The 57368-nt window shown below is 60.6% G+C and carries 53 protein-coding genes (2 of these 53 cut by a window edge); 32 read left to right on the forward strand and 21 right to left on the reverse strand.

Annotated features, from left to right (window positions below; translation table 11 throughout):
* The 3 genes in view from cmk to mltG are tightly spaced (at most 60 nt apart) and all read left to right on the forward strand, a layout consistent with a single transcriptional unit that may run on beyond the window.
* A protein-coding gene (cmk, locus tag FNU79_RS06975; protein ID WP_143720270.1) for a (d)CMP kinase crosses the window boundary here: on the forward strand, positions 1-412 show its 3' portion. The gene continues 227 nt to the left of window position 1, outside the view; 412 of the gene's 639 nt are visible here — the last part of the coding sequence; the start codon falls outside the window, past its left edge; the stop codon is at positions 410-412.
* 60 nt (positions 413-472) lie between these two features.
* The gene (locus tag FNU79_RS06980; protein ID WP_225429926.1) at positions 473-1483 is read left to right on the forward strand and encodes a carbohydrate kinase family protein; all 1011 of its coding nucleotides are present in this window, start codon (positions 473-475) and stop codon (positions 1481-1483) included.
* Entirely contained in the window at positions 1480-2514 is a 1035-nt protein-coding gene (gene mltG, locus FNU79_RS06985) for an endolytic transglycosylase MltG (RefSeq protein ID WP_143720165.1), read from the forward strand. Before FNU79_RS06980 ends, mltG begins: the two co-directional genes overlap by 4 nt.
* 55 nt (positions 2515-2569) lie before the next feature.
* Here the strand turns inward: mltG and FNU79_RS06990 are convergent, their stop codons facing one another.
* On the reverse strand, positions 2570-3520 hold the full coding sequence (locus FNU79_RS06990; RefSeq protein ID WP_143720166.1) for an ROK family protein: 951 nt from the start codon (positions 3518-3520) through the stop codon (positions 2570-2572).
* A gap of 102 nt (positions 3521-3622) precedes the next feature.
* Here FNU79_RS06990 and FNU79_RS06995 point away from each other — a divergent pair, with 102 nt between their 5' ends.
* Complete coding sequence (locus tag FNU79_RS06995) at positions 3623-4318, forward strand: amino acid ABC transporter permease (protein WP_143720167.1); 696 nt, start codon at positions 3623-3625, stop codon at positions 4316-4318.
* Positions 4319-4430: 112 nt separating this feature from the next.
* Here FNU79_RS06995 and FNU79_RS07000 read toward each other — a convergent pair whose 3' ends face one another.
* From FNU79_RS07000 to FNU79_RS07015, 4 genes are all read right to left on the reverse strand, one after another.
* Entirely contained in the window at positions 4431-4883 is a 453-nt protein-coding gene (locus tag FNU79_RS07000) for a DinB family protein (protein WP_143720168.1), read from the reverse strand.
* Positions 4884-4951: 68 nt separating this feature from the next.
* Complete coding sequence (gene mscL / locus FNU79_RS07005; RefSeq protein WP_143720169.1) at positions 4952-5338, reverse strand: large conductance mechanosensitive channel protein MscL; 387 nt, start codon at positions 5336-5338, stop codon at positions 4952-4954.
* Between the two features lie 125 nt (positions 5339-5463).
* Positions 5464-6936 (reverse strand): DUF512 domain-containing protein, encoded by a 1473-nt coding sequence (locus FNU79_RS07010; protein WP_225429927.1) that lies wholly within the window; start codon positions 6934-6936, stop codon positions 5464-5466.
* A 199-nt stretch (positions 6937-7135) separates the two neighbouring features.
* Positions 7136-8224, reverse strand: coding sequence for a YeiH family protein (locus FNU79_RS07015; RefSeq protein ID WP_143720170.1), 1089 nt, complete (start codon positions 8222-8224; stop codon positions 7136-7138).
* Positions 8225-8312: 88 nt separating this feature from the next.
* Here FNU79_RS07015 and FNU79_RS07020 point away from each other — a divergent pair, with 88 nt between their 5' ends.
* Positions 8313-9230: a LysR family transcriptional regulator gene (locus FNU79_RS07020; protein ID WP_143720171.1), complete on the forward strand. Its 918-nt coding sequence runs from the start codon at positions 8313-8315 to the stop codon at positions 9228-9230.
* Here the strand turns inward: FNU79_RS07020 and FNU79_RS07025 are convergent.
* Positions 9227-9712 carry a DinB family protein gene (locus FNU79_RS07025; protein WP_185974634.1) on the reverse strand — a complete coding sequence of 162 codons (486 nt, stop codon included), beginning with the start codon at positions 9710-9712 and terminating at the stop codon, positions 9227-9229. The genes FNU79_RS07020 and FNU79_RS07025 overlap by 4 nt on opposite strands.
* 234 nt (positions 9713-9946) lie before the next feature.
* Here FNU79_RS07025 and der point away from each other — a divergent pair, with 234 nt between their 5' ends.
* Together der and FNU79_RS07035 are read left to right on the forward strand one after the other, a co-directional pair.
* Entirely contained in the window at positions 9947-11272 is a 1326-nt protein-coding gene (der, locus tag FNU79_RS07030; RefSeq protein WP_124869013.1) for a ribosome biogenesis GTPase Der, read from the forward strand.
* Between the two features lie 60 nt (positions 11273-11332).
* Positions 11333-11818, forward strand: coding sequence for a hypothetical protein (locus FNU79_RS07035; RefSeq protein WP_143720173.1), 486 nt, complete (start codon positions 11333-11335; stop codon positions 11816-11818).
* A 314-nt stretch (positions 11819-12132) separates the two neighbouring features.
* Here the strand turns inward: FNU79_RS07035 and FNU79_RS07040 are convergent, their stop codons facing one another.
* Genes FNU79_RS07040 through fabZ form a run of 4 tightly spaced genes read right to left on the reverse strand, consistent with a single transcriptional unit; the run spans position 12133 to position 16195 of the window.
* The gene (locus tag FNU79_RS07040) at positions 12133-13395 is read right to left on the reverse strand and encodes a polysaccharide deacetylase family protein (protein ID WP_143720174.1); all 1263 of its coding nucleotides are present in this window, start codon (positions 13393-13395) and stop codon (positions 12133-12135) included.
* Positions 13392-14516, reverse strand: coding sequence for an MGDG synthase family glycosyltransferase (locus FNU79_RS07045; RefSeq protein ID WP_143720273.1), 1125 nt, complete (start codon positions 14514-14516; stop codon positions 13392-13394). The genes FNU79_RS07040 and FNU79_RS07045 overlap by 4 nt, the downstream gene beginning before the upstream one ends.
* Before the next feature lie 5 nt (positions 14517-14521).
* Entirely contained in the window at positions 14522-15673 is a 1152-nt protein-coding gene (locus tag FNU79_RS07050) for an LptF/LptG family permease (RefSeq protein WP_143720175.1), read from the reverse strand.
* A 3-nt stretch (positions 15674-15676) separates the two neighbouring features.
* On the reverse strand, positions 15677-16195 hold the full coding sequence (fabZ, locus tag FNU79_RS07055) for a 3-hydroxyacyl-ACP dehydratase FabZ (RefSeq protein ID WP_143720176.1): 519 nt from the start codon (positions 16193-16195) through the stop codon (positions 15677-15679).
* Between the two features lie 422 nt (positions 16196-16617).
* Between fabZ and FNU79_RS19885 the strand changes: the two genes are divergently transcribed.
* The gene (locus tag FNU79_RS19885; RefSeq protein ID WP_318636133.1) at positions 16618-17610 is read left to right on the forward strand and encodes a peptidylprolyl isomerase; all 993 of its coding nucleotides are present in this window, start codon (positions 16618-16620) and stop codon (positions 17608-17610) included.
* An 83-nt stretch (positions 17611-17693) separates the two neighbouring features.
* Here FNU79_RS19885 and FNU79_RS07070 read toward each other — a convergent pair whose 3' ends face one another.
* The gene (locus FNU79_RS07070) at positions 17694-18059 is read right to left on the reverse strand and encodes an FUN14 domain-containing protein (RefSeq protein WP_225429929.1); all 366 of its coding nucleotides are present in this window, start codon (positions 18057-18059) and stop codon (positions 17694-17696) included.
* 168 nt (positions 18060-18227) lie between these two features.
* Here FNU79_RS07070 and FNU79_RS07075 point away from each other — a divergent pair, with 168 nt between their 5' ends.
* Together FNU79_RS07075 and FNU79_RS07080 are read left to right on the forward strand one after the other, a co-directional pair.
* Positions 18228-18803 carry an RNA polymerase sigma factor gene (locus FNU79_RS07075; RefSeq protein WP_404825773.1) on the forward strand — a complete coding sequence of 192 codons (576 nt, stop codon included), beginning with the start codon at positions 18228-18230 and terminating at the stop codon, positions 18801-18803.
* A 187-nt stretch (positions 18804-18990) separates the two neighbouring features.
* The gene (locus FNU79_RS07080; protein ID WP_143720178.1) at positions 18991-20358 is read left to right on the forward strand and encodes an anti-sigma factor family protein; all 1368 of its coding nucleotides are present in this window, start codon (positions 18991-18993) and stop codon (positions 20356-20358) included.
* Positions 20359-20431: 73 nt separating this feature from the next.
* On the opposite strand, the gene hisA is transcribed toward FNU79_RS07080, so the two are convergent.
* Positions 20432-21178, reverse strand: coding sequence for a 1-(5-phosphoribosyl)-5-[(5-phosphoribosylamino)methylideneamino]imidazole-4-carboxamide isomerase (gene hisA, locus FNU79_RS07085; protein ID WP_143720179.1), 747 nt, complete (start codon positions 21176-21178; stop codon positions 20432-20434).
* Positions 21179-21247: 69 nt separating this feature from the next.
* Here hisA and FNU79_RS07090 point away from each other — a divergent pair, with 69 nt between their 5' ends.
* The 7 genes from FNU79_RS07090 to FNU79_RS07120 all read left to right on the forward strand — a co-directional run bounded on the left by FNU79_RS07090 (position 21248) and on the right by FNU79_RS07120 (position 30444).
* On the forward strand, positions 21248-22399 hold the full coding sequence (locus FNU79_RS07090; protein ID WP_143720180.1) for a glycosyltransferase: 1152 nt from the start codon (positions 21248-21250) through the stop codon (positions 22397-22399).
* A gap of 298 nt (positions 22400-22697) precedes the next feature.
* Positions 22698-24995: an Ig-like domain-containing protein gene (locus tag FNU79_RS07095; protein ID WP_143720181.1), complete on the forward strand. Its 2298-nt coding sequence runs from the start codon at positions 22698-22700 to the stop codon at positions 24993-24995.
* 11 nt (positions 24996-25006) lie between these two features.
* A complete protein-coding gene (locus tag FNU79_RS07100; protein ID WP_225429930.1) occupies positions 25007-27196 on the forward strand; it encodes a S8 family serine peptidase in 2190 nt (729 codons plus the stop codon).
* 299 nt (positions 27197-27495) lie between these two features.
* Positions 27496-28167 carry a PIG-L deacetylase family protein gene (locus FNU79_RS07105; RefSeq protein WP_143720182.1) on the forward strand — a complete coding sequence of 224 codons (672 nt, stop codon included), beginning with the start codon at positions 27496-27498 and terminating at the stop codon, positions 28165-28167.
* Positions 28168-28202: 35 nt separating this feature from the next.
* Entirely contained in the window at positions 28203-29144 is a 942-nt protein-coding gene (locus FNU79_RS07110; protein WP_143720183.1) for an ABC transporter ATP-binding protein, read from the forward strand.
* Positions 29144-29917: an ABC transporter permease gene (locus tag FNU79_RS07115; protein ID WP_143720184.1), complete on the forward strand. Its 774-nt coding sequence runs from the start codon at positions 29144-29146 to the stop codon at positions 29915-29917. The genes FNU79_RS07110 and FNU79_RS07115 overlap by 1 nt, the downstream gene beginning before the upstream one ends.
* A 71-nt stretch (positions 29918-29988) precedes the next feature.
* Positions 29989-30444, forward strand: a complete 456-nt coding sequence (locus FNU79_RS07120) for a protein-tyrosine phosphatase family protein (protein WP_143720185.1) — start codon at positions 29989-29991, stop codon at positions 30442-30444.
* Positions 30445-30465: 21 nt separating this feature from the next.
* Here the strand turns inward: FNU79_RS07120 and era are convergent, their stop codons facing one another.
* Both era and FNU79_RS07130 read right to left on the reverse strand, forming a co-directional pair.
* Complete coding sequence (gene era / locus FNU79_RS07125) at positions 30466-31383, reverse strand: GTPase Era (protein ID WP_143720186.1); 918 nt, start codon at positions 31381-31383, stop codon at positions 30466-30468.
* A 58-nt stretch (positions 31384-31441) separates the two neighbouring features.
* Positions 31442-32767: a DUF2330 domain-containing protein gene (locus FNU79_RS07130; protein WP_143720187.1), complete on the reverse strand. Its 1326-nt coding sequence runs from the start codon at positions 32765-32767 to the stop codon at positions 31442-31444.
* Positions 32768-32995: 228 nt separating this feature from the next.
* Between FNU79_RS07130 and FNU79_RS07135 the strand changes: the two genes are divergently transcribed.
* Positions 32996-33730 carry a YebC/PmpR family DNA-binding transcriptional regulator gene (locus FNU79_RS07135; RefSeq protein ID WP_143720188.1) on the forward strand — a complete coding sequence of 245 codons (735 nt, stop codon included), beginning with the start codon at positions 32996-32998 and terminating at the stop codon, positions 33728-33730.
* 6 nt (positions 33731-33736) lie between these two features.
* Here the strand turns inward: FNU79_RS07135 and FNU79_RS07140 are convergent, their stop codons facing one another.
* Positions 33737-34306: a Uma2 family endonuclease gene (locus tag FNU79_RS07140; RefSeq protein ID WP_143720189.1), complete on the reverse strand. Its 570-nt coding sequence runs from the start codon at positions 34304-34306 to the stop codon at positions 33737-33739.
* A 97-nt stretch (positions 34307-34403) separates the two neighbouring features.
* On the opposite strand from FNU79_RS07140, the gene FNU79_RS07145 reads away from it, so the two are divergent.
* Both FNU79_RS07145 and FNU79_RS07150 read left to right on the forward strand, forming a co-directional pair.
* Positions 34404-34871, forward strand: coding sequence for an Rrf2 family transcriptional regulator (locus FNU79_RS07145; protein WP_143720190.1), 468 nt, complete (start codon positions 34404-34406; stop codon positions 34869-34871).
* 99 nt (positions 34872-34970) lie between these two features.
* Complete coding sequence (locus FNU79_RS07150) at positions 34971-35396, forward strand: Ohr family peroxiredoxin (RefSeq protein ID WP_143720191.1); 426 nt, start codon at positions 34971-34973, stop codon at positions 35394-35396.
* Positions 35397-35445: 49 nt separating this feature from the next.
* On the opposite strand, the gene FNU79_RS07155 is transcribed toward FNU79_RS07150, so the two are convergent.
* Together FNU79_RS07155 and FNU79_RS19635 are read right to left on the reverse strand one after the other, a co-directional pair.
* Positions 35446-37212, reverse strand: a complete 1767-nt coding sequence (locus tag FNU79_RS07155; RefSeq protein WP_143720192.1) for an ABC transporter ATP-binding protein — start codon at positions 37210-37212, stop codon at positions 35446-35448.
* 17 nt (positions 37213-37229) lie between these two features.
* Complete coding sequence (locus FNU79_RS19635; RefSeq protein WP_263862364.1) at positions 37230-37361, reverse strand: hypothetical protein; 132 nt, start codon at positions 37359-37361, stop codon at positions 37230-37232.
* A 135-nt stretch (positions 37362-37496) separates the two neighbouring features.
* Between FNU79_RS19635 and FNU79_RS07160 the strand changes: the two genes are divergently transcribed.
* From FNU79_RS07160 to sat, 5 genes are all read left to right on the forward strand, one after another.
* Positions 37497-37922, forward strand: a complete 426-nt coding sequence (locus tag FNU79_RS07160) for a DUF4395 domain-containing protein (RefSeq protein ID WP_225429931.1) — start codon at positions 37497-37499, stop codon at positions 37920-37922.
* Positions 37923-37943: 21 nt separating this feature from the next.
* A complete protein-coding gene (locus tag FNU79_RS07165) occupies positions 37944-39542 on the forward strand; it encodes a nitrite/sulfite reductase (protein ID WP_143720194.1) in 1599 nt (532 codons plus the stop codon).
* Positions 39539-40093, forward strand: a complete 555-nt coding sequence (gene cysC, locus FNU79_RS07170; RefSeq protein ID WP_143720195.1) for an adenylyl-sulfate kinase — start codon at positions 39539-39541, stop codon at positions 40091-40093. Before FNU79_RS07165 ends, cysC begins: the two co-directional genes overlap by 4 nt.
* Positions 40039-40800 carry a phosphoadenylyl-sulfate reductase gene (locus FNU79_RS07175; RefSeq protein WP_143720196.1) on the forward strand — a complete coding sequence of 254 codons (762 nt, stop codon included), beginning with the start codon at positions 40039-40041 and terminating at the stop codon, positions 40798-40800. Before cysC ends, FNU79_RS07175 begins: the two co-directional genes overlap by 55 nt.
* A 176-nt stretch (positions 40801-40976) precedes the next feature.
* The gene (gene sat, locus FNU79_RS07180; RefSeq protein ID WP_185974635.1) at positions 40977-42161 is read left to right on the forward strand and encodes a sulfate adenylyltransferase; all 1185 of its coding nucleotides are present in this window, start codon (positions 40977-40979) and stop codon (positions 42159-42161) included.
* 79 nt (positions 42162-42240) lie between these two features.
* Here sat and FNU79_RS19060 read toward each other — a convergent pair whose 3' ends face one another.
* Positions 42241-42384, reverse strand: a complete 144-nt coding sequence (locus FNU79_RS19060) for a hypothetical protein (RefSeq protein WP_185974636.1) — start codon at positions 42382-42384, stop codon at positions 42241-42243.
* On the opposite strand from FNU79_RS19060, the gene FNU79_RS07185 reads away from it, so the two are divergent.
* The 3 genes from FNU79_RS07185 (at position 42383) to FNU79_RS07195 (ending at position 45113) form a co-directional block, all read left to right on the forward strand.
* Entirely contained in the window at positions 42383-43477 is a 1095-nt protein-coding gene (locus FNU79_RS07185) for an ABC transporter substrate-binding protein (protein ID WP_143720197.1), read from the forward strand. The genes FNU79_RS19060 and FNU79_RS07185 overlap by 2 nt on opposite strands.
* Positions 43474-44292: an ABC transporter permease gene (locus tag FNU79_RS07190; protein WP_143720198.1), complete on the forward strand. Its 819-nt coding sequence runs from the start codon at positions 43474-43476 to the stop codon at positions 44290-44292. Before FNU79_RS07185 ends, FNU79_RS07190 begins: the two co-directional genes overlap by 4 nt.
* Positions 44293-44369: 77 nt before the next feature.
* Entirely contained in the window at positions 44370-45113 is a 744-nt protein-coding gene (locus tag FNU79_RS07195; RefSeq protein WP_404825774.1) for an ABC transporter ATP-binding protein, read from the forward strand.
* A gap of 80 nt (positions 45114-45193) precedes the next feature.
* Here the strand turns inward: FNU79_RS07195 and FNU79_RS07200 are convergent, their stop codons facing one another.
* Together FNU79_RS07200 and FNU79_RS07205 are read right to left on the reverse strand one after the other, a co-directional pair.
* The gene (locus FNU79_RS07200) at positions 45194-48223 is read right to left on the reverse strand and encodes an alpha-amylase family glycosyl hydrolase (protein WP_143720199.1); all 3030 of its coding nucleotides are present in this window, start codon (positions 48221-48223) and stop codon (positions 45194-45196) included.
* A 104-nt stretch (positions 48224-48327) separates the two neighbouring features.
* Positions 48328-49419: a GTP pyrophosphokinase gene (locus FNU79_RS07205; protein ID WP_225429932.1), complete on the reverse strand. Its 1092-nt coding sequence runs from the start codon at positions 49417-49419 to the stop codon at positions 48328-48330.
* A gap of 369 nt (positions 49420-49788) precedes the next feature.
* Between FNU79_RS07205 and FNU79_RS07210 the strand changes: the two genes are divergently transcribed.
* The 4 genes from FNU79_RS07210 to FNU79_RS07225 all read left to right on the forward strand — a co-directional run bounded on the left by FNU79_RS07210 (position 49789) and on the right by FNU79_RS07225 (position 56042).
* A complete protein-coding gene (locus tag FNU79_RS07210; RefSeq protein WP_143720200.1) occupies positions 49789-50724 on the forward strand; it encodes a ferritin-like domain-containing protein in 936 nt (311 codons plus the stop codon).
* Between the two features lie 373 nt (positions 50725-51097).
* A complete protein-coding gene (gene metH / locus FNU79_RS07215) occupies positions 51098-54778 on the forward strand; it encodes a methionine synthase (protein ID WP_143720201.1) in 3681 nt (1226 codons plus the stop codon).
* Positions 54775-55557, forward strand: coding sequence for a methylenetetrahydrofolate reductase (locus tag FNU79_RS07220; RefSeq protein WP_143720202.1), 783 nt, complete (start codon positions 54775-54777; stop codon positions 55555-55557). Before metH ends, FNU79_RS07220 begins: the two co-directional genes overlap by 4 nt.
* Positions 55554-56042: a DinB family protein gene (locus FNU79_RS07225; protein WP_143720203.1), complete on the forward strand. Its 489-nt coding sequence runs from the start codon at positions 55554-55556 to the stop codon at positions 56040-56042. Before FNU79_RS07220 ends, FNU79_RS07225 begins: the two co-directional genes overlap by 4 nt.
* On the opposite strand, the gene FNU79_RS07230 is transcribed toward FNU79_RS07225, so the two are convergent.
* Positions 56039-57368: the 3' portion of a CU044_2847 family protein gene (locus FNU79_RS07230; protein ID WP_143720204.1), read on the reverse strand. The gene runs 1145 nt beyond the window's last position; only the last 1330 of its 2475 coding nucleotides appear in the window; its start codon lies beyond the right edge, outside the window — the gene reads right to left on this strand; its stop codon occupies positions 56039-56041. The two genes, FNU79_RS07225 and FNU79_RS07230, sit on opposite strands and share 4 nt — an antisense overlap.

Raw genomic sequence — 57368 nt, forward strand, 5'->3', positions numbered from 1 at the left:
CCTCGATACTCCTGATTGCCCGCGTGAGCTCACCGCCGACGCCCACACCAGCGCAGTGGACGCGGGCGTCAGCGCGTTGGCCCAACTGCCGCAGCTGCGCGAGTGGGTCAACGCCCGGCTGCGTGCCCTGACTCCGCCGTTTGTGGCCGAGGGACGCGATATGGGCACCGCCGTGTTTCCGCAGGCGCGGGCCAAGTTCTTTTTGGTGGCCTCGCCGCGTGTACGGGCGCTGCGGCGCGTCAAAGAGCGCGTCGGCGATGTGGAGGCCGTGGAGCAGGCCCTGATTGCCCGCGATGAACAAGATCAGTTGCAGTCTCACCCCGCTGCCGACGCCCAGATCATTGACACCAGTGACCTAGACTTGGCGGGCGTGATCGCGGCGGTCATGGCCGGGCTCCAAGAGCGGGCTTAACGCTTGGCCCCCTAGTCCTGCTGGCGCACCGCGCGGCCATTTCCGATTTATGATAAGCGGGTGCCCTTCAACCAATCCTCTTTGCCGCCCACCACCAAGCCGCTCGTTTCTGTCGGCGACCTCGCGTGGGACGTGCTGGCCAAACCCGATACCTCGCTGCTGCCGGGAGGAGACACCACTGGCCGCATGGAACTCTCGCCTGGCGGCAGCGCGGCCAACCTGGCGGTCTGGGCCAGACGCCTGGGCTACCCCAGCACCTTTGTCGGCAAAATCGGCACCGGCCATTTCGGAGCGTTGGCGCAGGCAGGCCTTGAGGACGAAGGCGTGTTGGCCGAGGTGATTCGCACGCCGCTGCATCCGACCGGCGTGATTTTGGCTCTCATTGACCAGCGGGGCCAGCGGGCCATGCTGACCGGACAGGGAGCCGACTGGGAACTGCTGCCCGAAGAGTTGCCGCGTGAAGTGCTGCTGGGCGCGGGCCACGTTCACCTGACCGCTTGGAGCCTCTTCCGCGATCCGCCGCGCCGCGCCGCCTTGGCCGCCGCCAAACTCGCCGAGGAAGCTGGAGCGACGCTGAGCCTCGATCCCGGCAGCTTTCAGATGATTCAGCAGGCAGGCCGCGAGAACTTTTTGTCGTGGATCAGTGAAGTGCCGTTCGATATTTTCTTTCCCAACGCCGACGAAGCCCGCGCCATGAGCGGAGAGAGCACCTCCGAGGCGGCGCTCGCGTGGCTGCGCGGCCATTACCCCAAAGCCCTGATCGTGCTGAAAATGGACGAGGACGGCGCACTTTTGGAAGGCCCACAGACTCCGCGCACCCACATTCAGGCGTCGCAAGACACCTTGGTGGACGCCACCGGAGCCGGAGACGCTTTTGGCGGCGTCTTTCTGGCTCATTATCTGGAGCATGGTGATCCGGTGAAAGCGGCCAAGATAGCCGCGCAGGTGGGCGGCTGGGTGGTCTCACGCTTTGGCGCACGCCCGCCGGTAGACGAAGCCCTTAAGCTTCGCCTCGCACCGCTGCTTGCTCAGCCTAGTCTTTCTCAGCCCAGTCCAGAGGTGGGCGCGTGACCCGCCTCAACAACCGCCGCCCCGCTTGGCAACGGGCGCTGTTCTGGATCTTTTTGTTGCTGCTGCTCGCCATATTGGCAATTGCCGCCTACGTTTACAGCCTGACCACCAGTGCTGGCGGCCCCAAATACACCCTAGAAATCAAACCCGGCGACACGCTGGCCGCCAAAGCGGGCGAGTTGCAGCAGCGCGGCGTCATCAAAAATGCCACGGCGCTGCGCTACGTCATGCGTCAGCGCGGCACGGCAGGCAAGCTCAAAGAAGGGCTTTACGAGATTCCAGCCGATCAAACCGTTTTTGAGGTGGCCGACGACTTGGCCGGCAATCCGCGCATTCCCACTGTCAGCGTGACCATTCCCGAAGGCAAGCGCCTCAAAGATTTACCGGAGATCATCACGGCGGCGGGCCTGAGCAGCGCACCTGCTCTCAAAGCCGCGCTGAATGATGTCTCTCTCAGCCCAGCGGCCAAAGCAGCGGGGGCGGGCAACTTGGAAGGCTTTTTGTTTCCGGCCACCTACCCGTTTCGGCCCAAAGCCAGTGCCGAGGACATCGTCAAGGGACTGGCCGAACGGATGACCCAGGAATTTACCCCGGAGAGAATCACCGCCGCCAAAAAACTGAATCTGAATGTGGATCAGTGGGTGACGCTGGCCAGCATGGTGCAAGCCGAAGCCGCCAACGACGCGGAGATGCCGGTGGTGGCGGGAGTATTTCTCAACCGCCTGAAGCAGGGCATTGCGCTGGGCAGCGACCCAACGGTGGCGTATGGCCTCGGCAAAGACTTGCCTGACCTCGACCGCTCAGCCGGCGACTTCACCAAAGACACCCCTTACAGCACCTACACCCGTATGGGCCTGCCCAAAGGCCCGATCAACAACCCCGGCGAAGCGGCGCTGAGCAGCGTCCTGAATGCCAAACTGACCACCCCCAACGGCAAAGCGGCGCTGTACTTTTTGCACGGTACCGACGGCGTCATTCACGTCAACAACGATTACGCCGCCCACCTGCGCGACATTGCCCGCTACCGCTGAGGGCAAAACAAAAGGGAGAGGGAGTGAACGTTCTCCTCTCCCTTTTGTTTTGCCGTTAAATGCCCTCAAACGCCGACAGCGCCGCCCCGATCACGCCCGCGTCTGAGGCGAGTTGGGCGCGGCGAATGGTGACGGGCGCAAAAGCTGCGCCGTATTCCTGCGCCGCCCTGTCTACGCCCTCAAAAAAGTAGTCGCCGACCGCCGCCACACCGCCGCCGATCACGAACACCTCAGGGTCGAGCAGCTTTTGAATATCGGCAATCGCCACGCCGATGTGTTTCATGGCCTGCTCAACCACCCGCTTGGCCTGCGGATTACCAGTCTGGGCCAGCGCAAACGCTTCGGCGGTACTGACCTCGCGGTTGAGGGCGTAGCTGGCGTCTCTAGCGATGGCGGTGCCGCTGGCGACGGCTTCGAGCGCTCCGTCGAGGCCCGCGCCGCTGACCGGGCCGCCCGGCAGCACCGTGACGTGGCCGAACTCACCGGCAACGCCGTGAAAGCCGCGCCAGATGCGCCCACCAATGACGATGCCGCTGCCGATGCCGGTTGACACGGTGATGTACACGCTGCTGCTGCTGCCCCGCGCCGCACCCAGCGTGGCCTCGGCCAGCGCCGCCGCTTTGGCGTCATTTTCCAGCACCACCGTCATGCCCAGCCGCTCGCTCAGTCCGGCCACCATCGGCACGTCGCTAAAGCCGTAGATATTGGGAGCGAACTTGACGCCCATCCGGTCAGGTGTCAGCGGCCCCGGCACACCCACGCCGATGTGCAGGGCGTCGGGGTGGGCGACTTGCAGGAGCCGAATCTGGGCGGCGACGGCGTCGAGCACCGCAGGCCAGCCGGTTTCGGGGGTGGGCTGAACGTGGCGGTCAAGCAGGTGTTCGCCGCGCAGCACGCCCACCGCGATTTTGGTGCCGCCCACGTCCACACCGATGCTGACCCGCTCTGGAGAGAGCGGCTGGACTGGAGCGGCTTGGGTTTGAGCAAGTTGAGCTTGGTTTGTCATGTGAACTCCCAGAATTGATCTGGGCCACAGTCTAGACCCATTTCCCCGAGAGCCCGACCCCCGCTGCCGCCTTCCCCGCCCCAGCCGTTAGACTGCCCCGATATGGCCGATCTCTTGGAGGGCTTCAAAACAATTTTTTCAGGACAGTACCCGGCGCTGCTGCTCACGGGGCTTGAACTGACGTTGGCCGTCAGCCTCTCGGCGCTGCTCGTCAGCGTGGTGCTGGGAACATTTCTGGGTTTGGTACGCTTTTTTCGGTTGCCGATTTTGGCTCCGCTGAGCAACGCTTACGTGGACGTGGTGCGCGGCATTCCGCTGATCGTGCTGCTGAGCGTGGTGTATTACGGTCTGCCCACCCTCGGCCTGACCTTGCCGAGTTTTCCGGCGGCGGTGCTGGCACTCGGTCTTTACTCGGCGGCCTACACCTCCGAAATCGTGCGCGGCGGGCTGAGCAGCGTACCAGTAGGCCAGATCGAAGCGGGGCGCAGTTTGGGACTGACCCGCCCCCAAGCCGTGCGGCACGTGGTCTTGCCGCAGGCTTGGCGGGTGGCCCTTCCCGCACTGGGCAACGAGTTCATTTCGCTGATTTTGGGCAGCAGCTTGGCCAGCGCCGTGACGCTGCAAGAACTGTTTTCGCAGGGGCGCTACATCACCAACGCCACCTACCGGCAGTTTGAAGTCTACGCGGTGCTGGCGCTGATGTATTTTGCCCTGACCTTTGTGCTGACCCGCATCGTGCGCTGGCTGGAGCGGCGGTTCTCACGCGGCGAGAGCTTGCCGCAGCGCCGGGTGATTTGAGCGACGCACGGGATCAGATTTGGGCGGATACCATTTCGGTAGAACAGCGGGCTGACGTGGGGCAACATCATGAATTTACGGCGTGCTGGAGATTGCCGCAATTCAGCCGTCTCTACCCCAACTTGACAAAAAACGGCGGCGTCACGCCCACCATGCGGGCCATCAGCCAGGCCTGTCCTTTGTGATGCGCTTCGTGCTGAACGAGAAACTCCATCAAAGCGCCGATGGGCATTTCGCGGCCACCGAAGGCGGAAACATGCCGGTCAAAGTCTCCGTCACTTAGGGCGCTCAGCATGTCCACCACCTGCTCAGTGGAAGCCGCCAGCCGGGTGCGGGCCGACGCCAGATCAGCACTGCCCTCAGCGGCAGGAGCAGGTTTTTCGCCGCTGAGCATGGCGGGTATGCGGGCCGTGGAGGCAGAGAGGTGGTCGGCCAGCCCCACAAAGCTCATTCCCCCTTCCCAAGCTTTGAAGTCCCCCTGTTCGCTGGGCAACTCGGCGTAGAGGTCTTGCAGGGCGGCGCGGTGCATCCGGTAAGCGTTGATGTAGTTCTGGGCGCGAGTCATGAGCGCAGCATACACCCATGCGAAAGTGGCCCCCAGACAGGCAGGCCACTTTGCTTGACGCTGAGAATTTAGAGGGGCCGCTGCCTAAGCGCGTCGCGGATCTCGGCCAGCAACTTTTCTTCGTTGCTGGGCTCGGCCACCGGGGGCTTTTCTTCACGCTTGAAGCGCTCCATCAACCTGTTGAAAGGCACGATGACAAAAAAGTAGATGACGGCGGCGGACAACAGAAAGCTCAGCAGAGCCGTAATGAATGCGCCGTACTGGAAGACACTCTTATTAATGGTGAAGGTGAGGGCCGAAAAATCCGGTACACCGCCGAAGATACCGATAATGGGCAAAATGAGGCCTTTCGTAAAGGCGTCCACCACTTTGCCGAAAGCCGCGCCGATCAGTACACCGACTGCCAGATCAATCAAATTGCCGCGCAACAAAAACTTCTGAAATCCACTGACCATGTGTTAATTTTTCCACTTTCTGGGCCGGAGCACAATCTGGAGCCTCCGGTGTCGTCTAGACATGAAGCCAATTTCTGACGCGCTTCGCAAGATTTGCTACCGTATCGCCAGCAGCGCGTTGACGTTCAGGCCTGACTCGAACCGTCGATCTTGCTGTTTTCTTTGACGGCGTGGGCGCTCATGCCAAACTGCGGGCCGCTGCTGACCACGTCACCCAAAATCACGCGGGCCAGTTCACCCAGCGTGCTGCCGCCGGATTTGACCGGCATTCCCAGGGTGTGGGCCAACTCCGAGAGGCTAGTGTTGTCGATCATCAGTTCGGTGCCGTAGCGCAAAGTGGTGGGCGGCACGATCAGCAAGTCGGCCTCACCAGTCTTGACAGCCGCCCGGAAGCAGCGCCCGGTCAGCAGGCCCGCCACGGTGGTGACTTTGCCGAAGGTCTGGTTCTCGATGGCCCGCACCTCAATCTCCAGGCCTTCGATGGCCCGAAGCGGCTCTACAGCAAGATCGAGCGACTCGGCAAACAGCAGGCCCGTTCCCAAGATGACTTTTTTGGGCGCGAGCAAGCGCTCCGGCAAAGCAGGCATCCCCTCGGTCAAAAAGTCGCGGATCATCCCGACGCCGTTTTCGAGCATCGGAAAGCCCTCGTATTCCTCTTCGGTGGGCAGCGGTTCACCGGCCAGCAGATAAAACTCGTCGCTGGGGAAAATGAAACGGGTGCCGCGCTCGTCCAGCAACTTCTTGCGCCAGATATTGGCCCGCTTGATCACGTCTTTGGCTTCTTCTTTGTTAAAAGTCCGTACGTCGGGCAAATTCTTACGGTGATCCGTCAAGCCAATCGGCACCACTGCTGCTGAGATCACGTTGGGCCGCGAGGTCAGATACTCCAAGGTTTCATCGAAGTTCTCGCCGTCGTTGCGCTGCGGGAGAAGCACGATCTGGGTGTAGAGATCGATGCTCGAAAGGCGCTCGATCATGCCGGTGATCTGGGTGGCCTGCTGGTCTTTGACCTTGAGCTTCCACCACTTCATCATGTCCTGGCGCAGCGCCTGATTGGACGAATGCACTGAGACGTACAGCGGCGAGAGGTTTTCATCCAGAATCCGGTTGATGTCGCCCTCGGTCAGGTTGGTCAAAGTGACGAACGAGCCGTAGAGGAACGATAGGCGGTAATCGTCGTCCATGATGTAGAGGCTCTTGCGAAAGCCGCGCGGCATCTGATGCACGTAGCAAAAATCGCACTTGTTGGCGCATTTCTTGATGCCGTCGAACAGGACTTCTTCAAATTCCAAGCCCGGATCTTCCCATTCCACCTCAAAGAAAAAGGTGTGGGCGGCCTCGCCCATTTTGATGGTGTGGTGGTCTTGCGGCGTGGCAAAAAAAGGCACGGCGGCGGGGCGGCTGATTTCCAGCGCGGCCTTGCCCTGTGACAGCAGATGCCGGTAGGCCAGTACGTCGGTAACGGATTGCCCGTTGACGCGCAGCAGTTGGTCGCCGGGACGCACGCCCGCCCGCTCAGCGGCGCTGCCCGCTTCCACCGACTTGATCGGGGCGGGGAAAACTTCTTCGGACAGTTGGGGAAACAGTGTGGCCGTCAAATCAAACTCCTCAGTTCAAACCCTTCTTGGGCGGGCCACCTCTGCCGCCGCGCCTACCAAAAGGCAACTCTCCATCAAGCGGGCTGACCCTAAACGCGGCAGTTTAACAGAAATACCGGCCCAGTTTAGGAAGGCGGGGCACGGTTGCCGCTTCGGGGAGCCTTCAGCACCTTCTTGCCGCGCCGCGCCCCAAAACCCACTACAGCCCCACGCTCATCAAAAACCCCTGCACCAATCCCCCGGCTCCCACCAACCAGACCATCAACACCGCGCCCAGCAGCAGCGGCTTGGCCCCGGCCTGACGGATGGCTCCGAAGTGGGTGGTCAGGCCCAGCGCGGCCATCGCCATGCTGAGCAGCAGAGTATCGAGGGTGATCAGGTTTTGCAGTAAGCGTACCGGCAGCAGGTGGAGCGAGTTAAACAGCGCCACGCCGATGAAGGCGAAGGCAAACCAGGGAATGCTCAGCTTGACTTTCTCTGCACTGCCTTTTTGTGCGCCGCGCTGATCGGTGCGGCCCGGCCCTGAGCGGCCCCAGAAGTACGACAGCAGCAGCAAAAACGGCGCGAGCAAGATGACCCGCAGCAGCTTGACCGTCACCGCCGCGTCGGCCACCTGCGGGCTGATGGCGCGGCCTGCGGCGACCACCTGCGCGACTTCGTGAACCGTCGAGCCGATGTAGACCCCGAAATGAAGTCCCGAAAACGGCCACCAGTGCCAGGCGTTCATCTGCGGATACAAAAAAATGCCGATGGTGCCGAAAATGACCACTGTGGCGACGGCCACCGCGACCTTCTCGGCCTGCGCCTTGACGACGGGTTCGGTGGCCATCACGGCGGCAGCGCCGCAGATGCTGCTGCCCGCGCCGATCAGAATGGCCGTCTGGGCATCGAGCCTCAGCCAGCGCGTACCCAGCCAGAACGCCAGAAAGAAGGTGCTGCTGAGCATCAGCAGATCGGCAAGCAGCCCGCCCAGACCCACGCCCAGAATCTGCTGAATGGTCAGGCGCAGACCATACAAGATGATGCCCAGCCGCAGCAGCGTGCCCTTGCTGAAGGTGACGCCCGACTGCGCGGTGGGAGCGAGGCGAGCGTAAAAAGTGTTACCCACCAAAATGCCAAGCACAATCGCCAGCGTTAAGCTGCTTAGGCCAAGCGAGCTGAGCCAGCCCTGCGTGTCCAGCCACAGCGCACTGCCCGCCACCGCGCCGGAGAGCAGCAGGCCGGGCAGCAGTTGGACAAACTTGGACTGAACTTGGGAGGGTTGGTTTGGAACGGGAGCAGAAGACATACGTCCATGCTAGATCCGGCAGTGTTATAAATCTAATTCATTCTTTGATCTGCGTTATCCATCATCTGAATGACTCTAAACTGGGCAAGTGGCAATTCAAGCGGACGGTCTGATTTGTTTTGCGGCGGTGGCCCGGCTCGGCAATGTGACGCGGGCCGCCGAGCAACTCAACCGCAGCCAACCGGCCCTCTCGGCTCAGTTGCGCGGCCTGCGGGAAGCGGTGGGCGAGCCGCTGTATGTCAGACGCCGCAGCGGCATCGAACTCACCGCAGCAGGCCGGGCGCTGCTGCCCTACGCGCTGAGCGCCGAGCGCGGTCTGCGTCAGGCACGGGAGTGGGCCGAGAAAGTGCATTCGGGGCAGTGGGGCCAGCTTTCGCTGCTGGCCAGCATGACCGCTGCGGAGTATTTTTTGCCCCAGCACCTCGCGCAGTTTTGCCGGGCGTTTCCGGAGGTGCAGGTCAAGGTCGAGGCCTGCAATTCGCAGCACGTCGAAGATCTGATGCTGTCCGGGCGGGGCGAACTGGGCATCGTCGAGGGCGAACTCTCGCGGCTCGACAGCGCCCTGAGCGCCCGCCCCCTGCTGGAAGACCGGCTGGTGCTGGTGATCTCGCCGCAGCACCCCTGGGCCGCCGGAACTCCCCAGTTGGCCGATCTGAGCCGCTGCCCACTGATTCAGCGCGAGCCGGGATCGGGGACGCGGGCCGTCACCGAACGCGCCTTTCAGCTTCTAGGGCTGGAGCGGCGCAGTGTGCTGGAAGCCAGCGGCACCCAGATTATCAAAGAACTGGTGATGCAGGGGGTGGGCGCGGCGTTTCTCTCGTCGCTGGCCGTTCAGCGCGAGGTCGGGGCGGGCCAACTGCTGATGCTGGAATTTCCCGAACTCTCGCTGCACCGTCCGCTAACGCTGGTGACGCTGGAGGGTCAGCCGCTCAGCTTGCCCGCTCAGCAGTTTATCCGGTTGCTGACCGCAGCGCAGACGACGGCAGAGTCAAGCCGTGAGGCCTAGCTTCGGTTCTGCTGCCGGTAAAAGCCAATCAGGTCGGTATTGACCGCGCTGTGGCCGAGCTGGCGCAGCATCCCCACCACCTGACCCCGGTGATAACTGGCGTGGTTGACGATGTGGCGCAGACTGTCGTCGACTCGGCTCACCATCGGCTCGCCCCCGAGATTGGTGTAGTGCAGAAGCTCCCCCGGCGGCAACGGGGCCACCAAAGCGTGACGCTCCCGCAAATGCGCCAGCCAGCGCGGCAACAACTCAGGCAGCGGCAGCAGTTCGCCGGGCGCTGGAAAGCCGGGCGGCGTCGCCCCTCTGAGCCGCGCCGTCCATATCAGCTCGGAGCCGTAGAGATGCGCCAGCGTGCCGCCGATGCCGCCGTGACTGCTGCCGAGGTCGCGGCCAAATTCTTCGGCGCTGAGCGGCGTCAGCGTCTGCACAGTGCGCTCGGTTGCCCAGGCGTGGTAATCGAGCAGGGTCAGGAGTTCGTCCACACAGTCCATTTTGCGCTCTCTCACCAGCCGAAACCCACAAGCCGCCCGCAGTTACAAACGCCTGCACCTGTATCCTGTATCTTATTTTGCTTCGCGTTCAGACTTGCCTCAAGGTGAGATCAACGAACGCCCGAAAACGCGCACCCCAAAGATGTGTAAGGGTCAGGCGCACCATATCGGCGCACTTCCGGCATGACTCCGCTGGAACTGCGACACCGCAAAGGAGAGTCAGTTATGCATAAAGTCGCTATTGTAGGCCGCCCCAACGTGGGCAAGTCGAGTCTTTTCAACCGTCTGGTGGGCCGCCGCGAGGCCGTCGTGGCCGACTTCCCCGGCGTGACCCGTGACGCCAAAGAAGGCCTGATGATGTACCAGAACCACCGGATCATTTTGATCGATACCGGCGGACTGTGGAGTGGCGACGAGTGGGAACAGGCCATTCGTGAAAAAGCCGAGTGGGCCATGGAAGGCGCTCAGAGCGTGATTTTCGTGACCGACCCACGCGAGGGGCTGTCGGCTGCCGACTACGAGGTGGCCGATTGGCTGCGCAAGCTCGGCAAGCCGGTGATCGTGGCCGCCAACAAAATCGATTCGCCCAAGCACGAAACCTACCTCGCCGATCTGTGGGGCTTGGGCTTCGGCGATCCGGTGGCGCTCAGTGCCGAGCACGCACGCGGCCTAGACGACCTGCTCGACCGCGTGATGGAGCACATGCCCGAAGATACCGAAGACGTGCCGGACATCGCGCCGATTCGCATTTCGTTTATCGGGCGGCCCAACGTGGGCAAGTCCAGCTTGCTCAATGCCCTGACCGGCACCGAGCGCGTCATCGTGGCCGATCAGCCCGGCACCACCCGCGACAGCGTGGACGTGGAATGGGATTACTCGGGTCAGCGCTTCGTGCTGGTCGACACGGCGGGTATTCGCAAGCGGCCCGACACCAGCATCGAGGAATACGCCATTGAGCGCTCCAAGACCGCCATCGAGCGCAGCGACGTGATCTGGTTGGTGGTCAACGCCAGCGAGATCGGCGATCACGAACTCAAGCTCGCCAACCTCTCGTATGAGAGCGGCAAGCCCGTCATTGTGGTGGTCAACAAGTGGGATCTGGTGCCCGACGAAGAACTCAAACGCACCGAGCGCGAACTCAACGAAAAGCTCCACCACATCGCCTACGCGCCCCGCGTCTATACCTCGGCCATCAACGATTACGGCATCCACGACATGCTGGCCGAAGCCATGAAACTCTATGAAAAGTGGCAAAGCCGCGTGCCGACCAGCGAACTCAACAGGTGGCTGGGTATCTGGACGATGAAACAGCGGATGCCCAACTTCCACGGCAAGTCGCTGCGGATGTACTTTATGACGCAGGTGGAAACCGCGCCGCCAACTTTTGCGGTCTTTTGCAACCGCGCCGATTTCGTGACGCGGGCTTACGAGGGCTTTTTGATGAACCGTATCCGCGAGGATCTGGGGATGGCGGGCGTGCCGGTGCGCCTGAAATGGAAAGAGAAAGGGCCATACAAGAAAGGCAAGAAGGGCGGAGACGACGAAGAGTAATCTGCCGCAGCGGGCCGCAAGTTTCATGCTGACCTGAACTCTGCCTTCCATTCTTCGTGCATGACTTCATCTTCATTTCGCAAGTCGGCTTTGCTGACCGCGACCCTCGTTTTGGCTGTCGGCCCGCTCAGCACTGGCCACGCCCTTCTCGACAAAACCCGCTTCGTGGCCCACCTCGGCGCGGCCTATTTTGCCTTTCACCACTGGGTTTGGGCACCCTACCGCAGTGGGCAGTTCGCGGCGGGCGCGGCGGGGCGCACCGTCAAACTGGTCAAGGGGGGCGCGGCCCTGTTGTTTGCCGCTCACGAACTCAATGTCGCTGAGAAGGTCGCCCACAACAGCAACTCTCCTCTCCTCAAAAAGATGGACGGCGAGCTGACCAAGCTTCAGGCTTCATTCAGCAACATCGGCAGCGACCTCAAACAGGGCAAGTTCAACGAAGCGGACTTGCAAAGCCTCAATGACCAGACCCAGCAAGTCAGCAGCGCCTCGGCAGCGAACGGACAGACCATTAGAGACATTGCCGCGCCGATTCCGGGGTTGTAAACCGCTTCACCGCTTTAACCGAATAGACGCTCAGAACAAGCCATGCTGCCCTCAGCATTGGCTTTTTTGATTGTGGCTGGGTCGGCGTCCAGTTTCTGGCTCCCACACACCACAAACAGGGTCGTTCGGGGCCAGCCGAGTGACGGCGCACCTTCGCCCACCGAACTTGCGCCGCTTACAACTAGCCTGTCCAATTCTCAGCGGCAACCCTGCCTCCGAGTGAGCGTTAGGAGGTTTAAAGACCCTGATACTTTTCAGCTGAGTTTGCCTCGAGCTGTTCCGCACTCTCCAGAGAAGTGAGCGCCGCCCAAACCTTAAAGCCGACTCGCAGGCGCGGGCCCGCCCTCGGCCTGGTCTTTGCCTCTGCCCAAATACCGCGCCAAAAAAGCGTCCATGCCGATGATGCTCAGGCGAGCGCTGTTCGCTTCTTCTTGCGTGCCGTAGGCGCGGCGCAGCCAGTTGGCCCAGCGGGTCAGGCGCTGGGCCTCCGCAGACGGCAAGTCGTAGGTTTCGAAGCCGAACATGGCGGCCAGCGAGGTCAATGTGCCAAGCGTGTAAATGCCCTGCGCGTCTTTCCAATCGGGGCGGCGCGTAATTTCGTCAGCCAGCCAGGGCAAATCCCACGCCGTCGCCCGCCGCATCCCACGTTTGACGCCGAAATCCACCATATGATCGCTGCGGACGTGCAAGTCCAGCACTTTTGCGCCCTTTTCGATGACCTGACCCGTTCTCAAGGTAATGGGCCCGAACGGGAGGCGTGTCACCCCCACCCGAAAAGCGTTGTCGGCCCGCTGAGTCACCGGCTCGATGTGGCTGAGACGGTCAAAAATCAAATCGGTGATGCCAGAGATGCGGCGAAGCAACCCGGCGCGGCCCAGCGGCGCGAGGCCCGGTAAAGTGGACAAGGGGTGAAAGGTGTAGCCACGCGCCTGCAACTCGCTGAGCAACGCCGGCAACGCCACCACCGTCTTGGCCGCGCCGGGGCCAGCGTCGTGCATCACAGTGACCGCGCCGGGACGTGAGCGCGACAACACCCGCCCGCGCACCGCCTGCGCCGAAAAGTCAGGGTGCCAATCGCGGGACTCCACGCTCCAATGTGCGCCGGTGAGCCCAGCCCAGCGCTGACCCAGCACCGTGGCGAGGGTATAAGCGCCGTGCGGTGGGCGGTGGTAACGCACCGGATGGCCCAGCACCTTTGAGAGCCGCGCCGCGCCGCGCCGGGGTTCCAGAAGCGCTCCCCAAGGACTCCGCAGCCAAGTGTGGCGGTGCTTGACGGCGTGCAGTTCGACTTGGTGACCTGCCGAGAGCATTCGGGCGATCAAATCGGGGTGGGCTTCGGCCTTGTCCACCACCACAAAAAAAGTAGCGCGTGCGCCGACTGCCGCCAGCGCGTTCAGCACAGCGGGGGTGGTACTAGGGTCGGGGCCGTCGTCGAAAGTCAGGGCGAGGTCGTAATGGCTGCGGCGTCCCTCCCTGACCAACCCGAGGCCCACAACCTGCACCAGCAGATAAGGCAGGCCGTAATAAGCCGCCAAACCCGCCGCGCCGCCGAGAATAGCCCGCGTGCGGCGCTTCACCGTTTCTGGCGCTCCGCGAACGCCGTAAGAATGGCCTGCGCTGCGCGGTCGGCGGCGTCGGGCACGCTGAGGCGCAAAGCTCCGGCACTCAGGCGGGCGTGTTCGGTACTCTCCAAAGCGCGTATCACGGCGGGGCGCACTTCGGCCAAGCTCTTGCACCACATCGCCGCGTCTCCGCGCACCAAGTAATCGGCGTTGTACTCTTCTTGTCCGGGAATCGGATCGTAAATAATCATCGGCACGCCCAGTGTGGTCGCCTCGGCCACCGTCAGCCCTCCAGCTTTGCCCACCACCAAGTCGGAAGCGGCCAGCAGTTCGGCAAAGGCGTTGGTAAAGCCCAGCCGGTAGACGCTGGCTTGGCCACGCTGCTCCACAGCCACCTCACCGCTTGCGCCGTTGCCGCCCAGCACCAGCACCTGCACGGGCCGACCCAGCAAGCCAAGCTGAGAGATGACTTTTTCTAAGCTGCGGTAAGTGGCCTGCCCACCGCCCGACATCAGCAGTAGCGGCACGTCCGGCTTGAGGCCGTGCTTGAGGCGCAGGGCGGTCTGGTCTGCGCCGATCAGTTCGCGGTAACGCGGGTGAATCGGAATACCCGTGACCACCACCCGCTCTTCAGGAATGCCGCGCTCGACCATCTGACGCCCAGTTTCAGCGGTCGGCACCAGCAGCAAATCGGCCTCGGGCCGCACCCAGTGCTGATGCACCCGGTAATCCGTGACCACCAGCACATTCAGGAAGTCAAAGCCCTCGCGCTCACGCAGGTGCCCCGCCACCGCCGCCGGAGTCGGGTAGGAGCTGACGACCACCTCTGGCTGGTAACTTTGCAACTCGCGCCGGAGCCCCTCTCGGCCCATCCATTTGTAGGTGTCGCGGATGGTTTTCGGCTCCGTTTCTCGGTCGGTGAAGCGGTAATACCAGCGGTAGCTCTCGGGGCTGTGGCGCAGCCAAGCCAGGTAAGTGCCCAGCACGATCTGGCGCTCATAACCACGCAGGTGACGCAAAAAGTCGGTTTGGCGGGCTTCGGTGCTGGGCAGCAGGGTACGCAGCGCCTCGCCCACCGCCGCGTTGGCTTGGTGGTGGCCGCTGCCAAACGAGGCCGAGAGAATCAGCGCCCGCATCGCCGTCAGGCCCGTCTCAGGAGCCACAGGCCCGTGAAAAAGAAGATTATATTGGCCAGCCACGCGCCCACTTCGCTCAGCGCCGCGCTCTGGCCCGCAACGGTCAGGCCCACGAAAAACAGCAGGTAATACACCACCGAAATCAGCAGGGCGCTGCCGAGCGCCACGCCCAAACTGCGCCCGAAGCGCAGGGCAAACGGCAAAGCCACCAGCGCCAGCACCAAGTTGCCGAACGGCAGCGACAATTTGCGGTTGAGGGTCAGGCGGGCAGCGTCGCGCTCGGTCTGCGGCACATTCGGGGCGGTGAGCTGGGTGATGAGCTGCGGCCAGCCTGCCGAGTCCGCGCCAATGGCGTCGGCGTATTTGGCCAGCGTCTCGGCCCGTGACAGGCCAGTGTCAATAATCAGCGGCGCGTTGGGATCGCTCGGGGCCGTCACGCCCAGCGGAAAGATAGTCTGCACCGCTTCCCGAAAAGCGGCTGGATCGGTGTCAGGAATCTGGCCCAGCGCCTGCACGCCCGCATAGTTGGCGGTGTAGAGCTGGTACTTGTTGAGCTTGATTTCATTGCCGGTGAATGTCCCGCTTTCGGCAAAAATGAGGGTGGCCTGCTGGGGCTTGCTGGCGTCTGCGCCCCACTGCTCAATCCGCACACCGTTCATGAGCTGGGTTTTGGTGTCGTAACTGGTCAGACTCAGCAGTAATCCCTTGCCCAAGTCCACCGTTTTGCCGCTGAGGGTGCTGAGGCCCGCGCTGGTCAGCACATCCCAGTAAAGGCTGCGGGTGGCGACATTAGCCGCCGGAGCCGCCCACAGCGAAAGCCACACCGATAAAGCCGTGACCAGCAGCGCCAAAATAGCCGCGGGACGCGCCAGGCGGCCCAGCGAAATGCCGCCGGACTGCACCGCCACCAGTTCGCGCTCGGTGGCCATCCGGCCAAAGGCCACCACCACCATCAGCACGACGGCCATCGGAAAAATTTTGACCAGGGTGTCGGGGACTTGATACGCGATCCAGCGCACGATCAGCGCGATCGGCGCACCGACGATAAACTGCGAGCTGATAAAAAAGTAACCGAAGCTCAGCACGGCGGTAAACATCAACGTTCCGGCGATGAGCGGCGGCAAGAGTTCGCGGGTGACGTAACGGGTCAGGCGCATTGCTTAGCTCGGTTCTCCGGTACTGGCCTCAGGAGCGCTGGCCGCTTGAATTGCGGGAGCAGCTTTGGGCGCGGGCGGCAGAGCAAACAAAATGCTCGCCTCGGCCACCACCACTCCGTCCACTTCGGCGCGGCAGGTGGTTTTGCCCAGCCCCCGGCGAAAAAACTCCAGCTTGGCATACAGGTGAAGCTGATCGCCCGGCACCACTTTGCGCTTAAAGCGTGCGCCGTCAATGCCTGCGAGGTAGCCGATCGCGCCCGCTTCGAGTGGCAGACAAAACATGCTGGCCTGTGCCAAGGCTTCGAGAATCAAGACGCCGGGCATCACCGGCTCACCTGGAAAGTGGCCAACGAAAAACGGCTCGCCAATGCTGACATTTTTCAGGGCGTGGGCCTCGCCGCCGCCGCGTGAGAGAACGCGGTCAACCAACACGAAGGGAAAGCGGTGCGGCAGGGTGGCCAGAACCTCTTGAATACCCAAAGCCGATGAAGGCTCTGGGGGGGCAGCTTGGGCGTCAGTCATGCTCGTCTTTTCTCCTCGTGGTGGCGTGGGCGAGCCGGCAGCTGAGCGTTCACTGTCCTCACTCGTCTCCGCTTGCCTTGTCCGCCGCTTAGCCCGTTTCAACACCGACTCCACCTTAAAGAGTCGGATGATGAAAAGGGTAAAACGCTGCGTTGGGCTGACCGCGCCGCTTTAGTCCAGCCAGCTTCAGCTCAGACCAGCTCAAATCCAGCTTGAGTATGCTAACACGCCTCCCCCAAAAAAACGCCTAAAATCGGGCAGCGCCGCGCCGGAGCAGGGCGCTGCTGCCTAGAAAAACAGGTTTACAAAGCGCAGCTTGGCAAAGGACACGGCTCCGCGCCGCGCTGAGGTATCCTAAGCAGCGAAATTTGGGGAGTAGTTACTGGTTGCTCGGCAAAAGCGGGCAGCCCAGAGGAGAGCACATGAACATCAGCGATAACAAAGTCGTCGAGATCGAATACACGCTGACTATCGATGGTGAAGTGGTAGACCGAAGTGAAAGCGGGGAGCCGCTGACCTACTTGCAGGGCCACGGCAACATCGTATCTGGCCTAGAGAAAGCGTTGAAAGGTAAATCGGCAGGCGATCATGTCAAAGTTACAGTACAGCCTGAAGACGGTTACGGCGAGCACGACGACGAGGCCATTCAGATTATTGCCCGTGAGGATTTTGACGACGACATAGAAGTAGGGGCCACCTATTTCGCGCAAGCTGAAGACGGCAGCGTGACCCCCTTCACCGTGATGGGTTTAGACGGCGACGACGTGACGGTCGACTTTAACCCGCCGCTCGCCGGTGAAGTGCTTAATTTCGATGTATTCATCAAAAGTGTGCGCGACGCGACAGAAGACGAACTGGCGCACGGCCATGTCCATAATGACGACGATCTCAGCAAGCAAAATCCAAACACGCAGTTCACAGGAGAAAGCATGAACATCAGTAACGATAAAGTGGTAGAAATCGAATACACCTTGACCGTCAACGGTGAGGTCGTCGACAAGAGCGAGAGTGGGGAGCCGCTGACCTACTTGCAAGGCCACGGCAATATCATTCCCGGCTTGGAAAAAGCGTTGGACGGCAAATCGGCGGGCGATCACATGATGGTCACGGTGCAGCCCGAAGACGGCTACGGTGAGCGCGACGAAGAAGCTATTCAGGTCATCGCCCGCGAAGACTTCGAAGACGACATCGAAGTGGGAGCCACCTACTTTGCTCAGGCCGAAGACGGCAGCGTGACGCCCTTTACCGTGATGGGCTTAGACGGCGACGACGTGACGGTCGACTTTAACCAGCCGCTGGCAGGAGAAGTGCTGAATTTTGACGTGACCATCAAGAGTGTGCGGGACGCCACCGCCGACGAGTTGGCGCACGGCCATGTCCATGATGACGACGACGATCAAGACGACGAGTTCTAGTCTTTAAGGCTGAACAGCTCAAGTCAAGAGACAGGGGCCGCTTTCCGGAAATGGAGAGCGGCTTTTTGAATAGTGTCGGCTTTTCAGCGGCTGCGCAGCCCCAGCAGCAGCCCGACCACGAACGCGCCGCCGAACGGCAGATCGTGGGTCAGCACGCCGGATACCCAGTTCCAAACGCTTTTGCCACTGTCTTGCAGCCAGGGGCCGCTGAGCGCTTCAAAGCGCAGCCAGTTGACGCTGATGAGATCAAAATACGAGAGCAGTTGAATCGCCACGAACAGCAGGCCAACGATCAGCAGGGCCACGCGGCCCACCACCCGCACGGCGTAGCCCGCCGCGAAGCCCAGCACCGCGCCCAGCGACAGCGGCGGCAACAGCGGCAAGATTGCCTGCGAAAGGCTGTGGGCCAGCGACGAATCGGCGGGGGAAGCGGCGGGAGCTGAAGACACCGCGCCATGTTAACGGCAAAGTCTGAGTACCGAGCTTGGCTGCTGCTCATTTGGCCCCCGCTCATTTGACCGCTGTTTTTTGGCCCCTGCTCTTCACCTCTCTTAGCCAACCCACCTCAACCAAAAGATAGACGCCCAAAAGTGACGCTTGGCTGTATCTTAGGCATGATGAGTTTGCCTGAAGATGTGATTGACTCCGCCTTGTTCGCTCAACTTGAGAGCGGCGACGAAGCGGCGTGGCAGGCTTTTATCTCGCTCTACGAACGGCGAATGTACGCTTATTTGTACCGCCTGGAAGGCCATGCCGAAGACGCTTTAGACCTGACCCAAGAAGTTTTTTACCGGGCTTGGCGCTCGATTCGCACCTTCAGGGTCGGAGAGCGGGCGCTGCCGTGGCTGTACCAAATTGCCCGCAACACCCAAATCGAAAAGCACCGCCGCAAGCAGCTCGGCCGCTTTTCGCTCGAAGAAGCCCAAGACGAGGTGGGCTTTGAGGTGGTCAGCACCTCGCGCAGTCCGGTGCAGGAAGCCGAGAGCGCCCAGACCCAAGACCGCGTGCAGCGTGCTTTGATGCAGCTCGCCCCCGAATACCGCGAGGCGGTGGTGCTCCGATTTGTCGAAGACCTGCCTTACGACGACATCGCCCGCATTCAGGGCGTGGCCCTCGGCACCGCCAAAAGCCGGGTGTACCGCGCCAAAGAGCAGCTCTCGTCGCTGCTGGCGAGTGTCAGCGATATTCACTGAGTGTGGGAAGCGGGTTGCAGTCCGTGAGAGCGGGAACGGCGCTGAGCTTTTTCATATTTGCCTGAACCCTTTAACATTAAACTTACTGCCGGGAACTCGGCGGGGCCAAGGCGCGTAGAGCAGGTATGGGGCCAACCTTGGCCTTTGTGTGGCAGTGAGGAAACGGGGGCGAAAGGGCGGTGAGAGCATGACTCAGAACAGTTGGCGCGATTTGTGGCACCGCGCTCAGGACGGCGAAACGCTCAGCGCCCATGAGCAAGCCGAGCTTGAAGCGGCGCTGCAAGACCCCGAGCAGCAGCGCGAAACTCAGCGCTGGGCGGCGGCTGGTCATTTGCTGAGCCGCGCCGAAACCCCGCCGATGCCGCGTTCACTCAGCGCCAAAATAAGGCAAGACATTCAAGCTCAGCAAGTCCTCAGCGCCGCCGCTCCTCCTGCTTTGCCGCATTCGCTGGCCGCTGAAATTCTCAGAGACATCACCATCAGCCGCTGGTTTGACAGCGTGCAGCAGCAAGCGGCCTTGCCGCGTTCGGTGGCCTTCAGCATCGCCGCGCGGATTACTGGAGACGGGCAACCGAAAGAAGCGGACGAAACCGACCCGCTCGCCCAACTCCTGCGGCAGTGGCCCAAGCCGGAGCTGCCGCGCTCGCTGGCCTTTTCGCTAGCGGCGAGGGTGGCAGCGGAGGCGGCTCAGGCTGACGCACCAGCAAATGCCCCGACTCCTCAGACGCCCGTCCATGAAACGCTGCCGCCGCTGGGCCGCACCCGGCTCAATCCACCCGGCGGGCCTTCGGGCTTGGGCGGACTGGGCGTGGTGCTGGCGTTCGGCGGCCTCACCGTACTGCGCGGCCATGAAGCGGCCAGCAGCGCCTTAGGTCTCCTCGGCAGCGCCGCGCCGTTCGCGCTGCCGCTGCCCGCCCTTCTCGGCGTGGCGGTGTTGGCGCTGCTGAGTTGGCTGATCGTGGCGCGGCCCACCCCAGCGGTGCAGCGGCTGGGCACGCTCGCCTTTGCCATGACCGGCGTGCTGACTTTACCCGCGCTGTGGGACGCCATCCAGAACACGCCGCTGCAAGGGCATTTGGCAGCGCTGAGCGCGACGCATCCCAAGCCGCACCTGCTGCTGGAACGCTGGCTGGGTGCGGGGCTGCTGCTGGCCGTGACTGCCCTACTGCTGCGCGGCGGCTGGGGCGCGTCTCTGGCCCGCACCCAGCGCCGCGCTCCCATTCGCACGCTGGCAGCAGGCACGCTGGCCGGACTGGGCCTCAGTGGACTGGGCCTGCTGCTACTCTCGTTCGGCTGGACGGACGCGGGACTGGTGCTGGCCCTGCTGAGTGGACTGGCGGCACTCACCGGCCTGAGCGTCAGCGTCTACGCGGCGGGGCGCAGCGTCGCCAGAAAACTGCACCTCGCGTTGCCTGACATCTCCGGCCCGCTGGCAGGCTTACTGGCCTTCAGCGCCACGCTGAGCATTCCAGCGCTGGCGGCAAGCTTAGCCATTATCGGCAGCGCTTGGGGACTAGGCACCTTGCTGCTGGGACGCGGAACGGCGCGGCTCTGAGACGGCACAGAACATGGCGCTTGGCTTGCCGCCGAGCGGTCTGTCATATTTGCCCTGCCCACCCAGCGCTGTCCTAAACCGGCAGTGGATAAGGCAGCGTCCCTTCATAAATGGCGCGGCCCACGATTGCGCCCTGAACTTTGAGGGCTTCGAGCAAGGCCACGTCTTGAAGGTCGCGCACGCCGCCGCCCACAATCAAGGTATTTATCCACAACTTGCGGATTTCGGCCATCAGAGCGGCGTCGAGGCCGCGCAAAGTCCCGTCGCGGCTGACATCGGTAAAGATCAGAATCTCTAAGCCGCGTCCGGCGAGGTCGGCGGTAATTTCGGCCACCTGCACGCCGCTGCCCTGTGCCCAGCCGTGGGTGGCGACTTCTAAGCGCCCACCTTCAGCGCGGGCGTCCACGCTGACCACCACCCGCTCGGGGCCGTGCGCGGCGAGCAGTTCGCTCACCAGCTCGGGGTGGGCAACCGCCGCCGTGCCGATCACCACCCGCGCCACGCCGAGTTGCAGCAGCGCCTCGGCGCTTTTGTGGTCACGGATGCCGCCGCCGACTTCGACCGGCACGCCCACTGCGCCCACGATCTCGGCGATGATGGCTTTATTTTCGCCGCGTCCGGTGGCGGCGTCCAAGTCAACGAGGTGAAGCATCCCCGCGCCCCGCGCCACCCAGTGCTCAGCGGCCTTCAGCGGCGAATCGAAATACACCGTTTCGCGCTCGGGGTCGCCTTCGTATAAGCGCACGGCGCGGCCCTGTTGGATGTCCACGCACGGCAAAATCAGCGGCGCGAAGGAAGGAGCTGGAGAAGAGCTGGTCATGCGGCAAGTCTACCTGAAGCGCTCAGCAGCGGTTATAGGGCCGCCGATCACGCTACACTCAGCACTAACGTGCGGATTGGCTTTGTCACCACCACTTATCTTCCCTCGCGCAATGGGGTCGCGACCAGCACCGCTTTGTTCGCGCAGGGTTTGCGCTCACTCGGCCACGAGGTCAGCATCTACGCGCCCAACCACCCCACCCGCCCACCGGCTGAGGACGGCGTGTACCGCCTGCCCAGCACCATGATGGGCACGCCCGCCGATTATCCGGTGCTGCTGTGGCCCAATCCGCCAGCGGTAGCGGGTTTGCCGCTGCGGGGCACCGACATTTTCCATACCATGCACCCATTTTTGCCGGGAATTTTGGCCCGCTTCTGGGCGCGTCGCTTTCAGACGCCGGTGGTATTTACCGCCCACACCCAGTACGAGCAGTACCTGCACTACGCGCCGCTGGTGCCGCGCCGGGTCAGCCGCAGCCTCACGCGGGCGCATGTGGCGGCCTTTGCCCGCAGCGTGGATCAGGTGCTGGTGCCGGGGCGGGCGATGGCCGAGATGCTCGGCGATTACGGCTACGGCGGCTCGGTGGCCCTGATGCCCAATCCAGTCAACTTGGAGGCGTTTCAGGCGGCAGACACGCCAGAGATTCGCCGGGCCGTTCGGGAGCGCTACGGCGTGCCGGATGAGGCCCCGCTGGTGATTTCGCTGGGCCGCTTGGCCGCCGAAAAAAATCTGGACGTGATGCTGCGGGCCTTTGACGAAGCCCGCCAGCGCCGCCCCGACCTCCGGCTGCTGGTGGTGGGCGACGGGCCGGTCAAGTCCGCGCTGGAAGCCCGCAGGCCGCAGGGAGCAGTCTTTACCGGAGCGCTGCCTTACGCGGAAGTGCCGCAGCTCTTGGCCGCCGCCGACGTGTTCATCACCGCCAGCACCAGTGAAGTCTTGCCGATGTCGATGATCGAGGCGCTGGCGGCAGGCACGCCGTTGGTGGCCGCCCGAAGTCCGGCTGCCGAAGACCTGATTCACACCAGTGCGCTGCTCGGTGAAAACGGTCTGATCAGAGAGGCCCACGCGGGAGCGCTCGCCGAGGGCCTCCTGAGCGCCCTTGACCCCGCGAGCTTGCCGCGCCGCCGCGCCGCTGCCCGCGCCAGTGCGCAGCAATACGACCTAAGGGTGCGGGCCAAGGCTTTGCTGGACGTGTACGAAAGCTTGCTCTCCAAACGGTAGGGAATACGGGGACAAATGACCACCTGAAAAGAAATGAGTGGGGCAGCATTCGCTCAACAGTCCGAGCAGCAGATACGTTCAGGCGGAAATTCCCTTAATTTTGTTCATCAGCCTCGCTCTGAATGTATGCCATTTCTCATTGCTTGTTAGCAAGTGAACCTAAAACTTGCAAAAATGAATTGACAGAGTTGTGTCAAGCTGCATAAACTTCACGAGCAACACACCCTTCCCCAAAATTGTTCATCTTTTTTCCTTCTCCCCGCCTCATGTAGGCGGTCAATCCCATTTTGGAGACTGAATGCGTTATCTGCACTCGACCGCTCTGCTCCTGACAGGCACGCTCCTGCTAGGTGCTTGCAGTTCACCAACGACGGCTCCAGTTACTCAGCCGCCCATCACCGACACCACCAACCCCAGCGTTTCTGGAGTCAGTATCATTGGAGCCAGTAGCCTGGTGCTCAATCCTGGACAGACCCAGCAGATTACCGCACAAATCGCCGTCAAAAACGGAGCCAGCACTGCAATTGGATGGACCAGCAGCAATCCGGCAGTAGCCAGCGTAGATGCAAATGGCAAGATCACTGCTGTCGGCATTGGCAGCGCCATGATCACCGCAACTTCAAAAGCAGACGCTACCAAAACGTCGACCTTGACCCTGACCGTACAAGCCGCCGCCGTTACCGCGCAAGTACAAAGTGTCAGCATCGTCAGCGACGATCCCACTCAGGGCAACAGTACCGTAGACCGTTTGACCGTTACGACCGGCACAACGCTGCGGCTACGCGCCGTTGTCAATACGACGGGTGGCGCAGTCCAGACCGTGACATGGAAGGTGAGTGACACCAGCTTCGCCAGCATTCAAGTTACTGGCAATAGCGTTCTAGTCACTTTTCTCAGATCTGGCAGCGTTGACTTGACAGCTATATCCACGGCTGATCCTAATATTTCTGGAACAGCCAGTTTCTATACCAAATTTGGCTTAACCGGCAGTGCTCAGCTCTCTGGCAATGTGGTACAGGCCAATCGTAGCGCCCCAGTGGCCGGTTCCACTGTCAAACTTTTTCAATCTGGACTCAGATTTTATTCGTTCGTCCAGACTGTGACTGATGATCAGGGCCATTTCAGCTTCAATGGTTTACCCGCCGGAAAATACGATCTGCAATTTGCTAAATCGAATTACGGCGGTTCAGAGATTATTGGCTTGAATGTTCAGGACAGCGGCAAAATGAACTTGAAGATCGGTCAATTCGTGGCCAATGATCCTTATGCACCCACCAACGTTCCCAAGCTTCAAATTTCCAAAGATGACAAAGGGACAATACTCAACGACGGCAGTAGTTTTGTTGACAATGCACAGGTAAAAGTCACCACAACGCCCGAATCACAGCACCAGAAGCCTATGCGTTACTATATTCTGACCGTTGGTACGTTTGATGCACAGGGTAACTGGATAGACAGTCGTGATGCCAATGGTGTAGCTTCCCAAGATCCTGGTTACATTATTCCTGGCTCAGTAGCGACCAGTGAAGGTACTGGCGTGATTAAAGTCCCGTTTTCAGGCTTGAAAGGCGATCTCTATTTGCAAGTTGTGGGCCTAGATTTCAACTATAATCGTGTTTCCTATCTTATTCCTATTAAAGCGGCATATAGTGCTGCTTCACCAAGTGTGACGGCACCCACTGACGTAAGTGCCGTGGCTTATACCCTCGCTGAACCGATCAACTACTTGTTGAGCGTGCCCGGCAATCCTATCTCGGCACAGTCAGTAGCCATTGGCACCAACAGCTGGGTCACACTCACCTGGAATAATCAGCCTGCGGAGGGCTTTAAAGTGTACCGTGCGTCCTCTGTCAATGGCCCATACAATCTGGTAGCGGTTAAAGCCAGCGAGAGCGATCCTCAGAAAAAGACAGTTTCAGTGAGTGATCTGACTCCCAACCTGGGTCAGGATCAAGATTACTACTACAAGGTTGAAGCCCAGGGTGTCCAGCCGGTGGCCAGTGCGCCGGTTTATACCCACGTGCTGCCGGCCTTCAGGCCCACCTTGCTCTCGCCCGCTGAGGATGCTCAGAATGTCGGCTTGACCCCCGATTACACCCTGCACAACTCAGCCTTTGAAATTGGAGCGACCGGCAGCGTATTTGATGTGCGGGTAGCTGACAGTCAACTCGGCAGCAGTTACGCTTGGCTGGCTAAGCGCTTGCAAGTTCTCAAAGGCACCAACCCCGCCAAGACAGGACTGGAAACCCAAGTACTGAGCAATCTGCAAGGTAAAGGTTACTATTACGTTTACAGAGACAGCAACGCACCGGATAAAAATGCTGTCGGCTACAACAATGCTTCTAACACCTTGACCTTACCCCATCAATATGATCTCTCTCTTCTGGGCAGTGATGTCGTTCCGCTGCAACCCAATCGGCGTTACAGCTGGCTGATCAACAAAGCTTATGCATTCAAACGCCAAAACGACTTGCCGACTAATCCCATCGTGGCCTACTCGATTTACAGCGATCCCGATGGCTTATCGACGCCAATCGTACCCGGCGGCACCCGTCAAGAATTTACTCAGTCCTTTGACTTCACCACCAAGCCTTAAAGGAAATACTGATGAAAACACGCTCTACTTTGTTCCTCGGCTTGGCGCTGAGTCTCGCCGCTTGCAGCCAACCCGCCATCCAGTCTGCCACCATGCCGCAGCCCAGCGCACAAGCTCCCAAGGCAGCAATTGCCATGACTCAAACGCAAACTGGCACCACTGCCAAGGGCGTGATCTACTACACCCACCAGCTGGTCGTGAAGTACAAGGGCAACAGTGCCCAGGATGCCGCTCAGGCCGTGAATGGGCGGATCATCAGCACCATTCCTCAACTCCGCACCGCCCTGATTGAGCTGCCTACCAAGGCCGGTAAGCAAGACAGCCTCCTGCTGGCTCAGCAACTCGTCAGACAGCACCTAGTCAGCACCGCCCAGCCGCTGATTCAAATGCCCAGCCAGAATGATCCCGTTGAGCAGGGCCGCCACGCTATGCTGGCTGGCCAGGGCTTTAACGCCAACCAGATCTTTGACGAGTTGCCGCAGTACACCCTAGACGAAAATCATATGCATGCAAAAGCGGCCTGGGACGCTGGTATTACCGGCAAAGGTGTCTTGATCGGCACCATCGATGACCCGGTGGACGTGACCCATCCGGATCTGAAGGCCAACTGGGCCGGTAAAGCCTACGATCCCCATACCGACACGGTCTACACCGACGCCCAAAGCTGGATCAACGCCATTGACGGCTTTGATGGCAAAGTGGACGGCAAAGTAGACACCGCCCTCGAACACGGCACCGCTGTGACCAGTGACATGGTGGCCACTCGCAATGGCAAGGGCATTGTTGGCGTCGCACCGGAAGCCAAATTTATTAGCGCCGCTATTTTCGAGCCACAGGCACTCAGCGACTTCGAATTCGCTAAAGCCATTACTTGGTCGGTGGATCAGGGCGCTAACGTCCTCAACAACTCTTGGGGCGGTACTGGGTACAGCAGTGTCATTAAAGAAGCAATGGATTATGCGCTGTCCCATAATGTCACAGTAGTCGTTTCGGCAGGGAATTCAGGACGAGATGAATGGCAGCAACCGGCTCAATACCCCGGTATCATCGTTTCAGCGGCAGGTGACGGCAGCAACCAGAAAGTTAACTTCTCTACCTATGGACAACACATCAGCAGTCTGGCTCCTGGCCTCGACATCCTGCTGGCTGCGCCGCTATGGATCAACTCGGACGGCAGCCGTAAAACTGGCGTGACCCCACAGACGGGCAGCGGTTATCAACTCATCAGCGGCACCTCGTTTTCTTCACCTGAGACGGCGGCCACCGCCGCGCTGATTTTGGGGCGTTATCCCAAAGCTACGCCGTATCAAGTCAAACGATTGATGGAAGAAACCGCAGATGGCTCGGTCGGCAGCAATCCATCTGGCTTTGACCGTGAAACTGGCTGGGGCCTGATCCGTTTGGACAAACTGGCAATCCGTCTAACCAGTAGTCAGGCACTGCCCCCCGCTGGAGCCAATGTCAACGTTCAGGTGCGAATCAATACAAACCCGAGCAACAGTGAGGTGCCAGGCGTATTGTCGGACGTGATTCTGGAACCACAGGACACCACCATCAATCACCAAACTTACTTTGCCCAAACCGATGACGAGGGCAACGCCCGCTTTTACGAAATTGCCCCCGGCACGTACACAGTGCGCGTTGGAGCCAATGACCTCAGCCTAACTGGCGACAGCACCGGCCAGCGTGGCACTGCCGTAACAACCATGACTTTTGTATCTGGCACGCCCGTCAACAACACTCAAAAAGTCGTGCTTGACAAAGGCTTGGTTAATCTCAATCCGGTTGATCCCTATGAACCCAATGACGATTTGGCCACTGCTACACCCATTGCCTACGGCCAAAAAATGCAGCAAGCTTATATTTTCGGCAAGCCCAGAGACGTAGATTTTTATGGTTTCAGTGGTTCAGCTGGCGACAAGATCACTGCCCGCGTCAATGGCCGCAGCGCTATCGGCGGCTCTCTAGATTCGTTCATGGTTTTGCGTGATGCCAGTGGGAAGAAACTCGCGTTCAATGATGACCTTGAAAGCGGAATTCAGGATTCACAAATTGATTTCACTTTGCCGAGCGATGGAAAGTATTACCTTGAAGTTTCAAGTTATACTATTTTGGGTGAAAATGATGGCGATAGTCTAACTGAAGGTGCGGAGGATGACAGCCCGTTCAATAAATATGTTCTGGCGCTCGACAAAAATTAAATCTATTAATAGCTTGCCAACATGTCAAAATAGGTTTATGACATGAGCCAAAGGCATCTAGACTAAACCCAGCGAGTTCAAGTTGGCAGCGCACAACATAAACCGAAGGAACTATACTTTCTCTGCTAAAAGAGAAACGCATATGCCCCCGACAGTTTACGTTGTGCGCTAACAGTTAGGATTCACACTCCCAAAATTTAGAAAAACTTCGCGATCTGACGGCCGCTCCTAGGTGGTCGAATGAGAGACCCCTGATCAGAACCTGATGTTTAGCTGCGCTGCAAGCTATCCTGCACCAGATGAAACTCCTGCTGATTCTTCCCCACCCCGACGACGAAGTGTACAGCGCGTCCGGCACCTCGATGGACTTGATTGAAGAGGGCCATACGGTTGGCCTCGTGACCCTGACACGCGGCGAAGCGGGACGCACGCTGGGCCTGTGCGACACGCCCGAAGAACTCGCCAAGCTGCGCGAGTTGGAGCTACGGGCCTGCTTGGATGTGATCGGAATGCAAGTGCATGAGCAGCTCAGCTTTCCCGACAAGTATCTTAAAGATCAGCCGTTTGAACCGCTGGTCAAGGCCGCCCGCGACGCCATGCAGCGCCACCAACCCGAAACCGTACTGGCTTTTCCGCCCAATGGCAGCAACGGCCACCCCGACCACATCACCGCCCACCGGGCCGTCAAAGCTGCTTGGGACAGCTTGCCGCGACAGGAGCGGCCCAAGCTGTGGTACTATGCCTCCGAAAAGCCGCCGGAAAATGAAGAGCTCCTGGCCATGTGGATTCCGCCCAATATCAAGCGCGACGTGAGCCGCCACATCACCCGCAAACTGCAAGCAATTGCTTGCCACCGCTCCCAAGCGCTGAGCACCGTGGATTTCATTCGCAAATTTCCTGAACGCATCATGGAAGAAACATTTTATGAGGTGGAGCAAGTTCAAGTGGAAAAAAAGCCGACTGGCGTGTAAGAACCCCGTCTGCTCGTTTGCATTAAGCTGACTCTGTGACGAAATCCTCACTTGCTCCTTTACGCCCGGCCATTGAGGTCAAGGGCCTTCAGAAACGCTACAAAGATCAGGTGGTGCTCGAAGAGGTCTCGCTGGGCGTCAAACCCGGCGAGGTCTATGCCCTAACCGGCCCCAACGGTGCGGGCAAAACCACCTTGATCCGCTGCATGACTGGCCTCGCCTTTCCGACCGGCGGCGAGGTCACGATCATGGGCCGCGACGTTCACAACGACGGGCCGCGTGCCCGCGCCAACTTGGGCGCAGTGGTGGAAGCGCCGGCCAAGTTTTACCCGCAGTTTTCCGGCTCGCAGAACTTGAGCATGCACGCCCAGCTCGCGGCGATGGCCCCCGGCACCAAAAAAATCAGCCGCGACCGGGTGCGCGAAGTGCTGGCCCTGCTCGAACTCACCCGCATGGCCGACCGCCCGGTGGGGCAGTATTCGCTGGGGCAGCGGCAGCGTCTCGGCGTGGCGGCAGCGATTTTGGCCGAACCCAAAGTCCTGATCCTCGATGAGCCGACTTCGGGGCTTGATCCTTTGGGCATCGGCCTGATTCACCGGATCGTGACCGGGCTGGCCACCAGCGGCTGCGCGGTGATTTTGAGCACCCACCACTTGCGCGAGATCGCCACCTACGCCCACACCGTCGGCATCCTGACCGGCGGGCGGATGGTCGATTCGGTGGACCTGCGTGCCCGCCAAGCGGCTTACCGCTTTCGGGTGGATGATCCGGTGGCGGCCACCCAAATTCTCTCGGCGCTGCCCTATGTCAAAAAAGCGACGACCCGCACGCCCTACGCCATCGCCCACCTCGGCGGCGAGTCGCGTGTACCTGACGCGCTCTCGCAACTCACATCGGCAGGCATCCGGGTGTTTGAAGCCAGCCCCGATCATTTTGACCTCTACGAGTACTACCGCGAACGGGTGGAGCAAAACTGATGCTGACTCTCATTGCTCTTGAATTTCGCAAGCTGTTCGGTGCCCGCAGCGCCCGCTTGGCCGTCTTGATCTGCGTGCTGCTGCCGTGGATTTGGCCGCTCGCGCCGCGCCTGAAAGAAGTGTATAACCTGGTGATCGTCAGCGGCTGGCAAGTGCCGACGCTCTCGCTGATTACCATCACCCAGTTTTTGCTGCCGCTTTTGGTGGCCCTGACCTGCGCCGAGATGATCGGCAGCGAGATTTCGCAGGGCACGCTGGCTCCGCTGATTTTGCGCCCGATCGACCGCAGCCGGATTATCATCGCCAAACTGATTACTGCGCTGATTTACCCGGCCATGCTGCTCACCGTGCTGTTGGTGGCCAGCATGGTAGCGGGCCTGCGCTTCGGCTTCGGCGATTTCAGCGGCGGCACCGGGCTGGGGCCGGGCCTGTTTGTGGGTGTGGGCCAACTCAGCAGCGGCGAAGCGTTTGGCCAGGTGCTGCGCTCCTTTTTGCTCGACGCCTTGGCGCTGATGCCGATTGCGGCGCTGGCCCTGCTGTTCGCGGTGCTGTACCTCAACACGGCGGCGGCGGCGCTGGCTACGCTGGCCACCATTCAGATCATGAATATGTTGGTGGTCTTTCCAGAAGCGCTGCAAAAGATTTTGATTACCACTTACCTCGATCTCTACAGCCGTCAGGGCGATTTGACACAGCCGATCATCTTAATGGTCATTTACACGGTCGGCTTTTCGGTGCTGGCCATATTCGCCTTCGAGAAACGAGACTTGTAACAAGTAGGTGGCAAAGAGAAGCGGGCGGGAGTGCGAAAGGCTCCTCGCCCGCTTTCGTGTAGATTTGACTGGTGAAACAATTTGGTTTCTTACTGGCAGGCACACTGCTCTTGGCAGGTTGCGACACAGTCACGCTCCCGAACCCTACAAGCTCAGAAATCGAATCTGCACCTTCAAGCATCACTTTAAACGGAGCAACAATCACTGTCACAGCAGAAATAGTCAATAGCGGAAACAACAAAAAGAGTCCCACATTTGCCATCATCAACTTAGCTTCTGATCTCCCCATTCCGTCCAATGTGGTCGCTCATAGTTTTTATGTTCTGGCTGGAGACAAAGTGTATAGAAGTGCTCCAATAAGCAAAGAGGTCTTCCTCAACGGCAACCGACGCTACACAGCTGAGTTAAATATCCGGTTAGATGACGGAACGGTAGTACGATTTGCTGCGTTGATGACAGATGGAAAGACGACTCGATTGGTTCAACTTAGCCAACCCATCAAAGTCAAAACTGTCTTCGTCTCTTAGCAAAAGTGTGAAGGTACTTTATTACTCGTATCCCAACTCGCGCAGAGCCTCCACGTCTTCGCGCCAACCGTTGATCACGATGACTTCCAGACCCAGATAAACCTTGTGGTTCAGGAAGACTTCGAGTTGCTTGCGGGCCGCTTGACCGATTTCGCGTAGTTGCTTGCCGCCTGCGCCGATGACCATACCTTTATGAGAGCTTTTTTCAACGATGATCTCGCCCTCAATTCGCTGCAACCCGTCATCGCGCTCCGTCCACGAGTTGACGCGGGTGGCCACCGCATAAGGCAGCTCGTCGCGCAGCTTTTTCATGGCTTCCTCGCGGATGATTTCGGCGGCCCACTGCTCGCGGCTCTGGTCGCTGCTGGCCCCACGCGGAAAGAAAAAGGGATTCTCCGGCAGCTCCGAGAGAAGTTGGTCGCGCAGCTCCTGTACCCGCGCCGGATTGTTCTGGGCGCTGAGCATCACTTCGCTGAGCTGTTCGCGGCCTTCCAGCAGCGCTTTGTAGAGCTTCATGGCCTCGTCGGGGTATTTGGCCACGTCGGTCTTGTTGCCCACCAAGGTCAGCGCCTTGGGCAAATCCCGAATCTGGCGGGCCACCATTCGGTCTTCGTCGGTGGGCGGGTGGCGCAGATCAACCACCCACACCACCGCGTCCACGTCGCTCAGGGCAGTGTCGACTTCGTTGTTCATGTACTTGCCCATAGCGTCTTTGGGCTTGTGAATGCCAGGGGTATCCACAAAGACGAGTTGCGCGTCGTCGGTGGTGTAGATGCCGCGCACCCCTTTGCGGGTGGTTTGCGGGCGGGGGCTGGTGGGAGCCACTTTAACGCCCAAAAAGGTGTTGAGGAGAGTGCTTTTACCCACATTGGGCTTGCCGATAATCGCCACGAACCCTGAACGGGTCGGCGCGTCGGTTCTGGAAGAGAAATCCGTCATGTGGGCATTATCTCACGGCCAGCCGCTTCCTAATGCGCTTCGCTCTTATTCGGCCACCCTACTCGGCCATGCGCTGCCGGATGTGGTTGATGTCCCAGCCGGTCAGATTGGCCAGCGTCTGGGCTTGCAGCTCGGCTCGGCGCTTGAGTGAAGCGGTGTAACTTTTAGTGGCCGCGCAAGTTTTGCCGCCCTCAGCAGGGTGACGCAGAATATAGCGGCCTTGAAAGGTGCCTTGGTTGTCGGTCAGCTTGAACTGCAAATCTTCAGGGAAGGTGGCTCGGGTATAGCGCACATGCAGGCGCGTGAGAAACACCGGCTTGGCTTCACCGTTTCCGCTCGGCCGGATAGAACCTTGGCCCGGCGGCGGCAACGGCACCGACCTGCCGCCGAAGCCTTCCTGCTGCTTCCAAAACACGCCCGCTTTCGTCAACTCGGCGGCCGTCGGCGGCTCACCCGCGCAGGGGTCGCAGTTGCTGGTGTTCCAGGCGTATTCCATAAAAGCCACGCTTTTGCCTTCACGCTCGTAGGCTTTGCGGAAGACATGGCGGTAAAACGGTTCAAACTGATTTTGAACGAGCAGCGGCACTTCTTTGTCAGTGGGAACCGGCGCGGTTCGGTAATTGCTGGTTTCCACCCGGCCATACGGCGAAAGCAAATACACCGTCAAGTCCTGTTCGCCCGGCGAGTTGAGTGTGCCGAGGCGAATCGGCAACATGAACTTGTCGGAAGTGTAAGACAGCACAATCGGATTGAGGAACCCGCCACCGCTCTTGTCGAAGCGCTCCATATTGACCCTCACCACGAAAAATTTCATGCCGCCTTTGATATAACTGCCCAGCATCTCGTCGGCTCCAGCGGGCAACTTATAGCCTTCGCCGCGCAAATAAGTGGCGAGGCCGTTTTGCTGCTTGGCGCTCAAAATCACGATGTCATACTCGCCCACCTGATAGCTGGCTTCAATTTTGACGCCCAGAGCGCCCGCGCGGGCCACCGAACTGGCTTGGGGAGCGGGAACAGCGCTGGGCATAGGCACCGCGTCATACACCACGTCCGGCTCACACGGGTCTTGGTCAAAGTATTCCACCAGCCTCGGAGCGCTGTAAGCGTCGAGCTTTTTGATGATGCTGGGATCACCGATGCTCAGATCCTCGCGCTTGGGCACCACCGGAATCGGCACGATGCGGGCAAAATCCTTGGCGTCGCCCTGATAGTCGTTCATCATGGTAAACACGCTGCGGTTGCCGTCGCGGGCGATCACCACCTGATTGCTGCGGTTAAACAACTTGGTGTCGCCCTTGGCCACAAAAAAGCCGCAAAAGCCCAGCGCCGACGAAGCCAGAGCGAAGCTGAGCAGGGTGTAGGTGCGCCGCTTGAGTCGTTTCATGGATGGGCCTCCCGAAGCGAAAATGAACGAAACCATTGGGCCAAAACCTAACTGAGATTACGCTTTCATCTGAGCATTATTTTGGGTGAGAAGCCAGTGTGAGTGACAGTGTGGCAAAGCAAGCTGAAACTTTCCCTGCTTACAGCGCTGGCCTGAAAAATCGGCTTCCCAAAAATGACGCGGTAGGGCGCTTGTGTGCCGCTCAGATGAGCTAAACTGCTGACTGACATGGCAGGACACAGCAAATGGTCGCAAATCAAACGGAAAAAGGGAGCCAACGACAAAAAGCGTTCGGCAACCATCAGCAAACACCTTCGGGCTATCACGGCGGCGGTTCGCAGCGGCGGCAGCGGCGACCCAGCCGGCAATCTGAGCCTCAAAAACTCGATTGCCGCCGCCAAAACGGACAATGTGCCAGTCGACAATATCGACAACGCCATCAAGCGGGCCATTAGCAGCGAGAGTGGGGCAACCGAGTACAAGGAAGCCGTCTACGAAGGCTACGGCCCTGGCGGAACCGCTCTTTACGTCGAAACGCTGACCGATAATGTCAACCGCACGGTGGCTGAAGTCCGCAGTGTATTTAGCAAAAAGGGCGGCAGCATGGGCAACAGCGGCTCGGTGGCGTGGCAATTTGAAAACAAGGGCCTGATCTACTTGCCTGAAAACTCTGAAGCCGCGCAGGAAACCGCCATCGAACTCGGCGCGGAAGACTTGCAGGAAGGTGAGGAAGGTTTGGAGATCAGCACCGCGCCCAACGATTTGTACGCCGTCTCGGAAGGCCTCACCGAAAAAGGTTTCAAAGTGGAAAGCGCCCAGCTTTCACGGGTCCCCAGCAGCACCGTGTCGGTCAGCGGCGATGACGTGAGCAAGCTGATGACGCTGATCGAAGCGCTCGAAGATTTGGACGACGTGCAAAACGTCTATTCCAACGCCGAGTGGCCGGAAGACGCCGAAGCGTAAAGTGCTTTAGCCCTCCAGCACGCCACAATAAATTTCATCCAAGCTCAGCGAGCGGTTCAGGCACGGCAAAGCAATATCGGCTTGCCCGACCAACTCGCTGAGTTGCCACTGCTTAACGCTGCGTCCGTAGGCGTAAACCCGCCGCTCGTTCTGTTCCACGATCAGATAAGTCTGAAGACTGGGGATAGCAGTGTAGGCCTGATATTTGGCGTGCCGGTCAACGCTGGCGGTGCCTTTGGAAAGGACTTCGACCAATAAACACGGTTCCGTTTCAAAATACGCCTCACCGTTGTCGGGGCCGCAGGCCACCATCACGTCGGGGGAGTAAAAAGCATTACTGTCTTCTATTCGCAGTTTCATATCCGAAGCGCTGAGGCGGCATCCAGCGCGGCGACTGGCGAGTGTCAGAGCGTAGTGGATATTGCCCGTGATCGTCACATGATTTTTGCTTGTCCCCGCCTGTGCCCGCGCCGCGCCGTGCAGCGGATACACGAATCCGCCCACGTACTCACGCTTGACGGGGCTGAGTTCCTCGGTACGCAAGTAGTCCTCAACACTCAACGCTTTCTGTGTCATTGGCGTGGGGCCGGGCTGCTCATGGCCAAAGCATACCCCCAAAGCCGGAGCGCAATACCTGACAAAACAGCTCAACAAGCGCTAAACTCAGACTTCTATGCGCTTATCCACCACCGACATCTATGCTTTTCAGGCGCTGGGCTACCTCGGCACGCAGGAGGCCCCCCGCTGGGTGTCCAGCGAAGAGATCAGCGAACACACCCACATCGCCCGGCCTTACTTGGTGCGGATTCTGGCCGCGCTCAGCGCCAAAGGCGTGGTGAAAAGCAAAAAAGGCATCGGCGGCGGCTACTGCCTCGCGCGCAGGCCGCAGCTCATTTCGCTGTGCGAGGTGGTTCGCGCGGTGGACGGGCCGGTGGCTCCGCTGTCGTGCATCAGCTTAAACTGGCGCGAGAGTTGTGTGGAAGAAGAGCGCTGCCACGCCCGCAACACGATTTATACCCGCATGAGGGACGCCATGCTCTCGGTGCTGCAAGAATTCAGCGTACAGGATTTGGTGATTGACGCCCAGCAGGGAGTGAGTTACGGCCACTGCTTGGGGCACCTGCTCAAGCCCAACGCCTGAGCTGAGCCGCTTCGTTTTTCTAAACCAAACTTCAGCGCTGAGCCGAAACCGTATCACCTCCTACCAAGAGCGGGCGCAGTGCCCAGCACACTGGCAAACATGACAAAACCGACGCCCATTTATCAAACCACCGCCGACGCTCATGGAGGCCGCGCCGGACACGTGGACAGCCAAGACGGTCAACTCAAAGTCCGCTTGGCCGTGCCCACTGAACTCGGCGGCAACGGCGGAGAAGGCAGCACGCCGGAGCAGCTCTTTGCCGCCGCGCTGGCGTCCTGTTTTGAAAGCGCGATGGGCGCAGCCGCCCACGCCGAGAACTATCCCGAGTTCGGGGTGATGGGCGTGCGGGCCGAGGTCGGCTTGATTGCCAACGGTGAGCCGCATGATTTGACGGTAGCGCTGGACATCACCTTGCCCGAATTGACGCGGGAGCAGGCCCAGCACCTCGTCGATAAAGGCAAAGCCATCTGCGCCTACAGCCGCGCTCTGGGTGACAAGATCGAATACCGTCTCCACGAATCCTGAAGCGGGCGGTTCTTAGCGCTTACTCTACAACCTACTTCTCTCGCTCTGCTCAGTCGTCGGCCAGCATGCCCTCGGAGAGCAGGGCGGCTTGCTCCAGCGCGGCGTAGCGGCCACCGCGCAGGCGGCGCAGCACTTCGGGCTTGCCGTCCTCCACGACCTTTCCGCCTTCCAGCACCACGATCCGGTCGGCGCTGCGGGCCAGCGACAAGCGGTGGGTGACGATTAAGGCGGTGCGGCCCCGCATCAAGCGTTCCAGAGCGCCGACGATCTGCGTCTCCGATTCGGTGTCCAGGGCGCTGGTGGGTTCGTCGAGGAGCAGTACGGCAGGGTTGGCCAGCAGCACCCGCGCGATGGCGAGGCGTTGGCGCTGGCCGCCCGACAGCCGCACACCGCGCTCACCGACCATGGTGTTCAGACCCTGCGGCAGGGCAGCCACGAACTCAGCCGCACCCGCCACCGTCAAAGCCGCCTGCACTTCTTCGGGAGCGGCGTCTGGTCGGGCGTACCGGACATTTTCCAGCACCGTGTCGTGAAAAAGGAAGGTGTCTTGCTGCATTACGGTGGCAGCGCGGCGCAGCGAAGGCAAGGTCAGCTCGCTTACGTCTTGGCCGTCTAAAGTGACCCGCCCTGCTTGGGGGTCATAGGTGCGGGTCAGCAGCCCGATCAGTGTGCTTTTGCCCGCACCCGACGCGCCGAGCAGCGCCACCCGCTGCCCCGCCGGAACGTGCAGGCTCAGCGCCTTCAAAACAGGCGCGGCGGAGTCGTAGCCGAAGGTGATGTGCTCGAAGGCCACCTCGCCGCGTGCAGGCTGAGCGAGTGGGCGAGCGCCGGGCAACTCGGCGATCTGCTGCGGCGCGTCCAGCACCTGAAAAATGCGCCGCCCGCTGGCTTCGGCCCGCTGCAACAAGTCGTTGATATTGACCAGGTCGTCAATCGGGCCGTAAAAGTAGCGCCCGTAGCCCCGGTAAGCCAGTAGGCCGCCCAGCGTAAATTGACCGCGACTGATCAGCAGCACGCCGCCGCCGAGCATCAAGATGTTGCCGAAGTTGGACACGAAGCGCACCACCGGAAAAGCCCGGTTGCGCAGTTGCACGGCCTTAACGCCTTCCTGATACAGCGACTCACCGATGGCTTCTACTTTTTGGGCCTCAGCGTCTTCACGGGCAAAGCCCTGCACCACCCGGATACCCGCCAGCCGGTCCGCAATCAGCGCCGACAAATCGCCGAGGCGGTTGCGGGCCGCGCGGTAAGCCGGGCGGACATTGCTGTTGTAGCGCCGCAGCAGCAGGCCCACCACCAGCATCGGCAGCGTCACGATCACGCCCAGCAGTGGTTGCAGAGCGATGAAAATAGCGACCACCCCGATCAGACGTAGAGCGTTGCCCAGCACGGCGTCGGTGCCGCGCAGCAGCACATCTTGAATGCCGTCCACGTCGGCGGTAACGCGGGAAAGCAGGTCGCCGCTGCGCTGAGATTCAAAGTAAGCCGCCGATTGCCCAGCCAGTTTGGTATACAGCCGCATCCGCAGATCAAAAGTCAGTTGCTGCCCGGCCCGCTCCAGCAGCAGCCCGCGCCAAGCAGCCAACACCTGCTGCGCGGCAAAGATGACCACCAGCAGCGCCAGTTGCCAGCCGACAAAGCGCCAATCGCGTTTCATGAGGCCCAAATCCACCACCCGGCCCCACACCAGCGGCGGATAGAGTTCGGCGGCCACGCTGCCGATCAAGCAGCACATCCCAATCAGCACGGTGCGGCGGTAGGGCAGCAGCAAGCCGTAGAGACGGCGAATAACCGGTGGAGAAGCTGGGGAGAGCATCCGCTGAGGCTAGCGCCTCAAAATGGCTGCCAAGTGTAGGGATTGTCTTGCTCAGTTTCTTCCAGCCCAGATTCAAAGCTGATCCGTTCATCCAGTTCAGAATCTGATTCAGCAATGAAGTCATAGGCACGGATTGAAACGCCGGTCATGCCCCCTTTCTCGCGCCCATAAAACACCATGTGCTTGGCGCAGGAAGCCGTCTCAGCTTGGGTATTCGGTTGGCGCGACAAGTTGACCAAACAACTCACTTTCTTTATTGACAAGTTTGGTCAATAATACCGGGCGTGCAAACTGACCTCTCGGCCCTCAAGTTCAACCAGCTCAGCGTGGTGGGCCTTACCGCCGCCGCTCTGCTGTTTCGCCAGCCTTGGCTGATCGCTGCGCTGGGTGCCGCCATGCTCACGGGAGCGGTGTGGCCCAAGCGCAGCCCCATGAAAGCGGCTTACCTCGCCGCGTCTCCCCTGCTGGGCCTGAAACCCAATCTGGTCGGCGAGTCGCCTGAAGCGCACCACTTCGCGCAGGGCGTCGGCGGCGCATTCTTGCTGGCTTCGGCGCTGGCACTGCTGAGCGGCCTTACCGGACTGGGCGTGGTTCTCGGCTTTGTGGTGATTGGCTTGGCGCTGCTCAACTTGACCAAAAGCGTTTGTGTGGGGTGTTGGATGTACTTCCAGTACAAGATGCTGCGCTACCGCCTGACCGCCAAAGCCTGACCCGATCCCACCGGAGCCTCCATGTCTGATATTGAACTTCTGAAAAAGTCGCTGCCGCCTTTTGAAATCTTTAACCTGATTCCGCAGTACGCCGCCGCCGGAGCCATCGACCCGGAGAAAATGGATCTGCTCAAGTGGGCCGGTGTTTATCCGCAGCGTCCGCAGGAAGACGGCTACCTGATGATGCGCGTCAAAGTGCCCACCGCCGAGCTGAGCAGCGCCGCACTGAGGGTGGTGGCGGGCATTGCCGAGGACTACGGACGCGGCCTACTGGACGTGACCGACCGCCAAGCCTTCCAATTTCACTGGCTGAGAATTGAAAACATCCCCGCCATTCTGGAGCGTTTAGAAACGGTGGGACTGCACACACGCGGAGCCTGCGGCGACACCGTGCGGGCCGTCATTGCTTCGCCGCTGGCCGGACTCGACGCCCGCGAGCGCCTGGACGTGCGCCCACTGGCCGCCGCGATGGAAGGCAGCTTGAGCGGCAACAAAGACTTTGAAGACCTGCCGCGCAAATTCAAGATCAGCATCACGGCAACGCCGGAACTCGAAGGCATTCACCTGATCAATGACATCGGCTTTTTGGCGCACGAAGTCGGTGGCGAAGTGGGTTTTGACGTGTGGGTGGGCGGCGGCTTAGGCGCAGTGGCGCACCTCGCCAAGCGGCTGAGGGTATTCATTAAGCCCGAGCAAGTGGTGGAGGTTGGGCGGGCCATTGCAGGCGCTTACCGCGATCACGGCTACCGCCTCAACCGCAAAAAAGCCCGCCTCAAGTACTTGATCAAAGACCTCGGCGTGGAAAAATTCCGCGAGATCGTAGAAACTCAGTATCTGGGCTACAAAATGCAGGACGGCCCCGCCGCGCCGGTGGCCCGTTTCGGCGGCAGCGACGTGCTGGGCATCAACCCGCAGCGTGACGGCCTGAATTATGTGGTGCTGTCCACGACGGTGGGCCGGATCAACCCCGAGAAGGCGCGGGCGCTGGCGGATTTAGCTGATGAGTACGGCAAAGGGGTCGTGCGAACCACCGCCTTTCAGAACATGATGATTCCGCACGTCAAAACCGGAGATTTGGACGCGTTGACCGACGAACTGCGGGCGCTGGACTTGGCTCCCAAAGCCACCTTGCGCGGCACCACCATCGCCTGCACCGGCACCCAGTTTTGCCGCTTGGCGCTCACCGAAACCAAAGCGCGGGTGGCGGGCCTGATCGATGAGCTGGAAGCCAAGCACAGCGACTTAGACGTGCCGTTCGTGATCAATTTGACGGGCTGCTCGAATGCCTGCACCCGCTATCAGGTGGCCGATCTGGGCTTTATGGGAGCGCAGCGGGCCAGCAAAGAGGGCGAGGAGGGCGCGTTTGACGAGGTATACAACGTGCATCTGGCCGGAAGCATTGGGCAAGCCGAGCGAGTGGGCGCGAAACTTAGGGGCGTGGTGCCCGCCGAGCGCCTGACCGAGTACACCGACAAAGTGCTGAGCGACTTCAAAGCCAACAAAGCCGCCGCCGAGAGCTTCGTGGAGTACGCCGACCGCGTGGGACAGGCCAATTTCTTGCCCGACCATGTTTTGGCTGACGCAGTTTTGGCCGCCGAACCTGACTTGGTGCTGGCGTGAGCAGCGCCCAGCAACAGAGTCAACACACAGGCCGAGTCTTATGGCTGACCGGCTTATCCGGCGCGGGCAAAAGCACGCTGGCGAGTGCGCTGTATCAGGAACTCGTTTCGGCGGGCGTCAGGACTGAGCTACTGGACGGCGACGGCGTGCGCGAGAATTTGAGCAAAGGCCTAGGCTTTAGCAAAGCCGACCGAGACACCAACGTGCGGCGCATCGGCTACGTGGCCGGACTGCTGGCGCGGCACGGCGTCACGGTACTTGTCAGCGCCATCAGCCCTTACGCCCAAACCCGCCGCGAAGTGCTGAGCCAGCTTCCTAGCGCCTACGAAATCTTCGTGGACGCGCCGCTGGAAACTGTCACTGAGCGCGACGTGAAGGGTTTGTACTTAAAAGCCCTCGCGGGCGAGATTGCCCACTTTACCGGCGTCTCTGCTCCTTATGAGGCTCCCACCGCGCCGGATTTGCACCTGCGAACCGATCAACTCAGCGTGGCCGAATGCTTGGAGCGCCTTCGCCCGCTGGCCGGACTCCGGCAAGACGTGGAAGCGTGAACGTCCTAACGCACCGTGCTGGAACCAATTTTGCAGTCCTGCCTCATTTCAAGCCCAACGCCGACCCGTTGGACGTGATCGGCTGGGCGCTGCAAGCCCATCCCGATCTGGTGATGCCCAGCGCCTTTAACCTCAACGGCGTGGTGCTGCTCGATTTGGCGGTGCGGGCCGGCTACTCGGGCGAAGTGGTTTTCGTGGACACCGGATACCATTTCCCCGAAACGCTGGCGACCCGTAATCGCCTCGCGGCCCGCTATCCCGAACTGCAATTCGTAACGCTGAGCGCGGGCGCACACCCTGAGGACGGTCAGACGCCGGACAACTTGTACGCCTCTGATCCAAATGCTTGCTGCGCGGTTCGCAAAGTCGCGCCGCTGCAACAGTATTTGCGCGGCAAAGCTCCTTCAGCGCTGCTGAACGCCCGCAGCCGCGATCAGGCCAGCACCCGCGCCGAGATTGCCTTTGTAGAAGATGGAAACGCGAGGCGCAAGATCAATCCGCTGGCCCACTGGACACGCCAGATGCTGGAGGCCTACGCCGCCGAGCATGCCTTGCCTGTGAATCCGCTGTACTTTGACGGCTTCCTGAGCGTCGGTTGCTGGACATGCACCCGCGCCGTACATGCTGGAGAAGACGCCCGCGCTGGCCGCTGGGCCGGTAAAGGCAAGACCGAATGCGGGCTTTGGGCGGGAGCGGGGCAGCTCTGAATCTGGGCCTCTGAAGCTAGGTACTGGCGCATTCCCCCTTCCCCTGAAGAGCAACACAGGGAAAATGACCGTAGCGATTGCCTTCCTCCACACTCCAATAGTTGACCCTTTCTATCAACTCTTCTAGACTCTCTCCCAACTCATTTCTTCAACCATCCCCACTCGGAGACACCCAAATGACCCTCACTCCACTGACCCAGTTCGCTGCCTCTCCCCTGACTTTGCCGACGCCGCTGGGCGGTGAACTCGTCAGCCGCGTGGTGCGTTTGGGCGAAGATTTTGAGCTCGGCGCATTTGAGCACTTGCCGCGCTTGGAGCTCAGCGGGCGCAGCTTTGCCGACCTCGAAATGATCGCCACCGGAGCGTATTCGCCGCTGACCGGCTTTTTGGGCGAGCAAGATTACTTGTCGGTGATTGAACACATGCGCCTCGCCGACGGCACGCCTTGGAGCATTCCCATCACCTTGCCGGTTCACCGTGACGAAGCCGGGCAGTACACCGGGCGGGTGCTGCTGACGCACGCCGGACAGCCAGTGGGCACCTTGCTAGTCAGCGAGCAATTCGCGGCGCAAAAGGACTACGAGGCCCGCGAGGTCTACCGCACCACCGACCCAGCCCACCCTGGCGTGGCGGCCCTTTACGCTGCCGGAGACGTCTATCTGGCCGGTGAGGTGACTTTGTTTGAAGTGCCGCGCGGCGACTTCCCAAATGCCCACCGCACACCTGCCGAAGTACGCGAGGTTACCCAGGCACGCGGCTGGCGCAGCACGGTGGCTTTCCAGACGCGCAACCCCATTCACCGCGCCCACGAATACCTGCAAAAAGTGGCGCTGGAGCTGGTGGACGGCTTGCTGCTGCACCCGCTGGTCGGCCAGACCAAAGGGGATGATGTGCCGGCTGCCACCAGAATGCAGGCCTACGAAGTGCTGCTGGACAAGTATTACCCGTCCCAGCGCACGCTGCTGAGCGTCTACCCCGCCGCCATGCGCTACGCCGGGCCGCGTGAAGCGGTGTTGCACGCGCTGTCGCGGCGCAATTACGGAGCCAGCCATTTTATCGTGGGGCGCGACCACGCCGGAGTCGGCAGCTACTACGGCACCTACGACGCGCAGGAGATCTTCGGAGCGTACACGCCGCAAGAACTCGGCATCCAGATTCTCAAATTTGAACACACCTTTTATTGCCAGACCTGCAGCCAATTGGTCAGCCCGCGCACCTGCCCGCACGACAGTTCTCACCATTTGATCCTGAGCGGCACCAAGGTGCGGGAGAAGCTGCGGGCCGGTCAGCATTTACCCGCCGAATTTAGCCGCCCAGAGGTCGCCGAAGTGCTGCGGGCGGCGTATCAGCGGCAAAGTTAGAGCACTGCCGAGATCAGCGTGAAATCTTGTCCAAACTCTTCAAGCCCGCCCCCTCGCCTTAGCTGTTTTTCCATCAAACTCACACCAATAGCCGCTCGACTTTTAGTCTGCTGAGATACTGAACGTCGTCACGGCTCAGGGCGAGTCGGTCGATCTGGCTTTTGCCCACCGCTTTTATCCGTTGCCTTCCTATCCCGCACACTTTCATCCGGAGGGTCAACATGACGCACCGCACCCGCAAGTCCTTGGCCGTGCTGATCCTGACTTCACTGAGTTGGAGTCCAGCGCCGCTGGTGCTGAGTCAAACGCTCCTCAGTCAATCGGCGCTGGCCCAGAGTGTCACGCCGCCCACGGCCAGCACCGTCCGCATCGGTTTTTTTCCCAACTTGACCCACGCTCCGGCGCTGGTGGCTTACGAAAAAGGCTATTACGACACCCAAATCAAAGGGGTCAAGGTCGAAACCAAAGAATTTACCTCCGGCACCACCCTCAACGAAGCCTTCGCGGCGGGAGCGCTGGACATCGGCTTTATCGGCCCCGGCCCGGTCATCAACGGCGCGGCCAAGGGAATGCCGGTGCAGATTATCGCCGGTTCTGCCAACGCCGGGGCCGTCTTGGTGGCCCGAAAAGATTCAGGCGTGCGAACCCTGGCAGATCTCGCCGGAAAAAACGTGGCGATTCCGGCACTGGCCAACACTCAAGACGTGCTGCTGCGCAACATGCTCAGCGGCGCGGGCCTCAAGTCGCAGAGCGACAACGGCGACGTGACCATTGTTTCGGTTGCGCCCGCCGACGTGGGCAGCGCCTTTTTGAACAAACAAATAGACGCCGCGCTGGTGCCGGAACCCTGGGGAGCCGTGCTGGAAGCGCAGGGCCATAAAGTCATCGCCGACGAAAAAAGCATTTGGCGCGGCGGCAATTATCCGGCGGCGGTGGTGATCGTCAACACCAAATTCGCGCAGGCCAATCCCGAAATCGTCAAGGGCTTTCTCAAGGCGCACCTTCAAGCGGTGGCGCTTCTCAACAAATCGCCCGCCGCCGCGCAGGTCGCCGTCAGCAGCGCTCTGCTCAAACTCGCCAACCAGAAGATCGATCCCCGCGCTTTGCAGCGGGCCATGCAGCGCACCAAATTCACGGCGGACGTGGACACCGAAGCGCTCAAAGAATACGGCCAGCTCAATATCAATGCCGGCTACAGCCGCAAACTGCCCGACTTCGACAAACTGGTGAATTTGACCATGCTCTATTCGCTGATGGAAACCCAAAGTAAGCTCCCCAAGCCGGGCGCTTCCCGCACCCTGATGGGCATCAAATGACCACGCTGACCCCGGCCAAAGTGCTGCGCCGCAGCCGCAACATGACCTTTGTTTGGCAGATTTTGGGCCTGCTCCTTATTGTCGGCGTTTGGTGGCTGTGTACCGACGTCTTCAAAGTCAAGCCGCAGTATGTGTTTCCCAGCCCCAAAGACGTCTGGGAAGAATTTTATTACGGCTTTTGGGGCAGCGGCCCGCAAGACGGCAAGCTGCTCTTGTCAGTGGGCAATTCTCTGCGGCGGGTGGCGCTGGGCTACGTCATCGCGGTGGGCCTCGGCGGGATCATGGGCCTGCTGATGTCGCTGTGGCGGCCCCTGCGCGAAACTTTCGGGGCGTACTTACAGGGTCTCCAGAGCGTGCCCAGCATCGCCTTCGTACCATTTGCGATTTTGTTTTTGGGCCTCAACGAGCGGGCCGTCTTTTTTGTGGTGATTTTAGAAGGCTTTATTCCGGTGGCGCTGGCAGTGTCGGGCGCGGTGCTCAATGTTCCTCCGGCGTGGCGCACGGCGGGGCGCACCCTCGGCGCGACTCACTTCGGCTTGGTGACGCGGGTGCTGCTGCCTGCGGCGGTGCCCAACATCGTCACCGGCCTCAGAACCGCCTGGAGCTTTTCTTGGCGTGCCCTGATCGGCGCGGAGCTGCTGACGTCTAACCTCGGGCTGGGCCGCCTGCTCGAAATCGGGCGCAATACCTCCAACATGGCTTTGGTGATGGCCACCATCATCATCGTGGGGGTTATCGGCGCACTGTTTGATCTGCTGATCCGCACGCTGGAAAGCCGCATTCGCCGCGACTACGGCTTAGAGGCAGGCTCGTGACTGTAAACAGAGCAGAAGACCTGATTGTTAAAGAACGGCCCCTGCCGCGCCGCAGCGAGGCCGCTAAACTGAGCGGCGTGAGTACCGACGCTGCCGCCGTGAACCAACCCAGTGGAGCCACGCTGGAACTCTCGGACGTGGCCTACCACTACGCCGGCAAACGCGGGCAAAAATCCGCCGGACTGGGGCCAATCAATTTGATGGTGGGAGCGGGAGAATTTTTGACCATCGTGGGGCCGTCGGGCAGTGGCAAAAGCACTTTGCTCAGTGTCTTGGCAGGCTTCCTCAGGCCGCAGCAAGGTGAGGTGCGCTTGGCCGGGCAAGTCGTCAGCGGCCCGAGCCCCGCGCTGACCCTGGTGCAGCAAGAACACGCCCTGTTTCCGTGGCTGACGGTGGCCGGAAACGTCGCCTTCGGCCTCAAATCCCAGCGGGTGCCCAAAGATGAGCAACGCCGCAGGGGAGCAGCGGCACTGGCTCAAGTCGGCCTCCCCGAGTACGGCGAGCGCCGGATTCACGAACTGTCGGGCGGGCAGCGACAGCGCGTCGCCATTGCCCGCGCTCTGGCGACCCGTCCGGGCCTGCTGCTGCTCGACGAACCGTTCAGCGCCCTTGACGAGCGCACACGCACCGACCTGAGCGAGCAACTGCGCGGCATCTGGCAAGAACAGCACATCACGGTGGTCTTCGTGACCCACAACCTGGATGAAGCGCTGAAACTAGGCGAGCGGGTGGTGGCCCTGCGCGGCGGTCAAGTGGTACTCGACGCGCCGACGCAGGAACTGAGTGTAGAAAAGCTCAGGGAAGTGATGGAAGAAGGCTAGCGGCGAAATTACCCTGCCCGCATCAGCAAAACAGCCGCCGCCTTTTCATTCAGGCGGCGGCTGGCTTTTTGGATTCTGGTTTAAGGCAAGTTGAGCGGCACGCTAAACGTCACTTTGCGGTTATCACCTGAGGTGCCAATGGTATTGGCTCCCGCCGGAGTGCTGCCCGCGTCCGGCACGATGTCGCCCGCGCCGTAGCCGTCTCCGCCGAAGATGCCACCGTAGAAGTTGACGCCGCCCGCTGGCTTACCGCTGAGGCCCAGCGCCGACCAAGGAATCGCCACTTCCACCGTTTGGTCGGGCAGAGTGCCGCTGGTCGCCACCGTGTAGTTGTTGGCGTTCAGCAGACTGGTGGCGCTGTCGCTGATCACTTGGCGCAGTTCGGGCGCTTCATTGTTGTAACGGGCGAGGAAGAAATCGGGCTGAGCGGCGCTGAAGCTGGCGGCCTGCTTCCAAGCGTCAAAACCATCGGCTTTGGTTGCGCCGCCGGGTTTGGTGTCCAAGTACAAAATAGCTTTGTTGCCGTCCACTTTGTAGGTGTAAGCCAAATACAAGTAGGTGGCGTCCGAGTCGGCCAGTAAGGTCAGCCAGTTGTTGTTGTCGCCGAACACGCCCGCGTTGGGGCTGTTCAGCTTGAGAGGAGCCGCTGCCCAGTCGCTCAGGTCGCCGTCAATCTTGTAGTTGAGGCCGCTGGGCGGGGTGATGACCGGCGGGGCGCTGAGTTCAACCGTCAGGTCTTTGGCCGGAGCCACCGCGTCTTTGGTGACCGGCGGCAAGTCGGCGCTGCTGGCAATCAGTTTTTGCGCTCCTGCTGCGGTCAGCACCGTGAAGCTGCCGTCGGGGAAACTGAAGCCGTAGTTGAGATTGGCGTCCGCGCCGTTGCCGCTGGCCGTCAGCAGTGCGCCGGAGAGCGGTTTTCCGCCGCCCGTAACTTTCCCTTCCAAGCTGGAAGTCGGCACTGGCACGCTGATGAAGTCAAACGTGCCGCTGTAACTGGTGCTGAGACCGGTATTCAGCTTGCGGTTGTCTTGATTCGGGCCTTCGTAGCCGCTGTTTTTGGCGTAGGCGGCGTTGTTGCCAAACTTGAAGGTGATATCGCGGTAAAGCGGCAAGGCGATGGTGGTCTTCCAGATGCCGCGCCCGGTTTGGGTCATCGGATAGGCGACCTGGCTGCCGGTGTCGAAGCGGCGCAGCTCAATGGGACCGTTGCCCTGCGTGCGGGCGTCCACCGTGAAGGTGACATCGGTGGTGGCCGAGGTGCTGGGCGTGGCCGAGGCGCTGACCCCGGTGCTTTCCTTGCCCTGGCTGTCCACCGTGACCACCCGGAAGCGGTAGGCCACCGCGTTGCTCAGGCCACTGGCCACGTAACTGCCCTGCGCAGCGGCAATCGGTGCAAAGTTGAGCTGACTTTCCTTGCCGCCTGCGGGCGTGGCGTAGACGCGGTAGCCGCTGACCGCACTGTCGGTGCTGGGTGTCCAGGTCAGGCCCACCGCGCCGTCGCCCGCTTTGGCGCTGAGGCTGGCAACTTCGGGCAAGGCCGGATTGATGACCACGCTGCCAGTATTGCCGCTGAGCATCAGGGCGCTGCGGGCCGGAACACTGCCGATCAGCCGCCCATTCAAGACGCTCAGCGTGCTGGTCTGTCCGGTGATTTCATTAATGGAGCCGGAAAAGGTGCCGAGCAGGGCAATGCCGCCGCCGAGGGTACTTAAATCAACCGCTGCGTTGCTGTTGTTCAGCACCACCACCACCGGATCGCTGCCGCTGACGACCCGCCGAAAAGCGTAGACGCTGCCGGAGCGGTACAACTCCTGCTGAGCCCCGCGCCGCAGCGCCGGATAGTCTTTGCGGGCCTTGGCCAGCGCCGCCAATCGGCTTTGCAGCACCGGAGTCCCCGAAAACACCATGTCTTCGCGGTTGCCCTCGCCGAGCGGGTAGTTGTACGGATCGCCTTTGCCCGGCGCGGCGTTTTCGGTGCCCTGATAGATGCTGGGCGTGCCGCGCACCGTGTAGATCAAACTGAGTGCCAGATTGAGGCGCTGCTGGGCTTCGTCCGCCGAGCCGCCCTTGTTAATCACCTGAGTGATAAAGCGGGTCACATCGTGGTTGTCTACAAAGGTGGTCAGACGCGAGGCGTCGGGGTAAGCGCCGTCTTTGGCAAACACGTCCCCGATGACCGCGAGGTTGCCGCCCGCACTGCTGAGCTGCTCGGTGACGGCGTAGTAAAGCGGGAAATCAAAGACGCTGGGCGAGCCGAGCTTCATGTAGTTGGCCAGGAAACTCGGCTCGCCGTTGAAGACTTCACCCACCGACCAGATCTTGCTGGCGTCTCCCGCGCCGCCCGCCGCAAAAAATTGCTGCCAATAGCTGTCGGGCACGTGCTGCATGGTGTCGATCCGGAAGCCGTCAATAGCAGTGTTGCTGCGCCAGTACTTGACGAAATCGTTGAGGAAGGTCGTGACGGCGGGAATATCCTGCTTGAAATCCGGCAAACCGGCCAGCGGGCAATCGGTGCGCGTGTTGACCGCCACCTTGCACTCAGCGTCCGTGTGAAACCATTCGGGATGCTGGGTGGTCAGCGCGGCCCCGTATCCGGCATGGTTGACCACGATGTCTTGAATCACTTTCAGGCCGCTGGCGTGCGCCGCCGAAATCAGGGTCTTGAAATCGGCCAGCGAACCGAAGTGCGGGTCTACGGCTTTGAAATCCTCGGCCCAGTAACCGTGATAACCCGCAAACAATTTGCCTTTGTTGGGGCCGTCGTTAACCGGGATGGCCGGAACTTGCAGCACAACCGGACTGACCCACAAAGTCGTGACGCCCAGCGCCTTGAAGTAGCCCGAGTTGATTTTGGCGGTCAGGCCCTTAAAATCGCCGCCGTGCCAGCCCAGCGGATTGGTTTTGTCGGCCACGTCGCCCGCATTCCGGTTGGGGCCGTTGTCGTTGCTGGTATCGCCGTTGCTGAAGCGGTCGGTCAGCGCAAAGTAAATCACTTCGTCTTGCCACTGCTGAGCGCCGCTGGGCGGTGGGGGCACGGGGTTGCAGGCCGCCAGCGTGAGTGACAGGAGAGCCAACGCCCCCAGACGCTTACCGAGCATTGAAATTGTCATACGCCACTCATTTGAAGCCAGGATCAGCGAATTTGTCAAGCTTGTTCTGACTTATTTTGGCCTGTTTGGGGTTCGCGGCTACTTTTGGCTCACCCCTGTTTGACTCACACCGCCCGCTCGCCGTGTACCTTGGCGTACACCGCCCGAATCCGCGTTTCCAAGCTGCCGGACGAGCCGCGCAAATCGAGCAATTTGGCGACCACATCGGCCTCCAAGCCCGCGTGACCGCAGGCCCGCCACAGCGCGTAGTGCATGATGCTGGTGCCGGGGCGAGCGCCGCCAGTGGGCGTCCAGACATCCCGCAGTTCGGGATTGAGCGCGGCGGCAAACTGCACCACTTCGCCTTTCAAACGGTGCAGCTCCTTGTGAAGCTGTCCTACCGAGCGCACCCCCACATAATCGAGAATGCTGGATAAGCGCTGCGGACGCTCGGGGTCGATCCAGTCTTCCAGCAGCGGCACATTGAGGGCGCGGGCCACCTCCAGATCGAGGCCGTGAATAAAGGGGTCGTGAATCAGATAAGCCATGCTCTGCGCGTCAATAAATACGCCGTCGGGGGCCTGCTCGATGCGTTCGGGCAAGGTCGCCACGTAGTCCTGCGAGAGGCGGTGAATCGTCATGAATTCTTCGTCTGCAACCTCTAAGAGGCCTGCCAAGCGGTAAAAGCGCCGCTGCACTTCTCTGGGCACGGCGGCGCGGCTCTTGTAGCCCAGATCATGCTCGATTTCGGCCCAGGCGTGCTGCAAGATACTGCGAATCTGCACCTCGAAAAGCGGTGAGTGGCCACCCGTGTACTTGCGGCTCTCAAAACGCATCACGTAATGCACGCCCATGTAGCCGAAACGGTCAGGATCGTGGAATTTACTTTTGTCCACGCTGTTGTCCCAGTCGATGTCAAAGACCGCTTCCAAGGCGCGTGACACTGCCGCCACGTCCTGCTCAAAGTAAGTGATGATCCGCACGCCCACCAAGTCGGTGATGTCGGAGAGCTGGGCGTATCTGCCGGGTTTGCGCCGCATTTTTTCCGCGAGGCTGCCGGGCGTCTTGATGCGCGAGGTGAGGTGGTGAATCTTGATGCCCGCGCCCTCGATCAGGCCCTCGATCAGGCGCATCGCGTCTTCGCGCAGCGCGAGGTAATCGCCGTGCTTGGCGCGGTAAGCGGCCACCAACTCAGCCGAGGGGGGCGAAAGGGTCACGTGGATATGCTAGTGCAAGGCGCACGGGCTGGATGGACACGCCCTACAAGTCCGCCGCCCGCACAGACGTAAACCCCTGACCACAAAGTGAGGGCCGCTTCATAGGCGAGCAGAGTCACAACAGAAACGATAGGCGTGCTCTGTCTCTTCATTTGTCTTCCTTTTTTTAGACGAGGCTAAATTAAAATCTATATGTACCTAAATAAGAAACCGAACATTTACATGAACTTTAGGCAAAGGTGGGGACGTTCATACTTCCACATCCAATCGGCTAAGCTCGGCATACAACACAGTGTCGGACATCCCTTCGGGTTTCTTGGCGAGTCGGCAAATGCCCCCCGTCCTTTGTGTTTGCTATAAGGAGTTCTTATGAGTGAAGATCGTAAATTGCCCAACCGCCGTCAATTCCTCTCCGCCGCTGGTCTGATGGGAGCCGGAGCCGTTTTGGCCTCATGTGCGCCCGCTGTGGCCGCCCCCACCAAAACCAACTACGACGCGAAAATCGGTAACTTCGCTCTGAACTTGGAGTATTTGGAAGCCGCCTTTTACACGGCAGCTGTGGGTCGGTTGGGTGAACTCAAAGCCATCGGCGGCAGCGCTGAGATTCGTCTTCCTGCTGGATTTGACGGCAACACCTCCATTGCCTTTGCCAGCGATGCTGTACGTCAGTATGCTAATGAAATCGCTCAAGACGAACTGAATCACGTCAAGGCTCTGCGCGGCCTGTTGGGCAGTGCGGCTGTTGACCGCCCCGTGATTGATATCGGACAAGCCTTCGCTGATGCCGCCAACGCGACAGCTTACAATGCCAAAGTTATCGCAGCTCCGGCAGTTCTTAGCCCGGCTTTCAACCCTTACCTCAACGATTTGTTCTTCCTGCACGGCGCATTCATCTTTGAAGACGTGGGCGTTACCGCTTACAAAGGCGCAGCCCGCCTAATCGTCGACGACAAAGCTGGCGGCATCCTTGACTCGGCTGCTGGTATCTTGGCGGTCGAAGCTTACCACGCGGGCGAAATCCGCACCCTGCTTTACGCTCAAAAAGATATCAAAACCCCTTACGGCTTGACGGTTGAGGAACTCATCAACGCCATCAGCGCCCTGCGTGCAGCTTTGGGCGGCGGCAAGGATCAGGGCATTACTGTTGGCGGCAAAGCCAACATCGTGGTGGCCGATCCTGCAACCACTATTGCCTTCGGACGCACTCCCCGTGAAGTGCTTAACATCGTTTACGGTGCCAAGGACGCGGCTAAAGGCCTGTTCTTCCCCAACGGCCTCACTGGGGACTTCACCGGCCTCGTCTAAACTTTCCCAACTCCAAGCGGCCTTCCTTATGGGGGGCCGCTTTTTGGTATCACCTCACCAAATTGTCTGCCCAGTCCCGCCCTTTTGACCGATCTTCACGCTAAACTGCTGAGCAGCACCCGCAAGTGCTGAACTTTTTTTCCCATCCAGAAGCGCCCGAGAGAACTGGCTCACTGACGGCGCGGCAACCGGCCCCCCATTTCGGGCACGGTGCTCAGGCCAGCCTGCACGCCAACGATGGCTTCCGGACTGACTTCCCCGGCGCAGGAACGATGGAGCTTTTTCGGCATAAGAGACCTGCCGCCCCGCTCCACTGCCGCGCACCAAAGGCAGAACGAGGGCGGTTTTTTGAGTTTTAGAAGGACAACACAAGATGACCCAGCTTCATGACCAGCCCCGTGATTTAGCCCGACCCACGTTAGAGCAACTGGCCCGCGAGCGCATCCTGATTCTGGACGGCGCATGGGGCACCATGTTTCAGCGCGAGGAACTCACCGAGGCCGATTACCGCCGACCCGAATTCGATGAGACGCGGCAGTACAAGGGCAATCACGACCTGCTGCAACTGACCCGCCCCGATCTGCTGAAAAAGATTCACGCTCTGTATTTTGAAGCGGGCGCAGACATCACCAAGACCAATACTTTTTCCAGCACGGTGATTGCGCAGGCCGATTACGGCTTGGAACATCTGGTGGACGAGCTGAACGTGGAGGCCGCGCGGCTGGCCCGCGAAGTAGCCGACGAGTTTGAAGCGCGGGACGGGCGGCAGCGGTTTGTGGCCGGTTCCATCGGGCCGACCAACCGCACGGCCACCTTGTCACCCGACGTGGAGCGACCCGAATTCCGGGCCGTGACCTACGACGGACTGCACGACGCCTACGCCCAGCAGATTCGCGGCTTGCTGAAGGGCGGGGCCGATCTGCTGCTGATCGAAACCATTTTCGACACCTTGAACGCCAAAGCCGCCTTATTCGCGGTAGAAACGGTGTTCAGCGGACTCGGGAGGCGCGTGCCCGTAATGGTTTCGGGCACCATTACTGACGCCTCGGGGCGCACCCTGTCGGGGCAAACGCCGGAAGCCTTCGCGGTGAGCGTGGCCCACGCCAAACCGTTTAGCCTGGGCCTGAATTGTGCGCTGGGAGCCGACCACCTGCGGCCCTACCTGCGCTCGATTGCCGAGAACACCGAGTCGCTGGTCAGCGTTCACCCCAACGCGGGCTTGCCCAACGCCTTCGGCGAGTACGAGGAATTGCCCGAACACACCGCCGAAGTACTGAGAACTTTTGCTGAGGAGGGCCTGCTGAACATCGTGGGCGGCTGCTGCGGCACCACGCCCGAACACATCCGCCAGATTGCGGCGGCGGTGGCCCCCTACGCCCCGCGCGGCCCGAAAAAGCTCGCACCCTTTTTGCGACTCAGCGGCCTGGAGCAGTTCGCCGTGACGCCGGAGACCAACTTCGTCAACGTGGGCGAGCGCACCAACGTGACCGGCAGCCCCAAGTTTGCCAAGCATATTCTGGAAGGCGACTACGACGCGGGTCTCAAAATTGCCCGCCAGCAGGTCCAAAACGGCGCACAGATCATTGACGTAAACTTTGACGAGGGCATGCTCGACGGCGAGGCGGCCATGATTCATTTCCTGAATCTGCTGGCTGGAGAACCCGACATTTCCCGCGTGCCGTTCATGCTGGATTCGAGCCGCTGGAGCATTCTGGAAGCCGGACTGAAAAGGGTGCAGGGCAAGGCGGTGGTCAATTCCATCTCGCTCAAAGACGGTGAGGAGGAATTCCTGAAGCGGGCCAGATTGCTGCGGCGCTACGGAGCCGCCGCCGTGGTGATGGCCTTCGACGAAACCGGACAGGCTGACAACCTGGAGAGGCGCAAAGAGATCTGCACGCGGGCCTACACGCTGCTGACCGAGCAGGCCGACTTCCCACCGCAGGACATCATCTTTGACCCCAACGTGCTGACGGTGGCCACCGGCATGAGCGAGCACGACCGCTACGCCCTGGACTTCATTGAGGCGACGCGCTGGATCAAGCGCAACTTGCCGGGCGCAAAGGTGTCGGGTGGCATCAGCAACGTGTCGTTCAGCTTCCGGGGCAACAACCATGTGCGCGAGGCGATGCACGCCGTCTTTCTGTACCACGCCATTCGCGCCGGGCTGGACATGGGCATCGTCAACGCCGGAATGCTGGCGGTGTACGACGAGATTGAGCCGGAACTGAAAAAGGCCGTGGAGGACGTGATCCTGGCCCGCACCCCCGACGCCACCGAGAACCTGATCGAGCTGGCTGACCGCTATAAAGGCATCAAACGCGAGGTCAGTGCCGTCAGCGAGTGGCGCGGCGGCAGCGTGCAGGAGCGCCTCAAGCACGCCCTGATTTCCGGCATCACCGATTTCGTAGACGCCGACGCCGAGGAAGCCTTCCAGCTTCTCAAGTCGCCGCTGCAAGTCATCGAGGGGCCGCTGATGGACGGCATGAACGTGGTCGGCGATTTGTTCGGGGCCGGGAAAATGTTTTTGCCGCAGGTGGTCAAGTCGGCCCGCGTGATGAAAAAAGCGGTGGCCTACCTGATGCCGTACCTGGAGGCCGAGAAAGCCGGAGGTAGCACCAGCAAGGGCAAAATCGTGCTGGCAACGGTGAAGGGCGACGTGCACGACATCGGCAAGAACATCGTGGGCGTGGTGCTGGCCTGCAACGGCTTTGATGTCACCGATCTGGGCGTGATGGTCAGCGCTGAGAAGGTGCTGGACGCCGCCAAAGAGCTGAACGCCGACATTATCGGGCTGAGCGGTCTGATCACGCCGAGCCTGGACGAGATGGCCAACGTGGCCCGCGAGATGACGCGGCGCGGTTTGACGACGCCGCTGATGATCGGCGGCGCGACGACCAGCCGCGCCCACACCGCCGTCAAGATCGATCCGGCCTACAACGGCGGGCCAGTGGTGCACGTACTGGACGCCAGTCGGGCGGTGGGCGTGGCGGGTGATTTGATTCAGCGGCGCGAAGAAATCACGGAGCGCGTCAAAGCCGAGTACGACATCCTGCGCGAGCGGCACGGCGAGCGCAATATCCGCCTGCTGAGCATTGATGAGGCCCGCCAGCGTGCGCCCAAGATTGAAGACAAGCCCGCCCCCGCTCCCCAGCAAGCAGGCCGCACGGTCATCGAGCAAGACCTCAGCGAGCTGCTCCCCTTCATAGACTGGACGCCGTTTTTCATCGCCTGGGAAATGCCCGGCGTGTATCCCAAGATTCTGCGCGATCCCTCAGTGGGCGTGGAGGCCCGCAAGCTCTACGAGGACGGCAAGGCGCTGCTGGCCAAGATCATTGCCGAGAAACGCTTCACGGCACGTGGAGTGATCGGGCTGTGGCCTGCGCGGCGGGTGGAAGATGACATCACCTTGCCCAAACACCACACTGCCTTTCACACCCTCCGGCAGCAGCGCGACCAGACGGTGCCCAACGCCGCCCTGGCTGACTTCGTTTCCGAGTCGCCCGACTGGATCGGCGGCTTCGCGGTGGGCATTCACGGCGCTGACGAGCTGGCCCGCGAGTATGCGGCGGCTCTTGACGATTACAACTCGATCATGGTCAAGGCGCTGGCCGACCGACTGGCCGAGGCCTTTGCCGAAAAACTGCACCAAGATGTCCGGCGTCAGTATTGGGGCTACGCGGAAAGTGAAACGCTGAGCGGCGACGACCTGATCAAGGAGCGCTACCGGGGCATCCGGCCCGCGCCCGGCTATCCGGCCCAGCCTGACCACACTGAGAAACGCACTTTGTTTGCTTTGCTGGACGCCCAGAGCGTCGGTATGGAACTCACCGAGAGCTGCGCCATGTTGCCCGCCGCCGCCGTGTCGGGGCTGTATCTGGCGCACCCAGACAGCAAATACCTGGCACTGGGCCGCATCGGGCGCGATCAGGTGGCCGATTACGCGGCCCGCAAAGGTTGGACGCTCGACGTTGCCGAGAAATGGCTCGCGCCCAACTTGGCCTACGACCCGCAGCCTGTGATCCCCAAAACAAAGCCTGAAACGGTGACGGCATGACTTCGGTTCTGGCCGAACCCGTGCAGACTGCGCCCAAACTCACCCGCGTCAGCGTGGAGTTGGTGCCGCGCAGCCGCACGTCGCTGCGAACCGAGCTGGCCGAACTCAGCAGCAGCCTCGGCAACGTGCAGGTGGTCAACATCCCCGACTTTTTGCGCTACCGGATGCGCAGCTGGGAAGCTTGTCAAATGGCTCTCGAACACGTGCCGGAGGCGATTCCGCACATTCGCGCCATCGACATCAATCCGCGTGAGCCGCTGAAGATGGGCGACTTTTTGCGCCAGCACAAAATCAGCGAAGTGCTGATTATCGAGGGCGACGCGCCCAGCGACATGAGCCAGCACACTTACGACGTGACCTCGCTGGACATCATCCGCAAATTTCGGCGCGAGCTGCCGGAGATCAAGGTCTGGGCGGGCCTCGACCCCTACCGCCAGAGTTTTGCCCGCGAGCGCGACTACGCCGAGGCCAAGCTGGAAGCGGGCGCGGTGGGCTTTTTTACCCAGCCGTTTTTCGACCGCCGCTTGATGGACGTTTGGGCCGAGCTGTTGCCCACCCAGCAAGTCTTCTGGGGCGCGACTTCAGTGACCACCGAGCGCAGTTTCAGCTACTGGCAAAACCGCAACAAGGCGGTGTTCCCGCGCCACTTCACGCCCACGCTGGACGCCAACCGCGCCTGGGCACAGGAAGTCCTCAGCTTTGCCTCAGAAGTCGGCGGCCACACTTATTTCATGCCGATCAAGGAGAGCCTCAGCGAATATTTGGGGGGGATTTTGTGAGTCAAGACCTTGCCACAGACAAAGCGCTCAAAACCCATCTCCGCGCCCTGCTGACTGAGCGCCAAGCCCATTTGAATCTGGACAATGTCTTGGACGACTTTCCCCTAGACCAAATCAATACGGATTTGGGCCTCCCTTACACGGCCTGGGGCCTGCTGTGGCATTTGTGGTCTACCCAGCGCGACATTTTAGAGTTTGTGCGTGACACCGATTACGCCGAGAAAGTTTGGCCCGCCGACTACTGGCCCAAAACGGCAGGCACGGCACAGAGTTGGCAGCAGACCGCCGAGGGTTTGCAAACCGATCTGGACGAGTTTCTGGCGCTGCTAGACAACGCTGACCCGTTTGCCGTAGTTCCCAACGGCGCTGAACCGGGCGGCGGCGGACAGACGTGGCTGCGCGAGGCGCTGCTGATCGCCGACCACAACGCTTATCACTTGGGGGAGGTGGTGGTGGTGCGGCGGTTACTGGACGCCAACAGCTAACGCTCCAGTGGCTTTTTGCTGCCGTCCGGCAAAGTATTGATCCATTTGAGGGTGACATTGAGCGTGCCCTCGGTACCTAGACGCGCCAAAATAATATTGGCGTCCGCCGTGACTTTGAGGCCGATTTGCAACCACAACTCATCGGGTTGATTGATGTCTTGTAGGCTTCGCGAAATGTCTGTGAGGGTGGGCAAGGCTTTCTTGAGGGCCGCTTGCAGCGTTTCCCCCACTTGCAAGAATGGGCCGCCGTCTTGACTGAGTTGACGGGTCTGCGAACCTTCCTGTTCACTCGCTTGAGCCAGTTCAAAATACAGAACCTGTCCATTTTCCAGTTCTACGCCGAGCTGATCGGCACTCGGAGATGCTGCTCGTTGAGTGGTTTGAACGGCGGGCTGGATTGGTTTTAGAGGCGCAATATCCGCAACGCGGTCAAGTTTTTTAGGCTGTTTGCCAGCGAATACATCTGCCGCCCGCACCGTTTCGCCAAAATCTAAACCAGTCAATCCTTCCAAGTAAGGAATACCGACTTGAAAAGTGCTGTACGGCCCCACTGGCAGCGCTTCAAAAGGAATGTTTTTGACGAACGGCGCTTGGCTGACGGTATAAGCGCTGGTCATCAAAGTTCCAGCGGCGTCACAGACCGCCACCACTTTCCAGAACTGCTGCGGGATTTGAATTTGGCGGTGCAGCGGGTCGTCGTCCGCAAAGATGGGGCCAGTCAAGACGGTGACTTTGAGGTTGTCCTTGTCAGTATTGGCGAAAATGAAATTCTCCAAGCCCTGCCACAACGTATCGCTTTGGTTGAATTCCCAATACTGCGGGCTGCAATTTGTCCAGTGAAAGGTGTCGTCGTTGGCCTGCTTCAGCACCTCACCCACGCCCCAGATCGGATCGCGGCGGCGTACCAGATGTCCCCGGTCAAAAAAGCCGTGTGCGCCGGGTTCATTGCTGTACATCTGGTTGCCAAGTTGAAATTCGGCGGGAATACGCGAATCGAAGTGCCATACGTCATTCTTGCGGGGATAATCGAACGACTGTGCGCCGTCTATATTGACCGCTGTGAAATAAGCCATATGGCGCTGCTGACTCATCACAACAGAAAAATGGCGGTACTTGAGTTCGACGCCGGAGCCGTCTGAGAGGGGTACGGCAGGCCCGAAGCACTCTACGGCTTTGCCCAAGTCGGGCAGCGGCACTGGGACGGCCAAAAAGTTGGGACCGTAGCCGTCACGGTCAGCGTAACTGTTGGGCGGAAAACTCGGCTGGCCGGTCTTATCGCCTACGGATTTGCCTCTCTCCAGCAATTCCGTGCTGTCCGAGTCCCCT

Source organism: Deinococcus detaillensis (assembly GCF_007280555.1).
GTDB lineage: Bacteria > Deinococcota > Deinococci > Deinococcales > Deinococcaceae > Deinococcus > Deinococcus detaillensis.

What these genes read in the sequence shown, in the direction of transcription:
- FNU79_RS06990 (WP_143720166.1), bottom strand. Translation starts at nt 3,520, where the DNA reads ATGACAAACCAAGCTCAACTTGCTCAAACCCAAGCCGCTCCAGTCCAG.
- FNU79_RS06995 (WP_143720167.1), top strand. Translation starts at nt 3,623, where the DNA reads ATGGCCGATCTCTTGGAGGGCTTCAAAACAATTTTTTCAGGACAGTAC.
- FNU79_RS07000 (WP_143720168.1), bottom strand. Translation starts at nt 4,883, where the DNA reads ATGACTCGCGCCCAGAACTACATCAACGCTTACCGGATGCACCGCGCC.
- mscL (WP_143720169.1), bottom strand. Translation starts at nt 5,338, where the DNA reads ATGGTCAGTGGATTTCAGAAGTTTTTGTTGCGCGGCAATTTGATTGAT.
- FNU79_RS07015 (WP_143720170.1), bottom strand. Translation starts at nt 8,224, where the DNA reads ATGTCTTCTGCTCCCGTTCCAAACCAACCCTCCCAAGTTCAGTCCAAG.
- der (WP_124869013.1), top strand. Translation starts at nt 9,947, where the DNA reads ATGCATAAAGTCGCTATTGTAGGCCGCCCCAACGTGGGCAAGTCGAGT.
- FNU79_RS07035 (WP_143720173.1), top strand. Translation starts at nt 11,333, where the DNA reads ATGACTTCATCTTCATTTCGCAAGTCGGCTTTGCTGACCGCGACCCTC.
- FNU79_RS07045 (WP_143720273.1), bottom strand. Translation starts at nt 14,516, where the DNA reads ATGCGGGCGCTGATTCTCTCGGCCTCGTTTGGCAGCGGCCACCACCAA.
- FNU79_RS07050 (WP_143720175.1), bottom strand. Translation starts at nt 15,673, where the DNA reads ATGCGCCTGACCCGTTACGTCACCCGCGAACTCTTGCCGCCGCTCATC.
- fabZ (WP_143720176.1), bottom strand. Translation starts at nt 16,195, where the DNA reads ATGACTGACGCCCAAGCTGCCCCCCCAGAGCCTTCATCGGCTTTGGGT.
- FNU79_RS19885 (WP_318636133.1), top strand. Translation starts at nt 16,618, where the DNA reads ATGAACATCAGCGATAACAAAGTCGTCGAGATCGAATACACGCTGACT.
- FNU79_RS07075 (WP_404825773.1), top strand. Translation starts at nt 18,228, where the DNA reads ATGAGTTTGCCTGAAGATGTGATTGACTCCGCCTTGTTCGCTCAACTT.
- FNU79_RS07080 (WP_143720178.1), top strand. Translation starts at nt 18,991, where the DNA reads ATGACTCAGAACAGTTGGCGCGATTTGTGGCACCGCGCTCAGGACGGC.
- hisA (WP_143720179.1), bottom strand. Translation starts at nt 21,178, where the DNA reads ATGACCAGCTCTTCTCCAGCTCCTTCCTTCGCGCCGCTGATTTTGCCG.
- FNU79_RS07095 (WP_143720181.1), top strand. Translation starts at nt 22,698, where the DNA reads ATGCGTTATCTGCACTCGACCGCTCTGCTCCTGACAGGCACGCTCCTG.
- FNU79_RS07100 (WP_225429930.1), top strand. Translation starts at nt 25,007, where the DNA reads ATGAAAACACGCTCTACTTTGTTCCTCGGCTTGGCGCTGAGTCTCGCC.
- FNU79_RS07105 (WP_143720182.1), top strand. Translation starts at nt 27,496, where the DNA reads ATGAAACTCCTGCTGATTCTTCCCCACCCCGACGACGAAGTGTACAGC.
- FNU79_RS07115 (WP_143720184.1), top strand. Translation starts at nt 29,144, where the DNA reads ATGCTGACTCTCATTGCTCTTGAATTTCGCAAGCTGTTCGGTGCCCGC.
- era (WP_143720186.1), bottom strand. Translation starts at nt 31,383, where the DNA reads ATGACGGATTTCTCTTCCAGAACCGACGCGCCGACCCGTTCAGGGTTC.
- FNU79_RS07130 (WP_143720187.1), bottom strand. Translation starts at nt 32,767, where the DNA reads ATGAAACGACTCAAGCGGCGCACCTACACCCTGCTCAGCTTCGCTCTG.
- FNU79_RS07135 (WP_143720188.1), top strand. Translation starts at nt 32,996, where the DNA reads ATGGCAGGACACAGCAAATGGTCGCAAATCAAACGGAAAAAGGGAGCC.
- FNU79_RS07140 (WP_143720189.1), bottom strand. Translation starts at nt 34,306, where the DNA reads ATGACACAGAAAGCGTTGAGTGTTGAGGACTACTTGCGTACCGAGGAA.
- FNU79_RS07145 (WP_143720190.1), top strand. Translation starts at nt 34,404, where the DNA reads ATGCGCTTATCCACCACCGACATCTATGCTTTTCAGGCGCTGGGCTAC.
- FNU79_RS07150 (WP_143720191.1), top strand. Translation starts at nt 34,971, where the DNA reads ATGACAAAACCGACGCCCATTTATCAAACCACCGCCGACGCTCATGGA.
- FNU79_RS07155 (WP_143720192.1), bottom strand. Translation starts at nt 37,212, where the DNA reads ATGCTCTCCCCAGCTTCTCCACCGGTTATTCGCCGTCTCTACGGCTTG.
- FNU79_RS19635 (WP_263862364.1), bottom strand. Translation starts at nt 37,361, where the DNA reads ATGACCGGCGTTTCAATCCGTGCCTATGACTTCATTGCTGAATCAGAT.
- FNU79_RS07165 (WP_143720194.1), top strand. Translation starts at nt 37,944, where the DNA reads ATGTCTGATATTGAACTTCTGAAAAAGTCGCTGCCGCCTTTTGAAATC.
- FNU79_RS07175 (WP_143720196.1), top strand. Translation starts at nt 40,039, where the DNA reads ATGCTTGGAGCGCCTTCGCCCGCTGGCCGGACTCCGGCAAGACGTGGA.
- sat (WP_185974635.1), top strand. Translation starts at nt 40,977, where the DNA reads ATGACCCTCACTCCACTGACCCAGTTCGCTGCCTCTCCCCTGACTTTG.
- FNU79_RS07185 (WP_143720197.1), top strand. Translation starts at nt 42,383, where the DNA reads ATGACGCACCGCACCCGCAAGTCCTTGGCCGTGCTGATCCTGACTTCA.
- FNU79_RS19060 (WP_185974636.1), bottom strand. Translation starts at nt 42,384, where the DNA reads ATGTTGACCCTCCGGATGAAAGTGTGCGGGATAGGAAGGCAACGGATA.
- FNU79_RS07190 (WP_143720198.1), top strand. Translation starts at nt 43,474, where the DNA reads ATGACCACGCTGACCCCGGCCAAAGTGCTGCGCCGCAGCCGCAACATG.
- FNU79_RS07200 (WP_143720199.1), bottom strand. Translation starts at nt 48,223, where the DNA reads ATGACAATTTCAATGCTCGGTAAGCGTCTGGGGGCGTTGGCTCTCCTG.
- FNU79_RS07210 (WP_143720200.1), top strand. Translation starts at nt 49,789, where the DNA reads ATGAGTGAAGATCGTAAATTGCCCAACCGCCGTCAATTCCTCTCCGCC.
- metH (WP_143720201.1), top strand. Translation starts at nt 51,098, where the DNA reads ATGACCCAGCTTCATGACCAGCCCCGTGATTTAGCCCGACCCACGTTA.
- FNU79_RS07220 (WP_143720202.1), top strand. Translation starts at nt 54,775, where the DNA reads ATGACTTCGGTTCTGGCCGAACCCGTGCAGACTGCGCCCAAACTCACC.